The following is a 57671-nucleotide window of genomic DNA, read 5'->3' as shown; positions in this document are numbered from 1 at the left end:
CCGGTGGTGCGGTCGACGTCGCCGGAGAGGGCGAGCCCGAGTCGACGGACCCGGGTCCGGTCACCGGAGAAGGCGATGAGCAGGTCATCGGCGAGCCGGCCGACCTCGGTGAGGACGGCCTCGACGTCCGGGTCGGTCAGCGGCCGGCGGGCGGTGGTCCGTACCTGCGCGCGGAGGTCGCAGACCACGCCGATCAACTCGTCGGCGGTGATCTTCACACCGAGAAAGAACTCCCGGTCGGCACGGACGGCCAGCGGGCTCGCCGGGCGTCCGGCACCCGGTCCGGTGCGCTCGGTGGCGGCCAGCTCGTGCAGGTAACCCAGGTCGATGAGCGGCCGGGCGGCCTTGGTGACGGCGGCCGAGGAGAGCCCGAGCCGGCGCGCGAGGCTGACCCGACTCACCGGCCCCTCGGTCAACACCGCCGCGAACACCGCCGTCGCCGCCGGCGATCCGGCCGGCGAACCCGTGTCGCTCCCGAGAAACATGCACGAAATCTAAGGCGAATAATTAACTTCTTCAAGTATTGATTCTGCTCAGCGTCCCGCTCTACAGTCGACCGCACGGCCCCGCCGGCGGGGCTGTCCTCAGCTGCGCGAACGTGGCAGACAGTCCTTCTTGTACTTCAGACCCGAGCCGCACCAGCAGGCGTCGTTGCGCTCCGGCGGCCAGGCAATCCGCGCGTTGGGTCGGGTCGACAGCTCGCGCGCGTACCCGGCCCGGATCTCCGGATCGCCCGGAGCGCCGTTGCGCCGATCAGCGAAGCCGACCAGCCCGTCCACCGTCGCGGAGAGCACGCCCAACCCGCTCTGGCCGGCGCCCGTCAGTCGGACCAGCTCCTTCTCCAGGCGGGCACGGTGCGCGTCCCAGTCCGGCCCGTACGTCTCGGTCAGCGCGGCCTGCTCGGCGAGGAGACGGTCGAACTCGGGCCGGGGCCAGAACAGCAGCTCCGACTCGGCGCCCTGCGGCGCCTGTGCCCGGCGGACGAGCTGATTCTCCAGCCGATCCGCCAGATCGTCGTTTCGGTCGTGCGGCAGGTTGAGATTCCGACGGACACGGTGCCGCTGTTGCAGCGCGAAGAAGAGGACACCGGGCGCGTCCGGCGGCCCGACCTCGGGTTCGACGTCGGCGGCGGCGCGGTCGCCGACCAGCGTGTCGACCGCCTCGCTCAGCCACTGCTCGGCGGTCGACGAGCGACCGCCGACCTCCAGCGCCGCGCTCAGGTACGCCGGGGCGTCGGGACGGCTCAGCAGCAGCGGGCGCAGCGCGGTCAGCTCCGCCACCGCCTCGTCCTCCCGACCGCCGAGCCGGAACAGCACCCGGGCCCGCAGCGCACGGGCGAGCCCGGCCCGATCGTCGTCGGCGGACGGGTACGCCGCCACGGCCAGCTCCGCGTACCGGAGGGCGGCGTCCAGTTTCGTCCGGATCTCGGCGATCTCGGCGGCCAGGGTCAGCGCGTCACCGGCGTCCTCCGGGTTCGCCAGCCGGCCCTTCTCCACCGCGTCGGCCAGCTCGGCGGCGACACCGAGCGGATTGGCCATCCCGAGCGCGGAGCGGCGAAGTTCGGCGAGGTCAGCGCTGGTGAGTACATCTTTCGTCGGCACGATCTCACGGTACGTCGGGGTGCTCCCGGTGTGCCGGCAGATCACCGGTATCGCCGACCTCGCGGTTTCCGGCGCTCAGCGCCCGTCGTTGAGAGGTTGCACAACCATCGAATCGCGGCCACCTGCTGTCAACCCCCCGTCGATAGCGTCCGGTCGCCAGTATCTGCGACAAAAGGGTGAGCTATGGGCACGGTGGATCGCCGTACGTTCCTCAAGGCGATGGGAGTCCCCGCGATCGGAGCGGCGCTTCCGTTGGACCTCAGCAAAGCGCTCGCTATCCCGGCCAACAACCGGACGGGCTCGATCAACGATGTCGAGCACGTCATCATCCTGATGCAGGAGAACCGCTCCTTCGACCACTACTTCGGCACCATGCGTGGCGTACGCGGCTTCGCGGACCCGCATCCGGCGACACTGCCGTCCGGCAAGGACGTGTGGCACCAGCCCGACGGCGCCGACGAGCTGCTGCCGTTCCGGCCCCCGGTGAAGGATCTCGGCCAGACCTTCCTGCCGGACCCGCCGCACGGCTGGAACGACGGGCACGCCGCCTGGAACGACGGTCGGTTCGACCAGTGGGTGCCGAACAAGGGCGTCACGTCGATGACCTACCACACCCGTCAGGACCTGCCCTACCACTACGCGCTCGCCGACGCCTTCACGGTCTGCGACAGCTACCACTGCTCGCTGATGGGGCCGACGGACCCCAACCGCTACCACATGTGGACCGGCTGGGTCGGCAACGACGGCAAGGCCGGCGGCCCGGTCATCACCAACGCCGAGGCCGGTTACGACTGGTCGACGTACCCGGAGCGGCTGGAGCGCAACGGCATCTCCTGGAAGATCTACCAGGACGTCGGCACCGGCCTCAACGCCGCCGGTTCGTGGGGTTGGACGAACGACCCGTACATCGGCAACTACGGCGACAACTCGCTGCTCTACTTCCACCAGTACCAGAACGCGCAGCCCGGTACGCCCCTGGCGGACAAGGCCAAGACCGGCACCGAGGTCCGCACCAAGGGCCGCAGCCCGGAGGAGTTGCTGGCCGACTTCCGGGCCGACGTCGAGGGTGGACGACTGCCCGAGGTCTCCTGGATCTGCGCGCCCGAGGCGTACACCGAGCACCCGAACTGGGAGCCCGCCTACGGCTCCTGGTACATCTCGCAGGTCATCGACATCCTCGCCGCGAACCCCGAGGTGTGGAGCAAGATGGCGCTCTTCATCACGTACGACGAGGAGGGCGGCTTCTTCGACCACGTGGTCCCGCCAACGCCGCCGCAGACGCCCGCCCACGGGCAGTCGACCGTACCGACGACCAACGAGATCTTCCCGGGCGACGCCGACCACCCGGCCGGCCCGTACGGCCTCGGCATCCGGGTACCGATGATCATCGTCTCGCCCTGGACCCGGGGTGGTTACGTCAACTCGCAGGTGTTCGACCACACCTCGCTGATCAAGTTCCTGGAGGCCCGCTTCGGACACGGCCGCCAGGACCTGGTCGAATCCAACATCACCCCGTGGCGGCGTGCCGTCGTCGGTGACCTGACCACGGCCTTCGACTTCCGGCACCCGAACCGGACCCGGGACGTCAGGCTGCCGGAGACCGACGACTTCAAGCCCGAGGACCTGGTCCGGCACCCCGACGAGGTACCGGTGCCGCCGCAGGACCAGCGCCTGCCGAAGCAGGAGCGCGGCGTACGCCCGGCGCGGGCGATCCCGTACACCCTGCACGCCGACGGACGCGCCAGCGACGACTCGTTCCGGATCGACTTCCGTAACTCCGGTGGCGTCGCCGCGGTCTTCCAGGTGCGCCAGGCCGGCAGTGCCGACGCGCCCCGCAGCTACACCGTCGAGCCGGGCAAGCACCTCACGGACACCTGGGCCGTCGAGTCCGGCTACGACCTGTCGGTCCACGGTCCGAACGGGTTCTACCGCCAGTTCACGGACGGCACGTCGAACCGGCACTCGACGAACCTCGCCGTCACCCCCTCGTACGACGAGCGGGACTACAAGGTCGTCCTCGAACTGCGCAACCGTGGGTCCAAGCGGATCGAGGTGACCGTCCGGGACGGGTACAACTCCCGCCCGGTGAAGGTGTCGCTGCGCCCCGGTGAATCCGAGCGCGCCCACTGGTCGCTCACCCGCAGCCGCGGCTGGTACGACCTGACCCTCACCGTCGCCGGCGACGCCGACTTCGCGTACCGGTACGCCGGCCACGTCGAGAACGGCAAGGACAGCATCAGCGACCCGTCGCTCGGCGGGCTCGTCTAGTCGATCACGCGTCACCCGGGCCAGTGCCGGCCCGGGTGACGCGACGACCCGGGGGTTCCGGACCGGCGCGGTGACCGGTCAGAACTCCTCGTACACCGCCGGGTCCTGGTCCGCGAGGCGCCCGTCGGGGCGGCCCAGCGCCGTGATGGCCTCGACCTCGCCGTCGGTGAGCTCGATGCCGAAGACGTTCGCGTTCTCCAGCTGCCGCTGCGGAGAGGCGGCCTTGGGCAGCGGAATCACCTGGCGGGCCACGTGCCAGGCGAGGATGGCCTGCGCCGCGCTGATGCCGTGGGCGTTCGCGATCTCCACGATGACGGGGTGCTGCTGCAGGTCGTTGCCACGGCCGAGCGGGCTCCAGCCCTGCACGAGGATCCCGTGCGCCCGGTGGTAGTCGATCGCCTCCTGCTGCGGGAAGTACGGATGCACCTCGATCTGGTTGACCACCGGAGCGACCCCGGTCTCGGCCACCAGCCGGTCGATGTGCTCGGGCAGGAAGTTGGAGAGGCCGATGTGCTTGACCAGACCGCGCTCGCGGGCCTCGATCAGCGCCCGCCACGCCTGCACGTACAGGTCGACCTTGGGGTTCGGCCAGTGGATCAGGTACAGGTCGATCCGGTCGAGGCCGGTACGGAACACACTCTCCTCGATCGTGGTCAGCGCCTCGTCGAAGCGGTGGTGTCGTCCCGGCAGCTTCGAGGTGACGACCAACTCGTCCCGTACGCCGCCCGCCGAACGGGCGGCCCGGCCCACCGCGCCCTCGTTCTCGTAGTTGACCGCCGAGTCGAGCAGCCGGTAGCCCGCCCGGATCGCCTGACCGATCGCGTCGACACCCGCCGAGCCGCTCAGTCGGTACGTGCCGAGCCCGATCGCCGGCAACGTGGTGCCGTCGGCTGCCTTCAGGTGAGGGATCGCCATGGTTGGACCCTACCCGCACGAGCTGCGCGCCGACGGAGGCTCGATGCTGAACCCTCGCGGTTACCGGGTGATCGCCCGCTCTGTCGTGGGCTCGCCGGTCAACAGCGGGTCGGTACGCCGCTCGCTTTCGGGCAGATCCATCGCCAGCACAGACGCCGCTTCCGGAATCATCGCCGGGGCAGCTTCAGCCTCGATGCGGGAGGCCAAGGAAGTGGGGTCTAACGCAGCCGGTGACGCCGCCGACGCGGCACGCAAGGCGATCCCCGGTCCGGCCGGCAAGATTCCACTCAAGCCGCCACACCCGAGACACAACCTCGACAGCATCCGGCCAAAGAACCTCAGTGACATGGAGAAGGCCAAGGCCGCAATGGCCCGTAATCCGTTCCTGACCGAGGCGGCGCAAGCTCGGGCCCTGGACGTGTTTCGTCACCACAAAAGCTATCGGGGGTGAGCGTGTTGTACCAGATCCACTTTGAGAAGGAGTTGCCCGCCGACGCGCTGCGTCGGTTTCTGCAGCAGGATTACGGCATTGCTCCCGGTGCCCTGTACGTCGGTCGGATCGAGGACCGGGCAGTGGACGATCCACGTCCAATCGCCATGTTCACCCCGCCCGACGAAGACGAGGGTTTCGGGTGGGTGCTTACCGGTGACACCGAGCTCGCCGACGCCACCGGGCACAACGAGCGGGATCTCGCCATCGTCCTGGCCCGCACCTTCGGGGTGCGGGCGCTGGTTGACGATGGCAGCATCCACCCCGATCGGTGGTTGCTGGTCAGCACGGATGGCAGCAGCGGGCGCGTCACCACCGACGAGGACGCCGCCGCCGATGGAGATCTCCGCATCGTGAACGCGCTGGAGCCGATCACCGGGGAACCGCAACTTGCCGTGGTACCGCCGCCGGAGTGGGCTCGCGACTGGTGATCACCCCTCCCATGTCATCTCGGTGGCCGCCCGAGTCTGAACAAGCGCGGGCGATGAGCAGTATCCATGGGGACGCTGGCCAGCTAGGGCTGGCCTGCGTCACGGCATGATCGCGCACGATCCTGGATGTAGTGGTCACGCCGCAGGTGCGAGGGGACTACATCCAGGATCGAGCGCGATCATGACAGGATCGAGCGCGATCATGGACGGATCGAGCGTGATCAGCTGGCGCCGTTCGAGCGCTGGATCAGGTGCTGCACCCACTTGTCGAACTTGCTGCTGGCGCCGCCGAGGAGGGCGGACAGGTCCTGCTCGGTCACCAGCCCGCGGTCGGTCAACGCCACGACCAGGCTGCGCAGCCGCCGGTGGTCGTCCGCCTCCGAGGGCCCGACGGGACCGCCGGTGCCCAGGTGCCGTTGCAGGTCCTGGAGCATGTCCATCATCTGCGGCAGCGTCTCGATGATCTGCGACAGGCCGGTCTCGTGCGGGTTCGACGAGCCGCGCAGGTCCTGCAGGGTCAGCGCGACCGACATCGGGGTGACGATGTCGGCGTCCTCGGTCATCGAGTCGATGGCCCGGCCGAGCTGCTCCTTGGCCGAGTTGACGCTGTCCAGGTCGGTGTGGTCGACCAGGATCGTGCGCATCCCCTGCACGTCGAAGGGGAGCTGTTGTTCCTTCGCCATCAGCTGCACGAACGGCTTACGCAGCGCGTGGCGCACGGCCAGCTCGTAGAAGACGTTGGCGTTCTGGTCGGTGAGGTCGGCGACGACCAGGTCGTTCTGGATGATCCGGTCGAGCACCTGCGAGGTGATGAGACCGGCGCGTTCGATCTCGTCACCCCGGATCGCCTGGTAGCCCCGGGCCTCGACGACCGGGCGGATGACGTAGTTGAGGATCTGGTCGCTGCGCCGGCGGATCGGGGAACCCTCCTGACCGATCGGAGCGATCACGAAGCATTCACGGCGAGTGGCCTGTTCGCTACCGTCCACCATGCGGCACAGCGTAAAGGAGATCGGGGAGCATCGGTGTCACGCCTGTCGGGCCTCCGACCGCTTTCGGTCCCATCGGGCCCGGTGCGCGGCGAGCAGCCGCCCGGCTTCGGCCGCCGCCTCCGGGACCACCGGTTCCCGGGCCCAGCGGTCCAGGACCGGCGCCATGCCGTCGACCAGACGCCGGCCGACCGTGGTCAGTCGTGGCTGCGCGGTCAGCACCCGGACGGTCTCCCCGGCGGCTCGGGTCCACCGACAGAACTCCACCTCGGCGTGCTGGCGGGCCACCGGGCTCCGCTCCACCAGCCGCTGCCGGCGCCAGAATCCGGCCACCCCGAGGTGGGCGTAAGCGCCGTGCAGGAGGCCGTCCAGCGGTCGGGGGTCGGGCCGCCACGGCGCGTAGAACAACTCCTGCGGACCGGGCTCGACCAGCGGGAAGAGGTCGGTCAGTGCGGCCAGTTTCAGGTGCTGGATCTCGTGGGCCAGCGTGACCGCCGCCGAGCGGGAACTCGGCGGCAGCGACATCGCCACCGAGCCGAAGGCGTGGTGGAACGTGCCGCTGCGGACTCCGGCCCGGGGCGCGGCGAGCGGTACCAGCGCGCTGAGCGCCGCCGACACCTCCTCGGCGACTGCCCGGTGCTCCTCGGCGAGCAGGCGCCACGCCCCGCGTAGTCGGTGCTGCCACCGGCCGGGGTCGGTGACGGGCCCGGCGATCGGGTGGGCACCGTCCTCGACCGTCATCGGCACGTGCTGCCAGGTCCCGGAGTCCAGCAGCAGCCGCAGCGCGAGACCGCCGTGGGTGGCCCGCAGTTCGGGGAACGGACGCCACCGGTAGTCGGGCGGGCGGTCGTACCCGATCTCGATCCGGTCGCCCGCGCAGCGCACCTCCGCGCGCCCGCCGGCGCACCGCACCCGGGCCCGGGTCGCCCTGGGGTCGACCCGCAGGGTGCCGAGGCCGGGTAGGTCCAGCCGACCCGGCGTGCTCGGGTCGAGCGGCACGTCCAGGTCGGCGTCCGCGCGGGCCCGGACCGCCGCGGCCGCCGCCACCGCCGCGAGCAGACCGGGGTACGCCGCGTGGCCGCCGCGGCGCAGCAGCGACGCGGTGCCGAAGGCCCAGGCGGCCACCGGTGGATGGCCCAGCGCCGCCTGGCGCTGCTCGCGGCCCAGCCGGCCCATCATCTGGTACGCGGCCTCGACCGCCGCCCGGTCCGGATGGTCCATCCGGTGGGTGAGGACGACCAGGGCGCGCACCAGCAGCAGGTTCTTGCTGTGCTGGGCGGACCGGAGCAGCTCGACGGCGGCCGGCCCGCCCCGACCCGTGGCGAGGTCGTCGAGGACTCGTCGCGGCAGCCGGTGCCCGGCCGGCGTCACCGTGCCGCTCCCCGCAGCGCCTCCACGTCCCGGCGGACGGTCCGGCGGATGTGACCGATCAGCCGGTACAGGTCGGCGCAGTACACCGACGGGTTGTCGAAGCCGCTGTCGGCACGCCAGCGGTGCGTGTAGAGGCCGCCACCGCAGACTCGGTGCAGGTCGCAGGCGCGGCACTCGGCGCAGAGCCCGGCCACCCCGGCCTGCTGGGCCCGGACGCCGGGCTGGTCGAGGGCGGAGTCGAAGGCGTCCCGGCTGACGTGCAGGCCGGTGTGGCCGGCTCCGGCGTGGGCGGCGCCGAGCGTGTCGTCCATCTCGATCGCCCCGTCGGTCTCCACCACGGCGACGGCGACCGGGCTGACTCCCACTCCGGCCAGGCGGGAGGAACCGCCGAGCAACAGTTGAATGATCTCGTCGAAGAAGCGGACCCGGGTCCGCTGTGCGCCGTCGGCGTACCACTCGTCGAAGACGGCGATCAGCCAGTCCGCGTACGGAGTCTGCCCCGGGTCGGGTGTGCGGCCGGCGGGCGGGGCCGACCAGGTGCCGTGCGGCAGCAGGAAGTCCACCACCGGTGGCCGGTGGGTCAGCAGGCTGCGGTAGGTGGTGACCGGGTCGTTGCGCAGGTCGATGGTGCAGAGCAGCCCGTTGAACAGCCTCGGGTACGACCCGGTCAGCCGGTGCAGCCCGGCCTGGACCCGATCGTGGCTGCCCCGCCCGTCCGGGCCCCGCCGGTGCCGGTCGTGTGCCGCGCGGTCCCCGTCGAGGCTGACGCTGACGCCGACGTCGAGCTTGTCGAACAGCCGCAGGAACGAGTCGTCCAGCCGGACCCCGTTGGTCTGTACGGTCACCCGCGCCGGCACCGGGGCGGCTCCGCGCCGCAACAGCTCGACCGCCCTTTCGACGCCGGCTACTCCGGCCAGCAGCGGCTCCCCGCCGTGAAGGATGATGCTCACCCGCTGCAGCCCGTGCCGGCGGGCGTGCTCGCCGATCCGTTCTCCGGTGCGCGCCAGCGTCGTCGTCGACATCGAGCGGGGCCGGGACCGCCAGCGCTGGTCGGCCATCGTGTAGACGTAGCAGTAGTCACAGGCCAGGTCACAACGACTGTGCAGCTTGACCACGAACTGTCGGAAGGGGACCGGTCGCCCCGGCGACCGTGAGCGGGCCGATGCGCCGCGCAACGGCCGGTGGCCGCCAACGGGTCCGGACATCAGACGCTCCGCCGTCCTGTCGGTCGCCGAACAGGCCACCTGCCAGAGTGGAGCATACATCGACGAATGGCGTTCCGCGTGCCGCCGCCGACCGGCCGGTGCGGGAGTGGCCCCGTCGTACCTGGTCCGACCGCCGTCCGGGTGTCGGCTCAGGGTGCGGCGCACGGTTATCATGAGCACACTCAGCGGATCTGGCCACCGGTCAATGTCTGGCCCGGCGGTAGGGCGGACCGGGCGCGGCGCGACACGGAGACAGGCGGTGGTCGGTGATGGACACCGGAGAGGACGACTTCCGTTCGGAGCTGATCGACCTCGCCGAACTGGACCTCGCCGAGCTGGACGTGCTGCCGAGCACCGTCCTCATAGCCGCGCTGCAACGACTCGATCGTCGCAGCGCCGCCCCCGGCGACCAGTACGCCGGCTTTGAAAGCGCCCTCGATGGCGACGACTGACCCCACGGGCACGGCGGCGCGAGCCGGCGGCCCGAACGCCCGCGCCGGGGGAGAGCTATGAACATCAGCAGGGATGAGACACCGGGTGGCGCCACGATCGTCTCGTTCGTGTCACCGGCCGACGACACCGGGCGGAGCAGCGCGGTGGCCAACGTCGCCTGGATCCTCGCCGGCAACGGTCGACGGGTGCTCGCCGTCGACTGGTGCCCGAAGACCCCTCGGGTCTACGACTTTCTGCGCTCGTTCCAGGTGGACGCCATTTCGGCGGTCAAGGAGCTCGGCGACGACCTCGCCACCGTGCTCACCCCCGCGGCGGACGGGCCGCCGGCCCCACCCACGACGGTGATCGCGCCGGCCGCGCCCGAGCAGGGCACGCTCTACTGGTACACGGTGGCCGGCTCGACCGCCCGGTTCGCCATGGTCGGTCTCGGCGCCACCGCCGACGGTCTGCCCACCGACGATGCCGGGCGGGTCCGACAACTGCTCAAGCAGACCGACTACGACTACGTCCTGATCGACACCCCGGTGGATCTGAACGCGCCGGGGATCACCCACTGTGCGGTGCTCAGCGACGTCGCGGTGGTCTGCATGCCACCCCGCCGCCCGGCGGTGCAGCAGGCGGCCGGGCTCGCCGAGGAGTTGCAGCAGCGGGCCACCGGTGGGATCCGCGTGCTCGCCGCGCCCACCCTGCACGAGGGTCCGGAGCCGTGGCGCGGCGAGTCCCGCGACTACGTACGCCAGGCTTTCGCCCGGCTGCTGGACAGGCCGGCCGGCGACTCCGCCGGACCCGCGACGACGGGCATCGTCGAGATCCCGGACCGCAACTACGACACCTTCGACGACGTACTGGCCGTGCTCGCCGACGAGCCCGACGACGAGACCAGCCCGTTGGCGGCGTACGAGCGGATCGTGGAGTGGATCACGGCAGGCGAGATCAACCGGGCGGCCTCCGTACCCAAGCGGATCCGCAATCGCTACCGGCGCGGGGTGCTCCTGGAGCCGGCCGAGAGCCCCGGCGAGCTCGCCGTGGCGTACGACCCGGTCGACCGGCCGTGGGCGGACTGGATCGGCGGGCAACTGCGCCGCACCACCGGTGTCCGGCCCCACCTGTGGGCGGTACGCCCCGGCGCGGCACCCGACTTCGGGTCGGACGCCACCGTGCTGGCGGTCCTCTCCCCGGCCCTGGCGGACACGGCCGGGACGGACCTGGCCGGGCTGCATCCGGGTGCGGCCGACCCGGGTGGGGAGATGCTCGGTGTCCTGGTGGCCGGTGATCCGTGGCCGGAGCGGTTCGACGCCGAGAAGATGATCGACCTGCGGAACGCCGACGCGGTCCGGGCACAGTCGCTGCTGCTCAGCCAGCTGGGTCTGATCGCCCCGGCCCAACCGGCCAGCGACCTGCGCAAGGTTCCGCGCTTCCCGGGTGACCTCGACCGGCGGCAGCGGTTCAACGTGCCGCCGCGCAACCCGTCCTTCGTCGGCCGGGACGACTACCTGGAGAAGATTCGCGACCACGTCACCAGCCAGGACGGTCCGGTGACCCTCACCGGCGGCGCGGGGGTCGGCAAGAGCGAGCTGGCCCGGGAGTTCGCCCACCGCTTCGCGTACGACTACGACGTGGTCTGGTGGATCCCCGCCCAGGATCGGGAGACCGTCCAGGCCGGGCTCGGCGCGCTCGCCGCCGAGATCAAGGCGGTGGACAGCACCGGGGCGGCGGAGGCCGCGCTCGAGGCGCTCACCGCGCCCGGCGGCCCGTTCCAACGCTGGTTGCTGATCTACGACAACGCCGACGACGCCGACGTGCTGACCGGCCTGCGACCCCGCGACGGCGTCGGTCACGTGCTGATCACCTCCCGGGATGACGGCTCCTCCGGGCTGCCCTCTCCGCTGGAGCTCGCCGCCTTCACCGGCGACGAGAGCGTCGCGATGCTGCGCCGTGTGCTCGGCATCGGCACCGACGACGCCCGGTCGATCGCGGTGGCCCTGGAGCACCTGCCGCTGGCCCTGCGGCTGGCCACCGCCTGGATGCGCCAGCGCGCCGTCCGTCTGGAGCGCGGCGGCGTGCCCAGCCTGGAGGCGGTGGGCCAGAGCGTCCGGGAGTTGCTGGCCGCGCTGGCGGGGCAGTCCGACCAGGACGCCGGCGAGTGGATCCCCGGATCGCACACCACCAGCGTGGCCCGGGTCCTGCGGATCACGCTGGAGACGCTGCGCGCCACCCCCTACGGCGAGCTGGCCATCCGGCTGGCCGAGCTCAGCGCCTTCCTCTCCCCGGAGGGCATCGGGCTGCCGCTGCTGCGTTCCACCCCGATGCTGACCCAGCTCGCCGCCGCGTCCGGCACGGACGTCGACGAGCTGCTGCTCGACGCCAGCGACATCGACCTGGTGCTCACCGTCGGCGCCCGCTTCGCGCTCTACGACATCGACTGGGGAAACGGCGCGGCACTGCGGATGCACCGCGCCATCCAGGTCCTGCTCCGGGAGGGCAGCCCCGAGCCGGAGCGCCAGGACCGGCACCGGCAGGTCCTGCACGGGCTGGCCGGCTACGCCCCGACCGACCCGGAGGCCGACGCCAACCGCTACGCCGACGTCTTCGACGAGCTGCAACGACACCTCGTGCCCTCCGGGGCGCTGGAGTTCGACGACCTGCGCGTACGCCACTGGGTCGTGAAGCAGGTCCGCCACATGTACCTCTCCAACGACAGTGATGTCTGGCGTTCCGCGCTGCAGTTGGCCTCGGCGGCGTGCGAGCGGTGGGACAACCGCGACGAGCTCGACCAGTTGACCATGCGGCTCTTCGTGCAGACCGCGAATCTGTACCGGGCGCTGGGCAACCACCAGGAGGCGTTGCGGCTGGACGAGCGCGTGCTCGCCGAGCAGCGCGGCCGCTACGGCCTGCACCACTCCCGTACCCTGATCGCCGGTCGCGGTCGCGGCGGTGACCTGCGCGGCCTGGGCCGGTTCGAGGATGCCCTGGTCGAGGACCAGGCCACGTTCGAGGGCTTCCGGGAGGTGGTCGGCAACGACCACCCCAACACCCGGATGGCGGTGAACAACCTCGGAATCTCCTTCCTGCTCACCGGCGACGCCGCGGAGGCCCTCCGGCTGGCCCGCTCGGAGCGGGACCGCCGGATGCTGCTGTTCGGCCCGGAGGACCCGCGTACCTGGCGAGCGTCGTGCCAGGTCGGCACCTGTGAGCGGGAGGTCGGCGAGTACAAGCGGTCGCTGGCCACGCTGCGGGAGGCGCTCGCCCGCATCCACGAGCTGCCCACCGCGAGCCTCCTCGACGAATTGCGGGTGCACCGCAGCCTCGCCGTCACCGAGCGCCGCCTCGGCCTGACCATCCCGGCCAAGAAGCGCAGCACCGAGACGTTCCGCGGTTACGTCGAGCACCTCGGTGAGGACCACCCGCTCACCCGGGGCAGCCTGCTCAGCCTGGCAGCCGACTACTACCGGGCCGGCGACGCCGGGATCGCCGTCAAGCACGCCATGCGCTGCCTGCGCGGCTACGAGCGCAAGCTGGCGCAGGGGCACCCCTTCACCGCGATCTGCTCGGTCAACCTGGGCCTGTTCCAGCGCGGCATGGGGGAGTTCGACCAGGCCGCCTGGTACGGCGATCGCGGCCTGCGTTCGCTGCGGGCGCAGCTTGGCGACGTGCACCCGTGGACGCTGGCGGCGATGACCTGCCAGGCCGGCCACCTGGCCATTCGCGGAGAACTCGACGGCGCGCTGCAGATCCAGGAGGAGGCGTACGCGAACGCCCGGCGGTACCTCGGCCGCAGTCACCCGGTCACCGAGGACGCCGCCGCGAACCTCGACGCGATCCGGAAGCTGCGGGCCGGGACCCCGGGTGCCGGCACCGCGGCGCTGACCGATACCGACATCGACGTTCCGCATGGCTGAGGGAGTGAACAGGTGACGGATCCGGAGCTGCAGGACGCCCTGGTCGAGGAGACGGCCGAACAGGACGTCCCGGGTTTCCTCAAGAAGCGGGACCTCTGCCGGGACCTGCTGCTCAGCGGCAACGGCGTCTACCACATCGCCCACTACACCACCGGGGTCCTCGACTTCGCGTTGGACCTGTTCGGCCACCCGTCGGCCTCGCCGGACGGCGACGAGTCCGATTCCCCGGAACGCCGCGAGGTGCACCGCCGAGTCGGTGCCCAACTGGTATATCGGGTCAGCGAGCTGCACCGCCGGCTGGGGGAGTTGCACACCGGGGCGTTGATCCGGACGGTCGTGCAGACCGGCTCGGGTCTCGTCTTCTGCAACACGGGGGTCGCCAACGAGCATGTGGTCGGCTTCGCCGCCGTACCCGGGGCGACCGCCGAGCCGGTGGCCGACCCGGGCCAGGTCAGCGCGGTCGACCGGGCCGCCGCGCAGCTCGCCACCGACCTGCGCCGGCTGGTGCGGCAACGGTCGCAGAACCCCGGCGGCTGGGAGACCGACGTGAGCGGCGACCTGACACCGGCCCTGCCGTCGGGGGAGGCACTCCCGCACCAACTGACCGGCCCGCCCACGCCCGACGAGGTCCTCACGGCGGCGCTGCGCCCCGCCGGCCTGCACTACCTCAGTTACCACCGGCTGGGCGAAGAGGTGGCGGCCGTCGACATCCTCGAGCATTCCGAGTTGGATTCGTTCTTCAACCGGGGGGTCACGGTGGCCGACCGGCGGGACCGCTATCAGCGGCTCGCCGGCGACCTGTCGCTGCTGGCCCTGCAGGTGGGTCGGGACCTGCGCCGGGCCGTCGCCGGGGACGTGGCCAGGCTGGTCCTGGACGTGGAGATGGGCGCGGTCTACTACTACCGGCTCTCCCTGGACGACTACCTGGTCGGCGTCACCCTCAACCAGGACCTGGTCGCCCGCGCCGACGAGGAGATGGCGACGCTGGCCCGGCGGCTCACGGCGCCCGCCTGAATTGTCCCGAGGGCTCGCGCGCTTCGCGATTGAGGCGGTTGTCCGGCGCCGGTATCCTCACTTCGGATCAACCAGGATCAACGCGTCGGTTGGATGGCCGTGACCGTACTGGCGAGAACCGCGGCCGTGGTCGCCGCCGCCCTGGTCGGGCTGTCGGTGGCCTGGGCAGGCGACATCGATGGGCTCGAACGTGCCCCCGCGTACCTCCTGCTCGCCTCGGTCCTGCTGGCGGTGGGCCTGGTCGGAAGCACGCGGGACATCAGCCTCGCCGAGGTCCGCGCCCACCTGGGCACCGTGCTGCTGGCCGTCACCGTCGGCGTGGTCGTCAAGGCCGCGCTCATCGCCGGGGTGATGGTGCTGGCCTTCCGCGACCCGGCATACCTGGTCCTCGGCGTGGCCGTCGCCCAGATCGACCCGCTCGCGGTGGCCGCGATGAGCCGCCCGGACCGCACCTCCGCCCGGGCCCGCTCCATCCTGTCGATCTGGGCGTCCTTCGACGACCCGATCACCGTGCTGCTCACCGTCTACGTCTCCGCGTTCGCCCTGGACCTCAGCGGTGGCGACGGCGGCGCGCTCGCCGGGGCGATCAGCGACCGGCCACTCGACCTCCTGCTCGACCTGCTCGCGAACGTGGCCTTCGCCGCGGGCGCCTGGCTGCTGTGGCGGCTGCTGCGCGCCGCCGGGCTGCTGGAGGACGGGCCCCGCGCGGTCCGCCCCCGCGTCCGGTCGGCCCTCAACTGGCTGGCCGTGGCGTTGTTGATCGCGCTGGTTCTCTTGGCCGCCTGGCAGTTCCTCATGCTCGGCCTGGCGCTCGCCGGGCTCTTCTTCCGCCCCCGACTCGGCCCGGTCGTCGGTCGGTCCACCCAGGCGGCGTACCTGGTCGCCACCTTCCTGCTCGGGCTGCTGCTCGTGCACGGGGTCGACCTCGTCCCCGGGTTGGTGCTCGGCCTGGCGGCCGTGGCGGCCCAACTGGTGGTGTCGGTGCCGATCACCCGTGGGCTGCCCGCAGCCGACCGGCGTTACCTCGCCTGGGGGCAGCAGAACGGCATCACGGCGGTCATCCTCGCCCTCGTCCTCGAACGGGACTTCCCCGGCACGGTGGGGATCGTGGCGACCGCCATCGTGGTCATCAACGTCATCCACGCCCTGGCCACCGCGCTGCTCGACCGGCGTGGCCCCGGCGGTCCCGGAACGGCCGCGGCCCGGCCGGACGCCGACCCGCCCGGGCCGCCCCGGATGCGCGAGGTCCCGCCGGCCCGCACCCTGGAACCGGAGCGCTGAGCCCGACCGGCGACGCTCAGCCGGCCAGCAGTAGTTGGCGGACCCGCCCACCCAGCCCGTCGAAGACCGAGCGCGCCTCGGACCACGTACGCGACCGTTCGGCCGAATCGACCCCGTCCTCGCCGCCCGCGCCGGGAGCGGCCAGCCCGCTCAGAGTGTCCAACTGGAACAGCGGCAGGTATTCCGCGATCCCGTCGTAGGTCTCGCAGAGCAGATCCAACCGCTCCAGATCCGTCGACTGGGGGTTGGCGCGGTGGCCGTCGTACCACTGCTCGACCCCGTTTCGAAACGACTCGATCAACCGGCGGAGGACCACCGACGTGCCGACCGCCCGCTGCACGTCGCGGGAGCGCAGCAGCAACCGCAGCGCCTGCCCGCCGTCGGTGGGCCCGACGGTCGTCGCGCGGCGTGGAGCGAACGCGTCCCGCAGCCGGCGCTCGAAACCGGTGAGCTGGTCGAGTGCGGCGATGGCCTCGACGAACACCCGGGCCACCCGCCCCGGCAGCGGGGACAGCGCCTCCGGTGGCGCGTGCTGCCGCCCCGGCGTGACGGTGAGCCGCCCCGCGGAACCGGCCAAATCCTGGCGTAGGTCGCCGCGGATCTCGTCGAGCTGATAGGACAGTTGCTCGATGGTGCGCTGGGTGTTGCTCTGCTGCCGGTGGATCCGCTCGACCCGCTGCCGTACCGAGGTGAGCGCGTCCGCGCCGATCGCCTGCTCCAGCCGGCGCATCGAGGCCTTCACGCTGCCGGAGAGGTCCTCGGCGAACGACTGCGGCTCGTGGACGATCGGTTCGACGCTGAACGTGCCGGCGAGTTCCGCGGCGAACTCCGCGGGCAGGTGACCGACCACGACGAGGATCACCTCGCTGTCCGGGACCGCCGCCCGGATCGCGACGACGCGCCGATTCAGCTCGTCGACCTCCTCGGACTTGAGGACCGACTCGGTGAGCAGCACGCAGCAGCCGGCGTTGCGTTCCTCCAGCGGTATCCAGAAATCCACCGGCAGGTCACGCATCGACCCGACCAGATGATCTCGCTGGTACGACCAGCCGTCCTGGGTGAGGACCCGCCGCACGTCGGCGGCGACGTCCTGACGACTGGCCAGGTCGAACTGGACCCGGACCACCTCGCGGACCATGACGTGGGTGACCGGCGTACCCGCCTGGGCGGCGCGCTGGAAGAGGTGGTAGCAGAGTCGGACCACCCGCCTCGGCACCCCGTCGGCCAGGTTGGCCAGGTATTCGGTGGTCTCCACGGTGAACGGCGCGAGCCGCGCCGCGCCGAACGCTCGCAGCTGGGTCTGTCTGATGAAGGTGCGGACGTCCTCACCGCTCAGCGCGGACATCCGCACGATCGGCCCGATCCGCTGCCGTACCTCGGTGCTCAGCAGGTGGAGCATGTCGGGCAGCCCGGCGATCACCAGGAAGGCCCCGGCCGAGGTGAACACCCCGAGCAGCCGTTGCAGGCGGGCCATCGTCTCCTGCCCGGGCCGCCCGCCCGCGGTGAGGATCTTGTCCAGCTCGTCGAGGACCAGGACGAAACGCTCGTGCCGCCGGCCGTACAGCAGCGCCAGCACCCCCATCGCCTCGACGGCGGTGGCCTCCACGTCCGCGCTGGGGGCGACGCCAGCGGCGATCAGCGTCGGCCCCGGCGGGTTGCCCGACAACCAGTCCCAGGCGGCCGCCTCGGTCGCCGGATCGAGTAGCAGCGCCAACGCGGTGCCGAAGGCCGGATCGGTGGTGACCTCCGAGAGCTCCTCGCGCAGCCGCAGGACGAGCCGGTCCGTGGAGTCCGCCGAGGCGGGGGCCTCCGGGGCCGTTCGGTATCGGACCAGCAGGTCGCGTACCGCCTCGCGGGACAGTTGGGTGAGGAACCGCCGGTGCAGGGACAGGAAGGTGTCGCCCGGTGCGTCCAGGTAGGTCGCCCGGCCGGCGGCTCCGGTGACCCGCCGGGCATGGGCCAACAGCTCGACGGCGAGGTGGGTCTTGCCGGTGCCGTAGTCACCGACGACGGCGACGACGGCACCATCGCCGGTACGCAGGTAGTCGTCGAGATGGTCGGTCGCGTCCCGGATGGCGGCGGTGACGACGGTGCTCCCGCCCGTGCCCTGCTCGGTCACCCGGGCCACGGCGGTCGGCGAGAAGGGATTGACCGGGTCTGCCGCCGGTGGACCTCCGATTGCGTCCATCTCCCTGATCCTCCGGTAGCTCCGGCCTGGGCGCCAGGTGTGCGGTGGCCGACCCGAGGCCGACTCACTCGTGCGCCCCCTCCGGCCCGTCTTTGAATCGTAACCCTCGGTGGCCAGCGGAGGGGACCGGTCCCGCCCAGCGGGCGGTGGCGTTTCACCTGCGAAAAGGGCCGATCAGACGGGTGCCACTGGTCCGGTCGGATCGACTGCGTCGAATACGATGCAGGATGGCCCGGTCTGGCCCGTTCCCGGGGACCGTGTCGGCCTGTCGCGGCGCGGACGGTGGGCGTCGGGCCACCGGGCGGCCACACTGGTGCGACGGCGGTCCCGCGGACGAGGGAGTTGATCGATGACGGGTCCGGTCCCTGGTGCGTACCGCCCGGCCGGGCGGTCCCTGCGGGTGGTCTTCGCGGCGATCGGACTGCTCGCGCTGGTGCTCGGCTTCCTCGGATTCGAGCGGCTGCTGCTGGCCCGGCCTGGGACCGGCCACGACCTGTACGACGTGCTCTACTACGACCTCCAGCTCTTCGTACTCGGCGCCGAGCCGCTGCAGGAACCCGGGCCGTACCCGTGGCAGTTGCAGGTCGCCCGGTTCGCCGCCCCGCTGTTCACCCTGCTCGCGGTGGTGGAGGCCGGCCGGCTTCTGCTCGCCGCCGAGATCCGGCGGCTGCGCGCCCGCCGGGCCCGGGGGCACGCCGTGGTCTGCGGCGACTCCCAGTTCGCCCACATGCTCGCCGACCGGCTCTTCACCGAGGGTGAGCGGGTGGTCGTGGTACGCGCCGAGCCGTTCGGACCACTGGAGTACCGCCGACGCCGCTACCTCGGGGTCATCGGCGATCCGACCAGCTCGGAGGTGTTGCGTGGGGCCGGACTGCCGCAGGCGCACACGGTCTATGCCTGCTCTGACGACGACGACCGTAACCACGCGATCGCCAACGCGGCGAGCCGGCTGATCCAGGACCGGCGCCAACCGGCCCGGGTCTACGTGCAGGTCCACGACCCCGAGCTGTGCCTGGCCCTGCAGGCCCGACGGCTGGGTGCCGCCGGGTCCAGTCGGCTGCGCCTGGACTACTTCCACGTCGACGACGTCGCGGCCCGGGCCCTGCACCGGTACCACCCCCTGCCCTGGACCACGGGCAGACCGGTCCGCGTTCTCATCGCTGGTCGGGGCACCTTCCGTCGCGCCGCGCTCGTGGCCACCGCGCGGCACTGGCAGCTACGTCAGGCGCAAGCGGCGCCCGGGCAGCCGGTGCCACCCCTGCACGTCGCTCTGGTCGCGCCGGACGCCAGCGCTGAGCTGGCGCTCGCGGCCGCCCGCCATCCCTTCCTGCGTACGGCCTGCCAGGTGCGGCCGTACGACCTGGACCTTGAGGGCCTGGCCGACTCGGGGGTGCTGCGTGACGGGTACGACCGGCTCTACGTCTGCGCGCCGGACGAGCGCAACGGGCTCCAGCTGGCGCTGGACACCCCGGCGCTCTGGCAGCAGGCCGAGAGCAGCGTGTTCGTACCCGTGTATCGGCAGGCGGCCCTCGCCGCCGCTTTCCATGGCGACCGGCGGCACGACCTGCTCGACGAGGTGCACGGCCGCCTCCAGTTGTATCCGGTGCTGACCCGGGCCTGCGACGCCGAGTTGATCGCCGAGGACCTCACCGAGCGGCTGGCCCGGCAGATCCACGAGAAGTACCTCCAGTCGCAGGTCCGTGCCGGGGTGCGCCCGGGCGCCGCACCCGCCATGGTGGACTGGGCCTGGCTTCCCGAGTCGCTGCGCCGGGCCAACCGCGCGCACGTCCAGGACATCGCGGCCAAGCTGCTGAGCCTCGGCTGCGTGGTGGCACCCCGGCACGGCCCCACCGAGGGTGCCCCGGACACCGGTGCCGGCCGTGCCATCGACGACCGGATCGACGAACTCGCTCGGTTGGAGCACGAACGGTGGTGCCAGGAACGGCGGGGGGACGGCTGGGTGTACGGCGAGGTGCGGGACGACGTCCGCCGCCGGCACCCCGCGCTGCGGCCGTGGGACGAGCTGTCGCCGGACGTCCAGGAGACGAACCGGGACGAGATCCGGGCTCTGCCGCAGGTGCTGTCCGACGTGGGGTTCGAGATGATCCGGCTGGCCACCGACCCCGACGAGCCCGCCGACCGCACCGGCCCACCGGTGCCGCCGAGACAGACCGGCGGCCCGGACGGGTCCCCGCGTGCGCCGGGCGACGCGCCGGGGGAGAGGATCGGCTGATGATGTTGCACCCGCCGCCGGTCCGGGTGGGGATCACCGGGCACACCAACCTGACCCCCGCCACCGAGCGGCTCGTCTATGACGCGCTCCGTGCCGAGCTGCGACGGATCAGCGAGCGGCCGGTCCGCGGTGTCACCTGCCTGGCCGCCGGAGCCGACCAGATCTTCGCGCGGGCGGTGCTGGCCACCGGCGGCGCGTACGAGGTGATCCTGCCCGCTCCCGACTACCGTGACCAGGCGATTCCCCCGGCCGGTCGGGCCGCCTTCGACGAGTTGCTCGGCCAGGCGGCCGAGGTTGTCCACACCGGATGTCAGCACTCCGGCACGCCCGCCTACGTGGCCGCGAACCGGGAACTGCTGCACCGGGTGCACCGACTGGTGGCCGTCTGGGACGGAGAGCCCGGTTGCCATGAGGCGGCCACCGACCGCACTGTCGACCGGGCACGGCAGCGCCACATCTCGACCACCATCCTGTGGCCGCCGGGCGCACGACGGACGGCGACCGTCGGCTGACCTTCGGCTGATCGGATCGAGCCCGGCCCGATGTTTGTGGAATCACGCGTGACATGAGGTCTTGACTCTCGCGAAACATACGGCCACGATCTGACAACGTTGTCACGGAGGACTATCTGACAACGTTGTCGTGTCTGGAGGCAAGATGCCCGAGCTATCGCCCATGTCCCGGCGTACGTTCCTCTCCGCCGGAGCCACGCTGCTCGCGTCGGTCGGGGTGACCGCGGTCCTACCGGACGCCGCCGTCGCCGCCGCGCCCGCAACCCCGCCGCCCCCCACCGACCTCGCCCGGTACCGCCCGGTGGCGGTCTCCTCGACGGACTACGCGCCGACCCCCGGCACGTTCGCCGTGGACGGTCTGCCGCAGGTCGGCGTGCGGGGCAGTGGGTGGCGGGCCGCCACCGGCGATCCGCAGTGGATCTCGGTCGACCTGCAGGCGCCGTGCCACATCGAGGCGGTCACCCTGGTCTTCGAGGCCACGCTCGCCGACGGGCCGTTCGACGGCAACTACACCGACACCGACGGCGACGAGATCCTCTCCAGCGCCGCGACGGCGTACCGGATCGAGGCCTCCACCGACGGCCGGGAGTGGCGGTCGGTGTACGAGACCACCGAGGGGCAGGGCGGCGTCCAGGCCATCAAGCTGCCCGAGCCGGTCACCGCGCGGTGGATCCGCATGACGGCCACCAAGCGCTCGAACGGCAACCCGGTCGGCCTCAACGGCTTCCAGGTCTACGGCACCCCGCTGGGCAAGCGGCCGGCCGCCGAGGGCTGGACCAGCTGGGACGGCGGCAACACCGGGCCGGCGCCGGAGCTGACCGTTGCCGCCGACGGCACGGTGCCGCTGGAGTCCGGCTGGTCGTTGACGATGGACGACTTCGCGGGCACCGCCGACGGCGCGGAGCTCTCCACCAGCGGAGTCGACGTGCGGTCCTGGCTGCCGGCGACCGTACCCGGCACGGTGCTGGGGACCCTGGTCGACCAGGGGCACCTGCCCGACCCCGTCTCCGGCTTCAACAACATGCGCATCCCGGAGGCGCTGTCCCGGCACACGTGGTGGTACCGGCGGGCGCTGCGGCTGCCGCGCGACCTGGACACCTCGGCCGGTCGCCGGATCTGGCTCGAGTTCGACGGCATCAACCACGAGGCGACGGCCTGGGTCAACGGAGTGCAGGTCGGCAGCGTCGCGCACCCGTTCGCCCGTGCGGCCTTCGACATCACCGACGCCCTGGCCGGGCATCGCGGCGAGCACGTCCTCGCCGTCCGGGTCACCCCGATGCCGCATCCGGGCACCCCCGGTGACAAGGGCACCGACGGCCGTACGTTCCTCCAGTCGGCCCACCACTACCTCGACGCGCCGACCTACCTGGCGGTGTCCGGATGGGACTGGATGCCCGCCGTCCGGGACCGGGTCTCCGGCCTCTGGGACCACGTGCGGCTGCGCAGCACCGGCGCCGTGGTCATCGGCGACCCGCACGTCGTGACCACGCTGCCGGACCTGCCGGGCACCGGCACCGCCGAGGTCACCATCAAGGTGCCGGTGCGCAACGCGGCGGACACCGCCACCACGGTCACCGTGCGGGCCGAGTTCGACAAGGTACGCGTCGAGTCGACGGTGACCGTGCCGGCGGGCGGCAACACCACGGTCACCTTCGCCCCGGAGCGGTTCCGCACGCTGCGGCTGGCCAACCCCCGCCTCTGGTGGCCGAACGGCTACGGCGAACCCCACCTGTACGACCTGAAGCTCACCGCCACCGTCCGCCGCTCGGTCAGTGACCGACGGCAGCTCCGCTTCGGCATCCGCGAGTTCGGCTACGACTGGCACCAGCCGATCGTGATCTCGCCGGCCCCGGCGTCGCCGCTGGAGTTCGTCGACGGCGCCGCGACCCAGACCGTCACGTTCGACCGGCAGCATGCCCGGCACGTGCGCATCCAGGCTGGCCGCCGGGCCACCGGGTGGGGCATCTCGATGTTCTCGCTGGCGGTGGCCGACGGCACCGGCCCGGACCTCGCTCTGCATCGGGACGCGACGGCGTCGTCGGCGGAGAACGACACCAACGTGGCCGACAAGGTCGTTGACGGCGACGCGAAGACCCGTTGGGCCTCGGCCGCCGAGGACGACCAGTGGATCCAGGTCGACCTCGGCGCGGCGGTCGACTTCGACCGGGTGACGATCCTCTGGGAGCAGGCGTACGCGCTCGACTACCGCGTCCAGGTCTCGGCCGACGGCGACACGTGGACCGACGTGAAGTCGGTCAGCAACGAGACCCCGCTCGGCAGCCGCGCGACGCAGGTCGAGACCTTCCCGACCCAGACCGCCCGGCACCTGCGCATCCAGAACGGCGCTCGGGTGACCTCGTGGGGCGTGTCGATGTGGACGCTCTCGGTGGGACGGCAGGCCGAGCCGGGCGTCGACCTGGCTCTGCACGCCACCGCCACCGCGTCGTCCGCCGACGGCGACTCGAACGGCCCGGACCGGGCCGTCGACGGCAACCCGCGTACCCGGTGGTCCTCGAAGTACGAGGACAACCAGTGGATCCAGGTCGACCTCGGTGGGCCGGTCAGCTTCGATGAGGTCACCATCGTCTGGGAGCAGGCGTACGCCCGGGACTTCGTCATCCAGATCTCGGACGACGGGCAGCGGTGGACCGACGTGAAGTCGGTCAGCAACGCCGTCGTCCAGCTCAAGATCAGCGTGAACGGTGTGCCGGTGTTCGCCCGGGGCGGCAACTGGGGCTGGGACGAGCTGCTGCGCCGGGTGCTGCCCGACCGGCTGGCCGACACGGTCGAGATGCACCGCGACATGAACTTCACGATGATCCGCAACTGGCTCGGCAGCAGCAATCGTGAGGAGCTCTACCAGGCCTGCGACGAGCAGGGCATCCTGGTGTGGAACGACTTCTGGCAGGCCGGCCAGTTCCTGCCCAACCCGCCCGGGTACGTGGACATCGCGGCGGACACCATCCGCCGGTTCCGCCACCACCCGAGCATCGTGGTCTGGTGCGGCGCCAACGAGGGCGACCCGCCGCCGATCGTCGACGCCGGGCTCAAGCACGCGGCCGCCACCGAGGACCCGGAGATCCTCTACATCCCCAACTCCGCCGGCGGCATCGTGAGCGGCCACGGCCCGTACCACTGGGTGGACCCGGCGACGTACAACAACCGGAACACGTACGACACCGGCGCGTTCGGCTTCCACACCGAGATCGGCATGCCGGTGATCCCGGTCGTCGAGAGCATGCGCAACCTGGTCGGCGACGCGCCGGAGTGGCCGATCGGCGAGGTGTGGAACTACCACGACTGGTCGACCATCGGTAACCAGCGTGTCGGCACCTACCAGGCCGCGATCGACGCACGGCTCGGCGAGTCCGGCTCGCTCGACGAGTTCGCGGCGCGGGCGCAGTTCGTCAACTACGAGAGCCACCGCGCCATGTTCGAGGCGTGGAACGCCAACCTGTGGCAGGACGCCACCGGCCTGCTGCTGTGGATGTCGCACCCCGCGTGGCACAGCACGGTCTGGCAGACCTACGACTACGACCTCGACGTGAACGGTGCCTACTACGGCGCCCGCAAGGGCTGCCAGCCGGTGCACGTGCAGGCCGACCCCGGCACCTGGCAGGTCCGGGTGGTCAACCACACCGCCACGGCGCTGCGCGGCGTCACCGTCACGGCCCGACGCTACGACCTGAACGGCCGGACGCTGGGCACGCCCCAGCGTCAGCGCGTGGACGTCGGCCGCTCGGCGACGTCGGCGGTCTTCGCGCTCGCCGCGCCGGAGGGTGGCGGGCTGCACCTGGTCCGGCTGGAGCTGCGCGACAGCCGCGACCGGCTGCTCGCGGAGAACACCTACTGGCGGTACGACAAGGCCGAGCAGATGCGGGCACTCAACGACCTGCCGGCGGCTCGACTGTCGACGTCGACCAGCGTCGTACGCGTCATCGACGACCGGTCCACTGTCACCACGACGGTACGTAACCAGGGTCGCGCAGTCGCCGCGCTGGTCCGGCTGGCGGTGAAGGACGAGCACGGGGAGCGGGTCCTGCCGGCCCGGTACGACGACAACTACTTCTGGCTGCTGCCGGGAGAGACGCGTCAGGTGACGATCTCCTGGCCGGCACGGCCACACCTGAGCCGGCACGTCCGGGTGACGGCCCAGGCGTACAACTAGGAGTTCGCGGTGGGAGACGGCCCCGACGGTCGTCTCCCACCGCGACGGGCACCGCCACCGTCACGAGTGGGCCTGTTCATGGCGCGTTCCGGCAGGTGTCATGTCGGACAGTTGTGATCAAGGAAGCAAGGGCAACACTGCCTGGTTTCCGGAAGGCATCACTTCATGTCGAAGTCCCCCCTGACGCTGCCGCGTCGTCACTTCCTCGCACTTGGCGGGGTCGCCGCGGGTGCGGCGATCCTCGCGGCCGAGCCCGCCTCGGCGAGCTCCGGCGGCACGAACGACCACGTCACCCTGCCGGGCTACGCGTTCCAACTCGGTGTCGCGTCCGGCGATCCGACGCCGGACGGCGTCGTGCTCTGGACCCGCCTGGCACCGGACCCGCTCGCCGTCGACGGGTTCGCGGGTATGCCCGACCGTGCCGTCCACGTGCAGTGGGAGGTGGCCGAGGACGAGAAGTTCCACCGGGTCGTGCGTCGCGGCGTGGAGCGTGCCACGACCGAGTGGGCGCACTCGGTGCACGCCGAGGTGCACGGTCTTCGGCCGGACCGCGTCTACTGGTACCGGTTCCGCGTCGCCGGCCAGGTCAGCCCGGTGGGCCGCACCCGTACGGCACCGCGGCTCGGTGCGGCGCTGTCGTCGATGACCTTCGCGTTCGCAAGCTGCCAGGCCTACACCGACGGCTTCTTCACCGCGTACGAGCACATGGCCCGCGAGGACCTGGACCTGGTGGTCCACCTCGGCGACTACATCTACGAGGGCGGCGGCGCCGGCACGATCGGCCGTCCACACCTGCCGGCCACGGAGGCGTTCTCGCTCACGGACTACCGGATCCGGTACTCCCAGTACAAGCTCGACCCGGCGTTGCAGGCGGCGCACCGGGCCGCGCCCTGGGTGGTCGCGCCGGACGACCACGACGTGGAGAACAACTGGGCCGGTGACCACTCGCAGCCGGACACCGAGCCGGACCAGGACCCGGCCGTGTTCCGGCTCCGCCGGGCCGCCGCCTACCAGGCGTACTACGAGAACCTGCCGCTGCGCAGGTCGTCGATGCCCAAGGGTCCGGAGATGCAGGTCTACCGTCGCCTGACGTTCGGCGACCTGCTCCAGCTCGACGTGCTCGACACCCGGCGGTTCCGGGACCAGCAGCTCACCGACCCGTCGCTGCGGTGGGACCCGAACCGGCAGATGCTCGGCGCCAAGCAGGAGGCCTGGCTGTTGGCCGGCCTCGGCGCGTCGCGTGCCCGGTGGAACGTGCTCGGCAACCAGGTCTTCGCCATGGAGGCCGACCACACCGACGGCCCGACCGAGACGTTCGGCATGGACACCTGGGACGGGTACGCCGCCGCGCGTCAGCGGCTCTTCGACGGCCTGGCGCGGCGCAACGTCGACAACTTCCTCGTCATCACCGGTGACGCGCACCGCAGCGTCGCCGCCGACCTGAAGCTCGACTTCGCCAACCCGGCCTCGCGCACGATCGGCACCGAGTTCCTCGGAACCGCGATCAGCTCGGGCGGCAACGGGCAGGACATGGACGCGCTCGGCGTGACCTGGCTCGCCGAGAACCCGCACATGAAGTTCCACAACTCGCAGCGCGGATACCAGGTCGTGCACCTCGGCCGGCACGAGATGCACACCGACTACCGCGTGGTGCCGTACGTCAACGTGCCCGGCGCCCCGATCGCGACGCGGGCCAGCGTCTACGTGCAGAGCGGCCGGCCCGGTGTGGCGCACGTGTCGTCCTAGGTCGGCGTGAGTCCGGCGGTTGGTCGCCGAGCCGGGATGCCGGTGTCGGCGACCAACCGCCAGGCCCGCCACACGGCCGACCTCGACGGGCGTGCACTCCGCACCACCCGACGAGGGCGTTTCGGGCCATTACCGCACCTCGGGGCCGAGGTGCGGCTCATGCTGCACGGGGACAGGAGCCGCGACGGGAGGGTATCGGTGGTGTCGACCCGCAGCAGGGTCCGAGCCCGGAGGGACTGATCATGTCCAACGACAGCCGCGCCGCTGGGGACAGGTCGCCGTCGGCCGCGGCGCGGGTCGCCTTCGCGTTCTGGATCACGCTGGTGGGAACCACCGTTCCGACCCCGCTCTACCCGCTCTACGAGCGCGAGTTCGGCTTCTCGTCGCTGACCGTGACCCTGGTCTACGCGGTGTACGCCCTCGGCGTCGTCGTCGGGTTGCTGGTCTTCGGTCGGCTCTCGGACCAGATCGGCCGCCGGCCGGTCATCATCGTCGCGCTGGTCCTCTCCGTCGCCGCCGACGCCGTGTTCCTGGCCGCCGTGGACCTGGCGATGATCGTCGTCGGCCGGGTGATCGCCGGTCTCTCCGCCGCACTGATCATCGGAGCGGCGACCGCGGCGCTGGCGGAACTGATCAACCCACGGCATCCCAAGCGCGCCGCCACCGTGGCGATCTTCGCCAACCTGGGTGGTCTCGCCACCGGCACCCTGCTGGCCGGGGTCGTCGCGGACGTGGCACCCGACCCGCTCCGGCTGCCGTGGATCGTGGTGCTGGTCCTCGCGGTGGTCGCGATCATCATGATGTGGAGGGTTCCGGAGACGCTGGCGCAGCGCTCCCCGCTGACCCTGCGCCTTCAGCGCTTCCACGTACCGCCGAACATCCGCGGCGCCTTCATCCGCGCCGCGATCACCGCCGGCGCGGGTTTCGCCGCCCTCGGTGTGCTCACGGCGGTCAGCGGGCTGTTCCTGGGCATGGTCCTGCACGAGACCTCACACATCCTGGCCGGGCTGGTGGTCTTCCTGGCCTTCGCCGGCGCCGCCTTCGGCCAGCTGCTGACCCGCGTCCTGTCCTCCCGTACCGCACTGGCCTGTGCCTGCGCCGGGCTCATCGTGTCGGCCGGCCTGCTCGCGTACAGCATGTGGATGGCGATGCTCGCGACGTTGATGGTCGGCGCGGCCATCACCGGCCTCGCGGCCGGGGTGGCGGTGGGCGACGGCATCGCGACGATCACGACGAAGGCCGCTCCGGAGCGCCGCGCCGAGGCGGTGTCGACCTTCTTCGCCATCCTCTTCGCCATGCTCGGCCTACCGGTGGTCGGGGTCGGCCTGCTCATCCAGGTGATCGGCCTGCGCCCCGCCGGCGAGGTCTTCAGCGCCGTGGTGGCGGTGCTCGCGCTGGTGGTGCTGCTCAGCCTGGTCCGGGGCGGCTCGACACGGTCAAAGCCGCGGACCGCCGGCTGACCCTGCGTCGGGTTCACCCACGCTGCCCGCACTTGACCCCGCGTCGCACGGCTGCTTGCGTGACGGTCGGCCGGGCGTACGGCAGCCGGCGCGGACACGAGTGAGGTGTTGTCATGACGTTCACCACCAGACCGACACTGCAGGGGACCTTCGGCATGGTGTCCTCGACGCACTGGCTCGCCAGCCAGTCGGCGATGGGGATCCTCGAACGCGGTGGGAACGCCTTCGACGCGGCGGTCACGGCCGGGTTCGTGCTGCACGTCGTCGAACCGCACCTCAACGGGCCGGGCGGCGAGGTCCCGGCCATCGTGGCGACGGCCCAGGACCCGACCCCGAAGGTGCTGTGCGGGCAGGGGCCGGCACCGGCCGGTGCCACGATCGCGCACTTCCGGTCCCTCGGGATGGACCTCATCCCGGGCGCCGGCCCGCTCGCGGCGGCCGTGCCCGGCGCCGTGGACGCCTGGCTCCTGCTGCTGCGCGACCACGGCACGCTCTCCCTCGCCGAGGTGCTGGAGCCGGCGATCGGCTACGCCGGCGCCGGCCACCCGCTGATCGGCAGGGCCGGCGACACGGTGGCGGCCGTACGGTCGCTCTTCGAGGAGCACTGGCCCACCTCCGCCCAGCTCTGGCTGCGCAACGGCCGCCCACCGGCCGCCGGGGAGATGGTCACCAACCCGGCCTACGCGCGGACTCTGCGACGGCTGGTCGAGGCCGGGCAGGCGGCCGGCGCCGACCGCGAGGCACAGATCGAGGCCGCGCGGCGGGCCTGGGGTACGGGCTTCGTCGCCGAGGCCGTCGACCGGTTCAGCCGGCAGCCCTACCAGGACTCCAGCGGCCGTCCCCACGCCGGGCTCGTCACCGGTGCCGACCTGGCCGCCTACTCGGCGACCTGGGAGGAACCGGTCACCCTCGACTGGCAGGGCTACTCGGTGGCGAAGACCGGCTTCTGGGGCCAGGGCCCGCTGCTGCTGCAGACGTTGGCCGTCCTCGACGCGCTCGACGACACCGGCGCGTACGACACGGCGAGCGCGACCGGCATCCACGCCCAGGTCGAGGCGCTCAAGCTGGCCTTCGCCGACCGGGAGGCGTGGTACGGCGACGACGCCGACGTGCCCGCCAAGGCGCTGCTCTCCCGGGAGTACGCGCGCGAGCGCGCGGCCCTGATCGGTGCCCGAGCGTCGACGGAGCTGCGACCCGGGCGCCCGGACGGGATCGAGCCCCGCCTCGCGGCGCACGTCCACCCCGGCGCCGGTCGTCGAGCCGACCCGGGCGACCCCACCACGGGGGAGCCGACGGTACAGTCGGACGGGGTGACGCGCGGTGACACCTGCCATGTGGACGTGGTCGACCGCTGGGGAAACATGATCTCCGCTACCCCGAGTGGCGGCTGGTTGCAGAGTTCGCCCACGATCGGGGAGCTGGGCTTCCCGCTGGGCAGTCGGCTACAGATGTTCTGGCTGCAGGAGGGTCTCGCCTCGTCGCTGGCCCCGGGTCGCCGACCGCGTACGACGTTGAGCCCGACGATGGTGCACCGCGACGGGGAACCGGTGCTGGCGTGCGGCACCCCCGGCGGCGACCAGCAGGACCAGTGGCAGGTGCCGTTCCTGCTCCGGCATCTCGTCGGCGGCCAACCGCTGCAGGAGGCCATCGACGCGCCCGCCTGGCACACCCTCAGCCTGCCGGGCTCGTTCTACCCGCGCGAGATGGAGCCCGGTGTCCTGGTGGTGGAGGACCGGTTCGACGAGGACACGCGGGCGGCCCTGCGGGCGTACGGGCACGAGGTGCGGCTATCCGACGCGTGGAGCCTCGGCCGGCTGTGTGCGGTGACCCGTGACCCGGGCACGGGAGTGCTCGCCGCCGGGGCGAACCCGCGCGGCATGCAGGGCTACGCGTGCGGCCGTTGAGGCGGCGGCCCGCCCGCTAGCCGAAGTGCCGGATCTGGCCGCCCCGGCCGTCGTACGGCGCCCAGCCCTGCGCGGTCAACGCCTGCGCGCCGTTGGTGGCGAACGACAGCCAGGCCGAGCGCACCGCCGCGCCGCGCTCGGCCACCTCGGCCCAGGTCTGCCCGTGCAGCATCGGTGCCTGCGCCCAGTCGGCCTCGTCGCCGAAGAGCAGGGGAAGATCGCTGCAGTGGCAGGCCCGGTACGGCGAGGTCGACGTCGGCCCGTCGATCCGGTACGCGAAGACCCGGGCGCCGGCACGGGCCAACTGCCGGCCGAACCGCAGGGTGGGCCGGCTGAAGACGGTCCGGGTGGCCATGTCGATGACGCCGTTCTCGACGGCCCGCCCGACCAGCGGCACCCGTCGGGAGATCGGCCCGTCGGCCAGGAAGTACGCGATCTCCCGGTGGGTGGTGCCGAGCACCACCTCCAGGTCCTGTGCGCCCGATCGCCAGGCGGCCCGCCACCCGGGTACGTCGGGCAGGGGGTGCACACCGGGCACCGGCCCGTACGCCGGGGCGAAGCCGAACCCGCGCCCGGCGACGTCCCGCGCGGCCAGTTGCTGAGCCTCGACCACCTCCGCCAGCGACGCCCGCAGCGGGTCGCCGCCGAGCCGGGCGAGGAAGCGCTGCGCCACCCGCGCGGCCGCGACCTCGCTGCCCAGCCCGAGACCGAGCGGCGGGCTCTGCAACACCACCCGGCGGAACAACGGGCGGGCCTGCTCCACGCCCAGCAGGCAGGTGACCGAGTGGGCGCCCGACGACTGCCCGACCACGGTGACGTTCTCCGGGTCACCGCCCAGGTCCGCGGCGTTCTCGCGGACCCAGCGCAGTGCCTCGATCTGGTCCAGCAGGCCCAGGTTGCCCGGGGAGATCCCGGGCGCGCGCAGGTAGCCCAGGGCTCCGAGCCGGTAGGTGACGCTGACCACGACCACGTTGCCCTCGCGGGCCAGCCGGTCCGTCCGGTACCGGTCCCAGGAGCCGGCGCCGGACCGGTACGACCCACCGTGCAGCCAGACCACCACCGGCCGTCGGGCCCGGTCGGCCGCCGGAGTCACGATGGTCAGGTTCAGGCAGTCCTCCGACTGCACGCCCACCTCGGACCAGCCGGCTGCCGCCACCGATCGGGTCGGCGGCTGCGGGCTGACATCGCCGTGTTCACGGGCATCGCGGATCCCGGGCCAGGGCTGCTCGGGCTGGGGAGTGCCGAAACGCTCGGCGGTCGCGTACCGGACGCCGCGCAGGACCGTGAGCCCGGCCGCCCGCCGGCCTCGCAGCGTCCCCCCGCGCACGGCGACCAGCACATCCTCCTCGGCCGACGCCCCCGGCCCGCCACGTCCACCGGTGCCGACGACCTCAGCCTCGGTGACAGACTCGGATGGCACTGACAACCCCGCCTTCGGTTGGCGACGCCACCGCTGGCGGGCGTCCGGTGACGACCGGCCAGGGCGGCGAGACCGCGCGACCATAGCCCGACGAGAAGTCACCCGGCGCACGGCGTCACCGCCGGGAGACGCAGGTCATTTCCAAGATCAGGCGCCGCGGGCGAACAGGGCCAGGCGTACCCGGTTGGGGCTGTCGGTCTTGGTCATCAGGCTGGTGATGTGGGTCTTGACGGTGGTGACGCCGATGTGCAGCCGGTCGGCGATCTCGCTGTTGGACAGGCCCTCGGCGACCAGGTTCAACACGTCCTGTTCGCGGCCGGTCAGACCCTGCACCGGTCGCGGCGTCTCGGCGCGGGCGTGCACCGCGCGCTGCACCAGGCGTTGCAGCACCTCGGGGCTGAACGGGCTGTCACCCCCGGCGGCCCGGCGGATGCCGTCCAGCAGGTCGGCCGGAGGCGCGTCCTTGAGCAGGAAGCCGCAGGCGCCGGCGGTCAGGGCGGGATAGAGGTGGTCGTCGTCGCCGAACGTGGTCAGCACCAGCACGCGGGTCGCGGGTCGCTCGGTGAGGATCCGGCTGGTCGCGGTGATCCCGTCGACACCGGGCATGCGCAGGTCCATGACGACGACGTCGGGGACGAGCCGCGCGGCGAGGGAGATCGCCTCGCGGCCGTTGTCGGCCTCGCCGACGACCTCGATGTCGGGCTGGGCGTCACAGAGCATGCGCAGGCCCGCGCGGATGAGGTGCTGGTCGTCGACCAGCAGGACACGGATCATGCCAGCTCCGGCTCGTGCGGCGTGCCCGACGCCGCGCGACCGCGTGGCACCGACATGGCCGGCGGCCCGGCGGCGGGTGCGGACGCCAGGTGCGGCAGGACGGTACGGACCCGCCAGCCCGGGCCGGTCGGGCCCGCCTCCAGTCGGCCGCCGAGGACCTCGACGCGTTCGCGCATGCCGGTGATGCCGTGCCCGCCGCCCGGTGGCACCGGTGCCGGCGAACCGTCCCGCCCGTTGTCCGAGACCTCCCAGTGCACCGACCCGTCCCGGACGGTCACCACCAGGTGCGCCCGCGCGGACGTGCCGGCGTGCTTGGCCACGTTGGTCAGCGCCTCCTGGGTCAGTCGCAGTACCGCAAGCCCGCGTACCGCGTCGAGCGAACCGATCGCCGGGTCGATGTCGGCCTCCACGGTGACACCGGCCTGACGTGCCCGGTCGACCGTCGCGTCGAGCGCCGCCGGCAGCGCCGAGGGCTCGATCGCGGTCAGTGCCGCGTCCCCGCGTACCCCGTCGGGGTTGCGCAGGACGGCGACCAGCCGGCGCAGCTCCGCGAGCGCCGCGGTGCCGGTGCCGTGCACGTCGTCGAACACCTCGCCCACCCGGGGATCCAGGTCGGTGAGCACGTGCCGGGCCACGCCGACCCGCAGCACCATCGAGGCCACGTGGTGCGCGACCACGTCGTGCAACTCGCGGGCGATGGCACTGCGTTCGTCGGCGCGCGCCGCGCGGGTCTCCGACTCGTGCCGCCGCTGCTCGGACTTCGCCCGTTCGATGGCCTGCCGGCCGAGCTCCCGGTTGGTGCGGATGACCAGACCGAGCAGCAGCGGTACGCCGACCTCCAGGGTCAGCCCGACGACGCCGGAGGCGATCCGGTCGAGCGGATCGCCGATCGAGTCGGTCAGGTTGACCACGGTCAGCAGCGCGGCGGCCAGCGCGATGGTGCGGGCCCGACCCGCCCGCATGGTCACTTCGAGCAGGGCCCAACTGGCGCCCACCTGGTTGACCGTGATGTCGTCGAGCAGGGCGATCGCCGTCGCCAGCAGCGCGGTCTGCGTCAGCAGGTTGACCACCGGCCGACGGTGGAAGACCAGCGCCAGGCCGAACGCGAGGACCGCGAGGACCCACTGCCGGGCCGTCGGCGAGTGGCCGGGGTGCGGGCCGAAGAACAGGTAGCACAGCCCACTGAGGTCGAGCAGCACGATCCGCACGAGCGTGTCGCGCATGTCGAACAGCCGTCCCACCCACCCCACGGCGATCAGCCTAGGTGCCGGGGCGCGGCATCGGTGACCGCCGGCCGTTCCCACCTGGTCCGTACCCCGAGGTAGGCGGCCAGACCGAGCGGTCCAAGCAGGATGGTCAACACCAGCACCGGAGCCATGACCAGCGCCGGCACCCCCCGTTCGCGGCTGTCCAGCCAGGCCCACCGGCCGACGAAGAGATCGAACGCGATCAGGTGTGCCCAGCCCGCCGCCGCGCCGTCGGAGGTGCCGAGCAGGTCGCGTACACCGTCCAGGGTCGGCGACGTCACGGCCGGCAGTACCTCGCCGAACGCCGGAATCACCAGCAGCGCGTAGATCACCACGACCGGCAGCACGATCAACGGCGAGCCGATGATCCGGGTGGTCCAGGACCAGCGCGGCAGCAGGATCATCAGCGCCCAGAACGGCGCGGCCACCGCGAAGGTCAGCGTGAACAGCGTCCCGGTCATGCCGCGAGCGCCAGATCCGGGTTGCGGCGACGCGCCAGCACCAGGCCGGTGGCGGGCGCGGCCGCGACCACCAGGGCCGCCACGGCGACCAGCGTGTGGGCGTCCGGACGCAGCAGCGGCTGCCCGCGCAGGGCCTGCCAGGTCAACAGCACCGTGAGTACGCCGTACGCGCCGCCGGCGACGACCACCAGCCGTGCCCGGGTGAGCTCGTCCAGCCGTGTCCCGACGAACCGGCTCAGCAGGATCGCCAGGATCGGCAGCGCCTGCAACGCGTGCAGCCCCACGAAGTGCCCGATCCGCAGATCACCGCCGGTGGTGCTCCAGCCGAAGACCGGCAGCCCGGGCCCGCCGTCCGGTACGCCCACGCTGTGCGCGCCGGCGATCACCTCACTCCCGGTGTCCTGGCCGGGCAGCACCATCGGCATCGCCGCCAACATGCCCAGCAGGGACAGACCGAGGCCCCAACCGACCGCGGTCCGGGCGACCCGGTCGGGGATCCGCCGTTGCAGCACCACGATCCCGATGATGAGGTGCGCGACGAACAGAACCGTGATCGACAGGCCCATCACCGCGAAGATGGCGACGTTCAGGGGGGTGCTCGCGTTGAAGTGGCTGGTCGTCCCGCGGACCACCTGTACGACGATCAGCACCATCTCGATCACCGCCATCGCGACGAGGAGCGTGGCCGTCCGCTCCGCGAACCGGCTCCGACGCGGCAGGAGGGAGAGCATCCAGGCGAGAGTCGTTCCGTACAGCACGAAGGACACCGCGAACTTGAACGGCTTGAGCCAGATCGGTGCCCCGGTGAGGACGCGCGAGTCGGCGAAGACGCCGATCCCGGCGATGACGGTGAGGACCGCCATCGCGGCGACGAGGAGCATGAGTGGACGGTGCCAGTGTGCCGCCCGGCGCAGGTCGATAGTCATGTCTGTAGATGCTCATCGACTACTCATCGCAGCGCGTCCAACCGCGAGCCCCGGTTGCGGCCGGCGGTCGGAGCGCGACCTCCTCCCTGGGTAGGAGACGAAACGTGTCGTGACCCCGCTTCGCCGCTGGCACAATGGCCGGCCTGTCGACCGGACCGGGAGCGCCCATGACGACGAACGAGGACCGCGTCCAGCCGAACGAGACCATGGTGCCGCTGCTGCACTGCGTGTCTCCCGAGGAGACCCTGACCTTCTGGCGGGCGCTGGGCTTCGCGGTGACCTACGAGCAGACCAGGCCGTACGTCTATCTGGCGTTTCAATGGAGTGGGTTGCACCTGCACTACGGGCGTGCGCCGCGTGGCCTGGACCCGTCGGCCGAGACCACCGGGGGTTGCCTGGTGATGGTCGACGCGGTCGCGCCGTACCACGCGACGTTCACCGAGGCGATGCGTCGCGCGTACGGCAAGGTGCTCGTCAAGGGGTTGCCCCGGATGACCCGCTACCGGTCCGGTGCGTCGCGGTTCAGCATCGTCGACCCGTCGGGCAACACCATCATCTTCATCCAGCGCGACGAGCCGGCCGAGGTGGAGTACGGCGGGTCGAAGGCGTTGCAGGGGTTGGCCCGGGTGCTCGACAACGCGCGGATCCTGCGCGAGTTCAAGACCGACGACCGGGCGGCCTTCCGGGCGCTCAGCTCGGGGCTGCGCCGCCACCGCGATGACGCGTCGGCGGTCGAGCAGGGGTTGGCGCTCGCGGGGCTGATCGAGCTGGCGGTCGCCCTGGACAAGCCGGGCGTGTCGGAGTGGGGGAATCGCCTGGCGGCGCTCCCGCTGACCGCCGATGAGCGTGCGCGGGTGCAGCAGGCGGTCGCCGACCCGACCCTGCTCGAGCCGTGGTTGCCCGAGCGGGGATGACCTGACGGAGCGGGCCCGCACCGGTCGGGTGCGGGCCCGTTCGGTCAGGTCGATCAGCGGGCGCGGCTGCGACGGAAGAGCACGGCCACGCCGGCGAGCATCACCAGCAGCAGCCCGGTGAACCAGGTCATCGCGGTGACGGCGGTGACGGCACGGGTGGCCACTCCGATGCCGACGGCCGGCACGCTCAGTCCCAGATACGCGATGAGGAACAACCCGGCCAGGGCCTCGCCACGCTTGGCCGGCGCGGCCATCGCCGCGACGGTGCCGACGGCGGCCTTGAACAGCACGCCCGAGCCGATGCCGGCGACCACGCCGCCGATCAGGAACGCGGCCAGGTTGGCGGTGTGCATCCCGACCAACAGAGTCGGTACGCCCACCGCCTGGGCGAGCAGCCCGAGCCGCGCCTTCAGCGGGGCGGAGAGCCGGTTGGTGAGGGTCTGCGCCACGGCGGCACCGCCGAAGACCGCGAAGACGATGGCACCGGCCAGCGCGCGTGACGAGTGGTGCAGGGTGCCGGCCACGAAGCCCGGGGCGACGGAGGTGAACAGGCCGAACACGGCGAAGGACGTGAACCCGGCGGCCGACGCGGCGATGTACCCGGCCCGGTCCCCGTGGTCGGCGCTGATCCGCTGCGGCCGGTAGGTGGGCTTGACCAGCCGCTGCTCGACCGTCTCCGGCGTCAGCGCGACCGCGACGATGCTCACCAGCAGCAGGACGGCGAACACGAGGTACGGGGTGCGCAACGGCGTGTGGACGTACTGGGCGAGGATGCCCGCGACCAGCGCACCGGTGCCGATGCCGCCGATGTTGGCGGCGGTGGAGACCACCTCGAAGCGCTGGCGGGAGCCACCCGGCCGGTGCACGGCGTGCAACTCCTGTAGGTGCGCGGTGGCGGTGGCGGTAATCATGCCGACGCCCAGGCCGCTCACCAGCCGGGCGACCAGCAGCACGGGCAGCGAGGAATCGCTCAGGAACAGGGCTGCGGAGAGCAACTCCAGTGCCAGCGCCGGAATGAGGATCTTCTTACGACCCACCCAGTCCGACACGTGCCCGGCGAGCAGCAGGCTGATCACCACGCCCACCGCGTACGCCGCGAACACGACGGTGACCATGAACGTGGAGAAGCCGTCCCGGGCCATGTACAGCGGGTAGAGCGGCGTCGGAACGGTGGAGAACGCCATCGCGGTCAGGAACGCCAGGGCGACCATCCAGAAGCCGCGGCCGTGCCGGCGGGAGGCGGACGGGCCCTTCGCGGTGGCCGGCGCGGCGAGTGACAGGGTTGGCAACGACATGTGACGTGCTCCGAGATGCTCGGGGAGTGGTTCCTTGATCCCACTGTCGCCCGAGCAAGCATCACCTACAACGAAAGTTGATGTTGATCACGATCGTGATCAGTGATACTTGAGGGCGTGGAACTACGCCAGCTCGAGTACTTCGTCGCCGTCGCCGAAGAACAGAACTTCACCCGTGCGGCGTCCCGTCTGCACGTCGTCCAGTCCGCGGTCTCGGCCACGGTCAAGACCCTCGAACGCGAGCTGGGCGCACCGCTTCTGGACCGCAACTCCAAACGGGTGCTGCTCACCGACGCTGGCGCCGCGCTACTGCCGCGCGCCCGGATCGCCCTCGACGCCGCCCGCGACGCCCGGGACGCCGTCGCCGAGGTGCACGGCGGGCTACGCGGCACCCTGCGCATCGGCACCATGACCTCGATCCGGCTCCTGCGCCTACCCGCCCTGCTCGGCGAGTTCCACCGCCGGCACCCCGGGGTGCTGCTGCACACCAGCGCCGCGCCGTCCGGCTCCCAGGGGCTCATCGACGCCCTCGTCGAACGTCGGCTGGACCTCGCCTTCGTCTCGCTGCCCGGCGCCGCACCGGCCGACATCCAGCTCACCGAACTGGCCCGCTCGGTGATCGACCTCGTCGTACCGAACGACCATCCGTTCGCCGACCGGGAGGCGGTGCCGCTTGACGAACTCGCCGGGATGGACTTCATCGACTCCCCGGTCGGGTACGGCAACCGCGCCGTGACCGACCGGGCGTTCGCCGCCACCGGCCTGTCCCGGCGCGTCACGATCGAGATCTCCGACATCGCCACCGGTGCCGACCACGTACGGCACGGCCTCGGTATCGCCCTGTTGCCCCGCTTCGTTCTCGGCGACGCCGAAGGCGTGACCACGCTCACCGTGACCGGCGCGGAACTGGACTGGGCGCTGTCCCTGGCGACGCCGACCGACCGCCCGGCCAGCACCGCCGCCAGCGCCCTGATCAACCTGACCAGGGAATTCCTGCCCTGATGGGGCGGCTACCCGTCCCAGCGATCGTCGAACGGCAGGGCGAGTCGGCGTAGGTCGTCGTGCAGCCGGGCCGACGCGTCGTGCTCCCGCAGCGCCACCGGGACGTGCCGCAGCACCCACTGCGACAGGGCCGGACACCAGGTGTCCTCGTCGTGCCAGCTCTGCCAGGGGTGCGTGTCGCACACCAGGTCCCAGATCCACTCGTCCGCCGCCGTGACCAGCCGCCGTTGGGCGACCGGGTCGGTCAGCAGGTCCGCCCAGGTGGCCAGCCATGGGGTGAGTGTCGCGGTGGCCTCGGCGAGGAACTCCAGGGCCTCGTGGGCTGGCACCTTCGCGTCGGGCTCGACCAGGACGTGCCGCCACCAGGCGTCCAGGAACTCCCGGACGGCGTCGCGTTGCGCGGCCGGCCACTGCTGCCAGTCGCCTCGGATGAACGGGACACCCGGGCCCGTCGTCGCCATCATCGGGTCCACGTCCCCGGCCACGATGCCCCGGGTCAGTTGGGGCAGGATCCGCCGCAGCAACTCCTGCGGGTAGTCCCAGTCGGTGGTCCAGTAGGTGCGCCGGAGCAGTTCACCGTCGAGTGGGACGTCCGGCGTCTTGAGCAGCGCCAACTCCTCGGCGCTTCCCCAGTGGCACTCGCAGTTGTACTCCTCCGGGTGCGCGGTCATGCCCTGGAAGCTGACAGCCACGCCGGTCAGGGCCGTATCCAGGCGCCGACGCACATTCGTTCGATCCGGGGTCACGGTGGGACCGCCTTCGAGGACTCCGGAGGCGTACACCTGCCGAAGAGAAGGACCCTAGAACATTCGAACCGGCCGAAGATAGGGAATTTTCCCGATGCCACGCGGGCTCGGCCCGGCAAGGATCGGTGACGCCCGCCTGTCGGCCGTCATTGGCGCAGGAGTCCACTGTGTCTTGACCACTGATCATTCCCGGCATTTCGGTCCAACGGCCACCGATTCACAACTGAGGTCCCAGTGATTCAAGCAGTCAACGAGCCCATGGCGGACGTTCGCGACATGTACATGGCACACACCATGTTCCGTCGCGAGTTCCGCCTCCTCCCGCAGCTCGTGCGGGACGTCGCACCGGGTGACATCCAGCGCGCCGAGATCGTGGCGACCCACGCCGACAAGGTGTGTCTGATCCTGCACCTGCACCACGAGGGCGAGGACAAGGCCGTGTGGCCGCGGCTGCTGGAGCGGGGCGGGGAGGCGACCGCCGCCATCGTGCCGACGATGGAGGGCCAGCACCACGGCATCGAGAGCGCCCTTGAGACCGTGACGGCGCTGCTGCCGACCTGGCGGTCCACGGCCCAGGGCGGCGAGGAGGTCGCCGCGGCCCTCGATCTGCTGCTGGACCGGCTCCTTGAGCACATGGCCCTGGAGGAGAAGGAGATCCTTCCCCTGGCCGAGAAGTACATCACCGCCGCGGAGTGGGCCGAGCTCGGCGAACACGGATTGGCCAACAGCCCGAAGAAGGAGCTGCCGTTGGCCTTCGGCATGGTGATGTACGAGGGCGACCCCGAGGTGATCAAGGCGGTCCTGGCGCACGCTCCGCTGGTGGCCCGCCTGGTCATGCCGATCCTGGCCCCTCGCCTGTACGCCTCGCACGCCAAGCGCGTCTACGGCACCCCCACCCCGCCCCGCGTCGGGGCCTGAGCGGTGCGGCTCCCCGGGGGCGTGGCGCGAGCCCGTCGCCGGGGAACCGCTGGTACCTGTGCACACACTTCCGAGGTCGTGCTGGCCGCTCCGAGATCGTTGGCTGGCGAGTCAGGCGGCGACACCGGACGGGCAGCTGTGGGCCGACTTCCGGGCCTTCGGGGGCACCGCCGAGCCCTAAACTCCAACACCTATCTCGCAAAGTCCGCCTTCCGAGGCGCATCATGAATTAGTGACTGCCTCGTATCCTGTCGTCATCCCCAGGTTTAGGAGATGACCTTGGATTGGCCGCAGGTAGGTGCCATTGCCGGAGCCATCGTGGTCGCCGTCGGCGGCGTTGCGAGTGTCGTGCAGATCCTGCGGTACATTGACGATAAGCGGTCGAAACGGTCACCCTCGAAAGACCGGGCCGAGTTGGTCGCCGAGTCGAGTGGTCGAGGGTCTCTGCCGAATTCGTCGCTGGTGGAGAATCTTCCGCCGAGGCCCTTCTTCGTTGGCCGCATCGACAAACAGGCCGAGCTGATGGCCGCCCTGAGGTCCACCTGCCCGTTGGTCGTGGTGGAGGGGCCGGCCGGCATCGGAAAGACGACTCTGGCGCTGCACGTGGCCCTTCGCTGTCTCGCCGAGGACGAGGCGGGGGCGACGACCAGCCAATCGCCGAACAAGGGCGCCTTCGAGGCGTACGTCTGGGCTACCGCCAAGGCCAGCGTGTTCACGCTCGACTCTCTGCTGGACACGATCTGCCACACCCTGGACTACCCCTACATCCAACAGTTCGAATCCACCAAGAAGTACGACGAGGTCCTCAAGCTCCTGCGCAAGGTCCGGGCACTGATCGTGCTGGACAACTTCGAGACGGTGAACGACGAGCGGGTCGCCCGTTTCATCGAGGCGGTCCCGGATCGAAGCAAGGTCCTGGTGACGACGAGGCACCAGCGCGAGTGGAGCAAGCCGTACATCGCCGTCGGCCTCAGCAAGTTGGTGCGCGACGAGGGCACGGCCCTGATCCAGGACGAAGCTCGTCGGCTCGGAATCGCCGCGGTGACCCAACTGAGTGATGACTCGCTCTTCGCGCTCTACGAGGCGACGGGTGGGTCGCCGCTCGCCATCAAGTGGGCGCTGGGGCAGATAAAGCAGGGCGGGCAGACGTATTCTTCGGCGCTCAGTGCGCTGAGGAACGCGCAGGGCGACATCTTCGAGACCATGTTCGCCAGTTCGTGGCAGATTCTGGGCGAGAGTAGCCGGCAGGTCCTCCTTGCTGCCCCGATATTCGCAGCGACGGTCTCTCGCTTGGCGCTGGAAGCCACCGCCCGGGTGGGTGATTCCTTCGACGGCGCGCTCGGGGAGTTGATCAGGCTCTGGCTCGTCGAATCCAACGGCGGCTCCAGTTTGAGCGACCACCGTCTCAGCCTTCATCCGCTGACCTTCTCGTTCGTCTCGCGGGAGTCGTTCAAGTTCCCGCAGTTGGAGTCCGAGATGCGCCTGAGGGCGGCGGAATACTACCTCCAGTTCTGCAACGATCGCCGATACTTCCAGCGTGGACCCCAGGGTTACGACGAGCTTGAGGGCGAAGTAGACAACATCAGCAAGCTCGTCGACTGGATCGACGCGAAGTGGCGCGTCGACGAGGCATTCTCGACACACTGCCGCCTCATCATCAATTTCAGCAACGCCATAAACGTCTTCTTCTGGAGTCGCGGTTACTGGGCCGAGCGGGTCAACCTGTGCATGCGCGCGCTCGACGCGAGTGTGAAATTGGAGTCCTGGGCGAGCGCGGGCCGCCAGGCATACTTCATCGGCATCGTCCGTTTCTGGCAGGGTGCGATCGAGGAATCCGAGCACTGGGCAAGCAAGAGCAAGGAGTACATGGCGCGCACGAACAAGCCCATCCACCTGGCCCTGACCGACCACCTGCTCGGTCTGATCAGGATCCAGCAGGGCGACTACACGAGCGCGGCGGCGATTCTCGAGCAGGTGCTCACCACCGTGTCGAAGCCGGGTGTGGGATCTCCCGAGGAGATTCGCATCTTTGCCGACTGGAGATGCCCCGGGCCCGACGGTTACCAGGTCGGCATCGCCTCGATCGTCCAGGACCTGGGGATCAACGCGTACAAGAATGGCGAGTTCGCCACGGCGGTCAATTGGCTGGACAAGTCCACCGCCCTCGCGGAGGGAATCGACGACGTCGAGGGGCTCGCGCGTTCGCTCAGCCATCGGGGCCATGCGCTGTTCGGCCTGGGGCGCATTGAGGACGCCCGGGCCAGTTACGAACGCGGTCTCGAACTCGCCACTCAGGTCCAGCGAAAGAGCACCATGGGCAGGTGCAACCAGGGGTTGGCCGACGTCGCGGCGCACGAGGGCCGGATGTCGGACGCCGGGAGATACGGCCGAGCAGCGCTCAATCTTTTCGAGCGGCTCGGCATGAGACAGGAGATAGCGCACGTTCAGGACCTGCTCAGTGCGATCTGAGCGTGGCCCCGGGTCCGACCTCGGCACGGTTTGCGCCCGTGCAATGAAAATGGTTCAAGTGCTTTCGATGCCGTCACCAGCTATTTGTGCCGGGCGGCGATTCTGTTGACGGCGTCGGGCCGGAATGAGAGACTGCGATGGCGTGCGTTCAAAGCAACAGGTCGTTGGCCAACGTCAGATCCCTTACAAGATGGAAGTGCCGCGATGCCGTCCACCGCCAAGCCGGCTGCTCTCAGATGCCCGGGGAAGGACCTTCAGGTGGTCCCTTCCGCTTCATCGAGCGGTCCGGAGGAGGTGGCAATGTCGCACTCGTTCGACTTGGCGGACTTCGGGTTCTTCCTCTTTGATCTCGATGGCGTGGTTTACAGCGGCAACGAACTGGTGCGGGGCGCCTCGGAGGTGCTGGACAAGCTCGATCAGCTTGACAAGCGCTATCTCTTCATCACCAACCACACCAAGTACACCAAGCGGTCCCTCGCGGCAAAGCTCGAGGCGCTCGGCATCAAAATTGCGGAGAATCTGCTCCTGACCGCCAATGACGCGGTGATTGACTTCATCGCCGGCAGGCATGCGCGGCCCGGTGACGTCAGGATCCATCTGATCGGCTCCGGCGGCATCGGCGAAGAGTTGAGCCAATATGGCTTCGAGTTGACTTCCGAGCAGCCAGACTATGTCGTGATCGGCTGGGACCCCGACATAAGCTACGAGAAACTGTATCTGGCGGCTAAGAACGTCCGCGAAGGCGCGGTCTTCGTCGTGACCAGCCCGGATCGATACATCCCCTCTGAGCGCGGGTGGGAGCTCGGCTTCGGCGCGCTGGGCGCCAGCATCTCCTACGCCACCGGGCGGGAGCCCATCTACGTCGGCAAGCCCTATCCGTCCATGATCTCCGCGGCGCTGGCCCGTCTCGGTGCTGCTCCGGAACTGACCGTGATAGTTGGCGACACGCCGGAGACCGACATCCGGGCCGGGCATCTGGCCGGGCTCGGAGGCACACTCCTCGTGCTCACGGGGAACGCACAACGGGGCGATCTTGGCGCGCTGCCGGCGGACGCACGGCCAACTCTGGTGCTCGACTCGATCCTGGACATCGGCAGGCTGCTGCCCTGATGCGACGAATTCCGTCGCCTTGGCGGGGCCGAGTGCCCTAGCGGCAGGGCCTGGCGAGAAGCATGGTGAAGAAGGCGTCGAACTCGATGTCGCCGTCGCCCAACTCCTTGAACTTGCGTCCGGCTTTCACGCTGCCAGGTGCCTTCTCGTGCAGGGACCGGGCCAGTCGCACCGACCGCGGGTCGAGGCCCTGGTAGCTCAGCCAGTCGTGCAGCTTCAGGCGTACCGTCTCGGTGGTTTCGATGTCCGTCTGGAAGCCACCTTTGCGCAACACGCTCCGAAGACCGTCTGCCGTCCAGCGGTGCTGTCGTACCGGTTGCGCCACCTGCATCACCGACTTCCACCACGACGCGTCGTCGCCCGGCAGGGGCGTCCCCTGGATGATCAACACGCTGCCATCTGGTCGGAGAACCCTCCGAAATTCCAGGATCGCGTCGACCGGGCGCTCGAGGTAGTGCATAACTTGCCGAGCGAGAACGCAGTCGAAGGAATGGGAGAGCAGAGGTAGGGCGTGCGCATCCGCCTGGGCGTATGCCGATGTCCCCTGGTCGGCGTTCTGGAGCATTCTCAGCGACAGGTCGACGCCCACGTAACGGGCTCCAGGAAATCTGTTCAACAGCGGTCGTCGCATCGTGCCGATGCCGGCGCCCACGTCAACGAATGACGGTGTGTCCCGTTCAATCGTCAGCAGCTCGATAATTCGAGCCAGGCGTTCTTGGTGGGTCCAGGTGGACGTTGCCCCATACGTTTCAGCTCGAAGGTCGAAGTGCCGATGGATCTGCCCGGTATGTCGTCGTTCTCTGATCGGGACCACTCCTCGAGTGTCGGCGGGCCGGCGAGCCGGTCAGGCGTCGAGTGGGTGTCGGCCTGGCATCACGTCGTCCTGCTGTCACCAGAGTACATTGATCAGCTCGGTTTTACCCTTGCGGGATTCCGGCAACAATTAGTCTGCGCGCGTCGGGGTTCTGCGCATTGCTCACTCGTGATCTGATGATCGCTCGAACTGGCGCAACGTACCTACTTTCGCACGCGGAAGCGGAGCATTGTGACGGCCCCCGACTGGGTGTTGCTGAACGGTTCCAGGTCGATCCTGCCGAGGCTTGGGGGCGAGAAGCGGACACCGTCGCCGAGCAGCACCGGTAGGACGTACACCAGGATCTCGTCGACGAGCCCGCGCTGCAGGCACTGGGCGGCCACCTCAGCACCGAGGATCTCCAGGTTCTTGCCGCCCGCGGCGCTGCGTGCCGTGGCAACGGCTTCCTCGATGTCACAGGTGAGGAACGTGACGGTAGGGTCCGGCTCGTCGGGAGGCTCGTGGGTGAGGACGAACTGTCCTCCCCCGTCGTAGGGAGTGTCCTGGTTGGCCATACGCTTGGCGACCTCGTACGTGCCCCGGCCCACGAGCATGGCGCCCGTGGCCGCCATGACCTCAGGGAACGTGTCCGCAGTCAGGTACTCGAAGATCCAGTCCATCGCGTGGTCAGGACCGGCGATGAAGCCGTCCAGCGACATTGCCCTGTTCACGACCACGTTGCCGGTGCCGATGCTCGCATCGCTCATACGTCTTCTCCAAGAAGAATTTTGGGGAGCGGGGCCGAATCATAGTTCGGCCGGTGGGGAGGGCGATGGAGTTGCACGCGTATCTGCGGGGGTATGGAGCGAACGACACCAACCCGGCGATTTCCTGGCCGGGCGGGTCGCTCGCACTCGCTACCGTGCGGGTATGACTGGCGTGGTGTTGGCACTCGGTGTGCTGCTGGCTGTGGGCGTCGGGGTGGCCGTGTTGGTTCGGCGCCGTAGCAAGGCTGCAACATTGACTCGGGAGGACCAGCTGCGGCTGGCCAGACGCGCTACGAAGCAGATCGCCCGGGCAAATCGGAAGACCAGGCGCGGCAGCCTTCGCGGTAAGGGCGGCGGCGGCAGTGACAGCCTGGCAGTGGACGCGGCCTTCGGAAGTGGCGAAGGCGGCACGCCGTAGTCCCGGCACTGAAGGCGGTACGGGAGGCCGAGCGAACCCGCCTTGCTCGCGCGGTGGACATCTTGGACGACCGGTACGAGCTGACCTGCGACCAGGACACGGCGGGCGGACCGGGCTGCACCCGGCGACGTTGCGGTCAGCGCCGCTCGTCAAGCCGTCGCCGTAGGGACCTGCCGGCGCCGAAGGCCCGGCGCGACAGCCAGATCCCACCGATGACCATCACCACGATCGCAACAAGCAACAGCCAGCGCATCTCGACCTCCGAATCGAATCGCCGTAGCGGCTCTCGGCGTCCCTCCTATCTGCCCGGTCGCCGTCTGCCGCAACCATCCCCAGCCTGGTCCGTCGGGAATGTCGGACCGGCTGTCGGTCAGGTGATCCGAGTCTGGCGGGCGGCCGGCTCAGCGGGGCATGATCGGGGTTCGTCGTGAACGAGCGGGGATCACTCGATCGCGGCAGGGGAGTGGGGGTGACGGCGATGACCCCGACGCAGCTGCGCGCGTACGTCGCCGTCGTTCGGTTGGGGTCCGTCAAGGAGGCCGCGGGGGAGCTTCGGGTCTCCGAGTCGGCGGTGTCACTCCACGTCGCGCAGTTGCGCAAGGAGTTCGGCGACAAACTGTTCCGAAAGACGGCGGCCGGGCTCGCGTTCACCCCGGGTGGGTTGCGGTTGGCCAGCCGCGCGGCGGAGATGCTGGGCCTGCAGGACCGTACGATGCTTGAGGTGAGCGCCGCGAGCCGCGGCCGCCGGCTGCTGCGGGTCGCCGCGTCCAGCATGTTCGCCGAGTTCGCCGCGCCGGGGCTGATCGAGCTGTTCGCGAAGCGGGCGGCCGATCTCGATGTCGAGCTGAGCGTACGCAACCCGAGTTCGTTCGACTCGTTGCTGGTGACCCGGGCGGCGGACATCTCGATCGGGCCGCAGCCGCCGGTTCTCGACAAGGCGATCTGTTGCCGTCCGATGATGAACTACCGTCTCGTGCTCGTCGTCGGCCCGGACCACCCGCTCGCTGGTGTGTCGGCCTCACCGGGGCAGTTGCGGGACCAGACCTGGCTGCTCGGCCCGTCGGCGGCCGCCGACCTGGGTGCGGTCCCGGCGCTGCTGCGCCGCCTGGCCGTGCCCGAGGAGCGGCAGCAGATCTTCCAGAGCCACGCGGCGGCGCTGGGGGAGGTCAAGCGGGGCAGAGGCATCTCGCCGGTGCTCTCGTTCACCGTCGCACCGGACGTCCGTGAGGGTCAGCTCCAGCAGGTGGCCGGGCCACACGCCACGGTCGAGGCGGTGTGGCATTCGCAGGTGCTCGCCGGTCCGGGTGCGAGTTCGGCCGCCGCCGAACTGGCCCGGTTCTCGTCGACGCCCCGGGCGATTCAGGCGATGATGCGCGGCGCGGGGGTCAGCATCGGCCACTTCCGGCCGTCGGTGCACGTGACGCTCTGGAGCTGACGGGCGGCGACCAGCAGGTCCTGGAACGTCCCGGCCGGTAGCAGTTGGTCGCAGTGAGGCAACGCGGCGGCCATGCCACCGGCCCGGGGTGCGAAGCCGGGGGCGCCGGCCCGGGGATTCAACCAGACGATCCGGTACGCACGGCGGCGCAGCCGGGCCATCACCGTGGCCAGTTCGTCGGGTGGGTCGCTGTCCCAGCCGTCCGAGCCGATCACGACCACCGCCCCGCGGACGGCGTCGGCGTGGTGCGAGGCGAGCAGGGCGCGCAGGTTCGTGGCGATCCGGGTGCCCCCGTACCGGTCGGTCACGGCCGCGCTGGCCTGCTCCACCGCCTCGGCCGCCGAGGTGTGCCGCAGCACCACCGTGAGCCGGGTCAGCGTCGTCGCGAACGCGTACACCTCGGCCTCCGCGACGACCGCGAACGCCCGCATCAGGTGCAGGTAGGCGGCGGCCTGTGCCCGCATCGACTCGCTGACGTCGCAGAGCAGGACGACGCGGCGCGGTCGCCGTACCGGCCGCTCGCGGACGACCTCGACGACCTCCCATCCGGTACGGCGGGCGCGCGCGATGGTGGGACGCAGCGCGATCCGCCGCCCGGCGGCGCTGACGGCGTGTCGCCTGGTGCGCCGGGTCGGCCAGCCGGCGACGGCCGCGCGCAGGGCGTCGCCGAGCGCCGCGACCTGGGCGGCGTCGAGTTCGTCGAACGGCCTCTCGGCGAGCCCGGCCAGAGCGCTGGGCCGCCGCTCGGGCAGCCGCAGCGCGGCGTCGGACTCCGGCGCCTCGGCGACCACCGGTGGCAGCGTCGCCCACGGCAGACCGCCGCCGGGGCCGTCGTCTGCCGTACCGGATGGCACCGGTACGTGGACGTCGTCGCGCCCGCCCGCCGGTGTCGCGGACCGGTTCGTCGGCGGCAGCGGCGGTGCGTCCGCGAAGACCGCGGCGAAGACGCGGTCGAACGCGGCGAGGTCGGCGTGCCGCCGGACCAGGCTGATCCGGGCGGTCCAGTAGAGCGTGGCCATCGAGTCGGGTGGGCTGGCGGCGAGCGCCCGGACGAAATCGTCGATGTCGGTGAGCCCCGCCGGAACGCCGGCGCGCCGCAGCCGCCCGGCGAACGCCACCGCGAAGGCGGCCCGGTCCACCCCGCGCAGCAACGCCGGGCTCACCGCCGGCCGACCAGCCAGGCGATCACCGCGCCGACCACCACGAGACCCACGAGCACCGGTACGAGTCGTTTGGTGATCGAACCACCGGCGAGGCTGACCAGATCGAGTGCCTCCGGCTCGGCGGCCGGCGTGGCCCGGTTGGCAGCGGCCGAGGGCCCGGCAGTGGCGGACCCGACGGCGGGCGGCGCGGTGGTCGGCGGCGCGGCGGACGCGGCCGGGTCGAGCTCGGGCCCGCCGCTGGCGGACGCGCTCGGGGCAGGCTCGGATTCGGAGCGGGCGGCGGGCACGGGCGCTGCGTCCTCGGCGGCCGGCGTCGTCTGCTCGGCCGCCAGCTTGGCCTCCAGGTTCGCGACGAACTGGGCCAGCAGTTTGCCGGACACCTCCTTGATCATGCCGCTGCCGAACTGGGCCAGCTTTCCCGAGATCTTCAGGTCGGTGTCCACGCTGACCAGCGTCCGGTCGCCGTCCGGGCGAAGCTGGGCGGTGACCAGCGCGGACGCGTTCCCCGTCGACCGGGAGTCGCGGCCCTTCGCGTCGATCACCCCGTGGTACGCGGTGTCGTCCCTCTCGACGAACTGCGCGGTGCCGGTGAACTCGGAGATGACCGGCCCGACCTTCACCTTCACCTTGCCCCGGTAGACGTCGCCGTCGACGCCGGTGAGCTGGGCGCCCGGCAGGCACGGCGCGATCCCCTCCAGATCGGTGAGCACCGCCCAGGCCCGATCGATCGGGACGGCGACCGCGAACTCATTGGTGATCTTCATGCCTGACTCTCCTGGTAGGTGCCGAGCGCGGCGGCGACGACGGCACGGTCGTCGGCGGTCTTGGCGATGGTGCCGATGCTCTGGGAGACCTCGGCGGCGGCCAGGTCGGCCGCGCCGAGCACGGACAGCGCGGCGACCCAGTCGATGGACTCCGCCATGCCCGGGGCCTTCTCCAACTCCCGACCGCGTACGACGCCGATGAACTCGACCGCCGCACGGATCAACGGCTCGGCCGCGCCCGGAACCGCCCGGCGGACGATCTCCACGGCCCGCTCCGGTTCGGGGAAGTCGATCCAGTGGTACAGGCAGCGGCGGCGCAGCGCGTCGTGCAGTTCCCGGCTGCGGTTGGAGGTGAGCACCACGACGGGTGGCGTACGGGCGGTGAACGTGCCGAGTTCGGGAATCGTCACGCCGGCCTCGCCGAGGAACTCGAACAGCAGCGCCTCGAACTCGTCGTCGGCGCGGTCGATCTCGTCGATCAGCAGGACCGGCGGGACCGGCCCCTGGTGGCGTACGGCGCGCAGGATCGGCCGTTCCTGAAGGAATTCGGCGCTGAACAGGTCGGCGTCGGTGAGGGTGGCGTGCTGTGCCTCGGCGAGCCGGATCGCCAGCAGTTGCCGTTGGTAGTTCCACTCGTAGAGCGCTTCGCCGGCGGTCAGGCCCTCGTAGCACTGCAACCGGATCAACGGCGTCTCCAGGGCGCGGGCCAGCGCCTTGGCCGCCGCGGTCTTGCCGACGCCGGGTTCGCCCTCCAGCAGCAGCGGTCGGCCCAGCCGCAGTGCCAGGAACAGTGCCATCGCCATGCCGTCGTCGACCAGGTAGTCGACGGCGTCGAGGCGGCGCCGGACGGTCATCGGATTCTTCATGCCCCGCCCGCCAACAGCCGTTCGTAGTCCGCGCGGGTGTCCACGTCGATCGGTACCGGCCCGTCGGCGGGTACCTCGGTCACCGGGTGGCGGCCGGAGCGCAGCAGCTTCCACACGGCCTTGTCGCCGTGTAGGTCGGCCAGGTCGGGAAGGACCTCGCGGCCGAAGCGGAACGGATGACCGAGGCCGTCGGCGTACCGGCACACGGCCAGCGGGGCGGCCGCCGCGGCGACCCGGCGGACGTCGGCGGCGCGTACGCCGGGCTGGTCGCCCAGGAGCAGCACGAGCGCGTCGGCGCGGGGGTCCACCGCCCGTACCGCGGTGCTGATCGACGAGCCGCAGCCGCTGCTGAAGGCGGCGTTCTCGACGACCTGGCAGCCGGTCAGGTCCACCCGCTCGCGGATCGGGCGGGCCGCGCCGCCCAGCGTCACGAGCAGTTGGTCGAAGCCGCACGAGCGGGCCAGCTCCAGGGTCGCGTCGAGCAGCGTCCGCCCCCGGTACGGCAGGAGTTGCTTGGCCTCGCCGAGGCGGACCGACGCACCGGCGGCGAGCACCAGCCCGGTCGTGAACACGGGCTACGCCGCCGTGTAGCTCGCGAGGCACCCGGCGCAGCAGAACCAGAAGTCCTGCCCGTCGACCCGCGCGTGCGGGGTTTCCGGCCCGACCAGCACGGTCATCCCGCACACCGGGTCGACGGCCTGCTGCGGCCGGACGGCGGGTGCGCCCGAGGCGGGGGCCAGCCCGTCGACCTGGATCGCGCGGACCACCTCGCTCATGATCGACAGAGCGACCTCCTGCGGCGTACGCGCCCCGATGGCCAACCCGGCCGGTGTGTGGACGCGGGCCCGTTCGGCGTCGGTCAACCCCAGTTCGTCGAGGACGACCGCGCCGCGCTGGCGGCTGGCGACCAGCGCGACGAACCGCACACCGGCGTCCAGCGCCGAGCGGATCGCGTCCTGCTCGCCCCTGCCGAGCCCGGCCACCACGACCGCCGTGCAGCCGGCGTAGTCATCCGACGTGGCGACGTCGAAGTCCAGGAACGCCGCCAACGTCGTCACCGCCGTGCCGATCGGGGTGTCGCCGACCACCCGCAGCGCCGGCGCCGGCAACATCGGCCGCAGGAAGACCTCGATCGCGCCGCCGGAGTGGCAGGGGTTCACGACCACGCGAGCGCCCGGCCCCTCCGGAAACGGGGCCGCGCCGTCCGGCAGCACCCGCAGCAGCAGGGCGTCGCCGTCGCGCAGGGCGTCGAGCGCGGCGGCGCGTACCGAACTCTCGGCGCACACCCCGCCCACGAAGCCCTCGATCGAGCCGTCCGCCCGGATCACCGCGGCGTCGCCCGGCCGCGCCGAGGTCGGTCCCTGGGCCCGGACCACGGTGGCGTGCACGAACGGCTCACGGGAGACGGTCAGCTCCCGGGCGCGCTCGGCGATGGTGGTCATCCTCGGCCCCTCAGATCGGTGGCCGGGCCTGGCCGCGCATCGCGTCCCAGACCCGGGACGGCGTCAGCGGCATGTCGGCGTGCCGTACGCCGAAGGGCTTGAGGGCGTCCACGACCGCGTTGACGATCGCCGGCGGCGACCCGACCGTGGCCGACTCGCCCACGCCCTTCGCGCCGATCGGGTGGTGCGGCGACGGGGTGACGGTGAAGCCGGTCTCCCAGTCGGGCACCTCCAGCGACGTCGGGATCAGGTAGTCCATCAGCGACGCACCGAGGCAGTTGCCGTCCTCGTCGAACGCGATCATCTCCATCAACGCCATGCCGACGCCGTCGGTCAGCCCACCGTGCACCTGGCCCTCGATGATCATCGGGTTGATCCGGGTGCCGCAGTCGTCGACCGCGATGAACCGCCGTACCGACACCTGCGCGGTGCCCGGGTCGATGTCCACCACGCAGATGTACGCGCCGTGCGGGTACGTCAGGTTCGACGGGTTGTAGCAGATCTGGGCCTCCAGCCCGCCCTCGATGCCCTCGGGAAGGTCACCGGCGCCGTGCGCGCGCAGGGCGATGTCCTGGATCGTGACGGACGTGCCCGGGTCGCCCTTGACGTGGAACGCGCCCTTCTCCCACTCCAGGTCGGCCACCGACACCTCGAGCATCCCCGAGGCGATGATCCGGGCCTTGTCCCGGACCTTGCGGGCCACCAGCGCCGCCGCCGCGCCCGACACGGGCGTCGAGCGGCTGCCGTACGTGCCGAGGCCGAACGGGGTGTTGTCGGTGTCGCCGTGCAGCACCTCGATGTCGGCCGGTGGGATCCCGATCTCCTCGGCGACGATCTGCGCGAACGTCGTCTCGTGCCCCTGGCCCTGGGACTGCACGCTGAGCCGGACCACGGCCTTACCGGTCGGGTGCACGCGCAGCTCACAGCCGTCGGCCATGCCCAGCCCGAGAATGTCCATGTTCTTGCGGGGGCCGGCACCGACCGCCTCGGTGAAGAACGCGATCCCGATGCCCATCAGCTCGCCCCGGGCCCGCTTCTCCTCCTGTTCGCGGCGCAGCTCGTCGTAGCCGGCCATCTCCATGGCCAGCCGCATCGTCGGCTCGTAGTTGCCGGAGTCGTACACCCAGCCGGTCTTCGTGGTGTACGGGAACTGCTCCGGCCGGATGAAGTTCTTCAGCCGCAGCTCGGCTGGGTCCATGCCCAGCTCGTCGGCGAGGCAGTCGACGATCCGCTCGACCAGGTAGACCGCCTCGGTGATCCGGAACGAGCAGGCGTACGCGACGCCGCCGGGCGCCTTGTTGGTGTAGACCGCCGTCATCTTGCAGTAGGCGGCCTCGATGTCGTAGCTGCCGGTGAAGACACCGAAGAAGCCGGCCGGGTACCTCACCGGCGCGGCGGTGCCGTTGAACGCGCCGTGGTCGGCCAGCACGTTGGTGCGGATGCCGAGGATCCGGCCGTCGCGGGTCGCCGCGATCTCACCGCGCATGATGTAGTCGCGGGCGAAGCCGGTGCTGATCAGGTTCTCCGACCGGTCCTCCATCCACTTCACCGGCTTGCCGGTGACGATCGAGGCGACGATCGCGCAGACGTACCCGGGATAGATCGGCACCTTGTTGCCGAACCCGCCGCCGATGTCCGGTGAGATCACCTGGATCTTGTGCTCCGGCAGCCCCGCCACGATGGCGTAGAGCGTGCGGTGCGCGTGCGGCGCCTGGGTGGTGGACCAGAGTCGCAGCTTGCCGTCGACGGCGTCGTAGTCGGCGACCGCCCCGCACGTCTCCATCGGCGCCGGGTGCACCCGGGGATAGACGAGATCCTGACTGACCACGACGTCGGCCCGCGCGAACACCTCCTCGGTGGCCGCCTCGTCGCCGGTCTCCCAGTCGAAGCAGTGGTTGTTCGTCTTGCCGTCGAGGTCGTCGCGGATCAGCGGCGCGCCGGGTTCCAGCGCGCGGCGGGCGTCGATCACCGGGTCGAGGACGTCGTACTCGACGTCGATCAGCTCCAGGGCGTCGCGCGCCAGGTAGCGGTCGTCGGCGACGACGAACGCGACCTCCTGGCCCTGGAAGCGCACCTTGTCGGTGGCGAGCACGGCCTGCACGTCGTTGGAGAGGGTCGGCATCCAGGCCAGACCCTGCTGGGCCAGCGCCGCCCCGGTCACCACCGCCCGGACCCCGGGGGAGGCCTCGGCGACGCTCGTGTCGATGCTGACGATCCGGGCGTGCGCCACCGGCGAGCGGAGGATGGCGAGGTGCAGCATGCCGGGCAGTTGCACGTCGTCGACGTACCGGCCGCGACCGCGCAGGAACCGCGGGTCCTCCTTGCGCAGCATCCGGCCGTACCCGACGGGTTTCTGGTCGTTGTCGTGGAAGGTGTCGGCGCGCTCGTGCGTGGTGGTCATGCGACGGCCTCCGCGGGCTGGCCGGCGTCGGCGATCTCGCCGGCCTCGGGCGATTCGGTGGTCTCGGTGACCCGGGCCGCGGCGTCCGCCTCGGCCACGGCGGCCCAGCGCACCGAGCGCACGATGGTGGCGTAACCCGTGCACCGGCAGATCTGACCCGAGATCGCCTCTCGGATCTCCGTCTCGCTCGGATCGGGGTTGCGGTCGAGCAGCGCGCGGGCGGTCATCATCATCCCCGGCGTGCAGAAGCCGCACTGCAGGCCGTGGCACTGCATGAAGCCCTCTTGGATCGGGTCGAGCTGGGCGCCCTTGGCGAGGCCCTCGACGGTACGCACCTGACGGCCGCCGGCCATGGCGGCGAGCACCGTGCACGACTTCACCGGCTCGCCGTCCATCCAGACCACGCAGGTGCCGCAGTTGCTGGTGTCGCAGCCCCAGTGCGTGCCGGTCAGGCCCAGCACGTCGCGCAGGAAGTGCACGAGCAGCAGCCGGGCCTCGATCTCACGGGTGACCTCGACGTCGTTGACGGTCATCGTGACCTGCATGCTCAGCTCCTCGCCCGCTCGACGGCCCGGCGCAGGGTCCGTCTGGTCAGCTCGGCGGCCAGATGCCGCTTGTAGTCGGCGCTGCCGCGCTGGTCGGTCACCGGATCGCAGCTGCGCGCCGCGATCGCTCCGGCCTGCTCGAACAGGTCCTCGGAGGGCTCCCGGCCGCGCAGCGCCGCCGAGATCTCCGGGATGCCGGTGGTGTTCGGGCCGACCGCCGCGAGCCCCACCCGGGCGTCCGCGATCGCGCCGCCGTCCAGCCAGACGGCCGCGCCGGCCGACACCACGGCCCAGTCGCCGGCCCGACGCTCGACCTTCTCGTACGCGCTGCCACAGCCCGGTCGCACCGGCAGCCGGATCTCGACCAGGATCTCGTCGTCCGCGACGGCCGTCTCGTACGGCCCGACGTGGAACTCCTCCATGGACACCACCCGCTCGGCGCCGCCCGGGCCACGGATCACGCACCTGGCGTCCAAGGTCGTGCAGACCGCGGAGAGGTCCTCGGACGGGTCGGCCTGGCAGAGCGAGCCGCCCAGCGTGCCCCGGTTACGCACCACCGGGTCGGCGATCACCCGTTCGGCGTCGGCGAAGAGGGGGAAAGCCGCGGCCAACGGGGCGGAGTCGAGCAGCTCCCGGTGCCGGGTGAGCGCGCCGATCCGTACCTCGTCCGGGCCCGTCTCGATGTAGCCCAGCTCGGCGTGCAGATCGTTGATGTCGATCAGGTAGTCGAAGTTGGCCAACCGCAGTTTCATCATCGGCAGCAGGCTGTGCCCGCCGGCGATCAACCGCGCCGTGCCACCCAGCCGCTCCAGCAGGCCGATCGCATGGTCCACGCTGGTGGCTCGCTCGTACTCGAACGGTGCCGGCACCTGCATGTCGCACCTCCGTGGTCCGGGAAAATCTCATCCCGGCGGCGGGCAAAGTCAACGGCGACCTAAGTAACTGCTTAGGTCGCCGTTGACGGTGCCTTCTGGCTCGCGGATCGTGCGGCCATGCGGGACATCGTCGACGGGTTGACGAGCTGGCGCACCGCCGGCGTCGCGTACGCCGTCGCGACCGTCGTACGGACCTGGCAGTCGGCACCCCGGCAACCGGGTGCCGCGATGGCCGTCTCCGCTGACGGTGCGGCCCTGGGCAGCATCTCGGGTGGCTGCGTCGAGGGTGCCGTCTACGAGCTGTGCCGCAGGGCGGTCGAGACCGGCCAGGCCAGCACCCAGACCTACGGCGTCAGTGACGACGACGCGTTCGACGTCGGCCTGACCTGCGGCGGGACGATCGAGATCCTGATTCAGCCGGATTGTGCGCTGACCGAACCCGACGAGGTGCTCGCGGCGATCCGGGACGGCCGACCGGTCGCCACCGCGTCGGTCGAGAACGCGCAGCTGGTGATCTGGCCGGACCGCGTCGCGGGCAGCCTCGGCCACCCGGACCTGGACGACTCCACGGCACGGCAGGCGGCCGGCATGCTCGCCGTCGGTGCCACCGGCACCATCCACCTGGGTCGGCAGGGGGAGCAGCGCCGCGACGACGTGTCCGTGTTCGTCCAGTCGTACCTGGCCCCACCCCGGATGATCGTCTTCGGCGCGACCGACTTCGCCGCCGCGACCGCCCGGATCGGCCGGTTCCTCGGCTACCACGTCACGGTCTGCGACGCCCGCTCGGTGTTCGCCACCCGCACCCGCTTCCCGGACGCCGACGAGCTTGTCGTCCAGTGGCCGCACAAGTATCTGGAGTCCACCGCCATCGACGACCGGACGGTGCTCTGCGTCCTGACCCACGACCCGAAGTTCGACGTGCCGCTGCTCCAGGTCGCCCTGCACACCCCCGCCCGGTACGTCGGCGCGATGGGCAGCCGTCGTACGCACGTCGACCGGCTACGCCGGCTGCGCGAGGCGGGCGTGAGCGAGGCAGCCCTGGCCCGACTCTCCTCGCCGATCGGGCTGGACCTCGGCGCACGGACACCGGAGGAGACGGCCGTGGCGATCGCCGCCGAGATCGTCGCGCAGGCCTGGGGCGGCTCGGGTCGCCGCCTCACCGACCTTGAGAGCCCGATCCACCAGGCCTGACCTAACCCGGCGTCGCGACTCCGGTGGTCGTCGGGCGCGGCGCCAGTCCATACGCCGCCACTCGGTGTCAAGGCTGGCCTTCGAAACCGGGATCCGCGAGACTCGCCGGTATGCATGATCGTACGCGCCGGTGGGCGTGGGTCGGGGTGCTCGTCATCGGGCTGCTCCTGTACCTGGCGGTGTTGCGGACCCTGGTCCGTATGCAGAATCCGAACTTCGTGCCGGCGCTGATCCTGCTCGGCGCGACGCTGGTTCCCTTGACGTTCCTGACGTTCGCGCAGGCCCGTACCGGGCGCTGGCAGGTGCCCGCGTCGGTGCTGGTCACCTCGGCGTTCTTCGGTGGTGTCATCGGCACGGTCGTCGCCGGCACCCTGGAGTACGACACCCTGCGAGGTCTCGGCACCCTGCCGATGCTGTTCGTGGCACTGATCGAGGAGTCAGCGAAGCTGATCGTCCCGGTGGTGCTGTTGTTCACGGCCGTGGCCCAGCACCGCCGTCGGGTTCCCTCCGACGGGCTGATCATCGGCGTCGCCGCCGGCATGGGTTTCGCCGCGCTCGAGACGATGGGGTACGCCTTCACCGCGCTGCTGAGCTCGCAGGGCAACATCGGCGCGGTGGAGCAGACGCTGTTCGTCCGCGGCCTGACCGCGCCCGCCGGCCACACCGCCTGGACCGGGCTCACCGCCGGCGCGCTGTGGGCGCTGCTGGCCAGCCCGAGTATCGGCCGGCTGTTCGGTTTCCTCGGCACCTTCCTGGGTGTCGTCGTCCTGCACACCCTCTGGGACACGTTCTCCGGCTCGTTGGTCTTCATCGTGCTGGCGGTCATCAGCCTCGGCTGGCTGTTCTGGGAGCTGCACCGCTACAAGACCTTCGGCGATCGCACCGCTGGGCAGCTCCTGCCGAGCTGACCGTCGCGGAGGCGTCGCCACCTCGTCCACCCAAGCCTTCCCCGCCTGCCCGAGCAGGCGGGGGAGGCTTGTCTCCTTGGATCTCCCAGCGGCCGGCCATGCTGCTCATCTATCGTCAGGCTGTTCACGTTTAATCGCTTTCGCCGGAAAGGTGCCGCCGTGGGGGTGCGCAGCTGGATCGAGGACTGGCCGCTGTATCGCCAGCTGACCGGCACCGACCCGCTCGGGCGGGGCGCCGCGTCGAAATCCGCCCGCTCCCGGTCGTTGACCGCCCGCACCGAAACGGCCGACTCGGTGGCCAAGTCCGTCTGCCCGTACTGCGCGGTCGGCTGCGGCCAACGGGTGTTCGTCAAGGACGGGCAGGTCAGCCAGATCGAGGGTGACCCGGACAGCCCGATCTCGCGGGGTCGGTTGTGTCCGAAGGGTTCGGCGAGCAAGAGCCTCGTGACCAGCCCGCTACGGCAGACGAAGGTCCGCTACCGCAGGCCGTACGGCACCGAGTGGGAGGACCTGGACCTCGACGTCGCACTCGAGATGATCGCCGACCGGGTGTTGGCGGCCCGGGAGCAGACCTGGGAGGACGCCGACGACGAGGGACGCCCACTGAACCGGACGCTGGGTATCTCCAGCCTGGGTGGGGCGACGCTGGACAACGAGGAGAACTACCTCATCAAGAAGTTGTTCACCGCGATG

Annotated in this window: 46 protein-coding genes and 1 pseudogene (1 of these 47 running past the window's edge); 23 read left to right on the top strand and 24 right to left on the bottom strand. The window is 71.0% G+C overall.

Annotated elements, in window-relative coordinates:
* Positions 1 to 485: the beginning of an ROK family transcriptional regulator gene (locus tag ACFQGL_RS11515; RefSeq protein WP_377509736.1), read on the bottom strand. Its footprint begins 682 nt before the window's first position; only the first 485 of its 1167 coding nucleotides appear in the window; it begins with the start codon at positions 483 to 485; its stop codon lies off the left edge, out of view.
* 99 nt (positions 486 to 584) lie between these two features.
* Positions 585 to 1601 (bottom strand): SEC-C domain-containing protein, encoded by a 1017-nt coding sequence (locus ACFQGL_RS11510; protein WP_377509733.1) that lies wholly within the window; start codon positions 1599 to 1601, stop codon positions 585 to 587.
* 183 nt (positions 1602 to 1784) lie between these two features.
* Here ACFQGL_RS11510 and ACFQGL_RS11505 point away from each other — a divergent pair, with 183 nt between their 5' ends.
* Positions 1785 to 3869 (top strand): phosphocholine-specific phospholipase C, encoded by a 2085-nt coding sequence (locus ACFQGL_RS11505; RefSeq protein WP_377509730.1) that lies wholly within the window; start codon positions 1785 to 1787, stop codon positions 3867 to 3869.
* A gap of 78 nt (positions 3870 to 3947) precedes the next feature.
* Here ACFQGL_RS11505 and ACFQGL_RS11500 read toward each other — a convergent pair whose 3' ends face one another.
* The gene (locus ACFQGL_RS11500) at positions 3948 to 4784 is read right to left on the bottom strand and encodes an aldo/keto reductase (RefSeq protein ID WP_377509727.1); all 837 of its coding nucleotides are present in this window, start codon (positions 4782 to 4784) and stop codon (positions 3948 to 3950) included.
* Here ACFQGL_RS11500 and ACFQGL_RS11495 point away from each other — a divergent pair.
* Both ACFQGL_RS11495 and ACFQGL_RS11490 read left to right on the top strand, forming a co-directional pair.
* Complete coding sequence (locus ACFQGL_RS11495) at positions 4783 to 5235, top strand: hypothetical protein (RefSeq protein ID WP_377509723.1); 453 nt, start codon at positions 4783 to 4785, stop codon at positions 5233 to 5235. The genes ACFQGL_RS11500 and ACFQGL_RS11495 overlap by 2 nt on opposite strands.
* 32 nt (positions 5236 to 5267) lie before the next feature.
* Positions 5268 to 5705, top strand: coding sequence for a hypothetical protein (locus tag ACFQGL_RS11490; RefSeq protein ID WP_377509721.1), 438 nt, complete (start codon positions 5268 to 5270; stop codon positions 5703 to 5705).
* 221 nt (positions 5706 to 5926) lie between these two features.
* Here ACFQGL_RS11490 and ACFQGL_RS11485 read toward each other — a convergent pair whose 3' ends face one another.
* The 3 genes from ACFQGL_RS11485 to ACFQGL_RS11475 are packed head-to-tail and all read right to left on the bottom strand — an operon-like array spanning position 5927 to position 9270.
* Positions 5927 to 6697 carry a hypothetical protein gene (locus tag ACFQGL_RS11485; protein ID WP_377509718.1) on the bottom strand — a complete coding sequence of 257 codons (771 nt, stop codon included), beginning with the start codon at positions 6695 to 6697 and terminating at the stop codon, positions 5927 to 5929.
* A 36-nt stretch (positions 6698 to 6733) separates the two neighbouring features.
* On the bottom strand, positions 6734 to 8065 hold the full coding sequence (locus ACFQGL_RS11480; protein WP_377509715.1) for an HEXXH motif domain-containing protein: 1332 nt from the start codon (positions 8063 to 8065) through the stop codon (positions 6734 to 6736).
* Complete coding sequence (locus ACFQGL_RS11475) at positions 8062 to 9270, bottom strand: FxsB family cyclophane-forming radical SAM/SPASM peptide maturase (RefSeq protein ID WP_377509712.1); 1209 nt, start codon at positions 9268 to 9270, stop codon at positions 8062 to 8064. The genes ACFQGL_RS11480 and ACFQGL_RS11475 overlap by 4 nt, the downstream gene beginning before the upstream one ends.
* 269 nt (positions 9271 to 9539) lie before the next feature.
* Between ACFQGL_RS11475 and fxsA the strand changes: the two genes are divergently transcribed.
* The 4 genes from fxsA to ACFQGL_RS11455 all read left to right on the top strand — a co-directional run bounded on the left by fxsA (position 9540) and on the right by ACFQGL_RS11455 (position 15917).
* Positions 9540 to 9722: an FxSxx-COOH cyclophane-containing RiPP peptide gene (fxsA, locus tag ACFQGL_RS11470; RefSeq protein WP_377509708.1), complete on the top strand. Its 183-nt coding sequence runs from the start codon at positions 9540 to 9542 to the stop codon at positions 9720 to 9722.
* 57 nt (positions 9723 to 9779) lie between these two features.
* A complete protein-coding gene (fxsT, locus tag ACFQGL_RS11465; protein WP_377509705.1) occupies positions 9780 to 13622 on the top strand; it encodes an FxSxx-COOH system tetratricopeptide repeat protein in 3843 nt (1280 codons plus the stop codon).
* Positions 13623 to 13634: 12 nt separating this feature from the next.
* Positions 13635 to 14636 (top strand): hypothetical protein, encoded by a 1002-nt coding sequence (locus ACFQGL_RS11460; RefSeq protein WP_377509702.1) that lies wholly within the window; start codon positions 13635 to 13637, stop codon positions 14634 to 14636.
* 99 nt (positions 14637 to 14735) lie between these two features.
* Complete coding sequence (locus ACFQGL_RS11455; RefSeq protein WP_377509699.1) at positions 14736 to 15917, top strand: hypothetical protein; 1182 nt, start codon at positions 14736 to 14738, stop codon at positions 15915 to 15917.
* A 16-nt stretch (positions 15918 to 15933) separates the two neighbouring features.
* On the opposite strand, the gene ACFQGL_RS11450 is transcribed toward ACFQGL_RS11455, so the two are convergent.
* Positions 15934 to 18105: an AAA family ATPase gene (locus ACFQGL_RS11450; RefSeq protein WP_377509696.1), complete on the bottom strand. Its 2172-nt coding sequence runs from the start codon at positions 18103 to 18105 to the stop codon at positions 15934 to 15936.
* A gap of 349 nt (positions 18106 to 18454) precedes the next feature.
* Between ACFQGL_RS11450 and ACFQGL_RS11445 the strand changes: the two genes are divergently transcribed.
* The 6 genes from ACFQGL_RS11445 (at position 18455) to ACFQGL_RS11420 (ending at position 30128) form a co-directional block, all read left to right on the top strand.
* The gene (locus ACFQGL_RS11445; RefSeq protein ID WP_377509693.1) at positions 18455 to 20338 is read left to right on the top strand and encodes a RyR domain-containing protein; all 1884 of its coding nucleotides are present in this window, start codon (positions 18455 to 18457) and stop codon (positions 20336 to 20338) included.
* Entirely contained in the window at positions 20338 to 20850 is a 513-nt protein-coding gene (locus ACFQGL_RS11440; protein ID WP_377509690.1) for a hypothetical protein, read from the top strand. Before ACFQGL_RS11445 ends, ACFQGL_RS11440 begins: the two co-directional genes overlap by 1 nt.
* Positions 20851 to 20995: 145 nt before the next feature.
* Entirely contained in the window at positions 20996 to 25018 is a 4023-nt protein-coding gene (locus ACFQGL_RS11435; RefSeq protein ID WP_377509687.1) for a discoidin domain-containing protein, read from the top strand.
* 165 nt (positions 25019 to 25183) lie between these two features.
* Positions 25184 to 26764, top strand: coding sequence for an alkaline phosphatase D family protein (locus ACFQGL_RS11430; RefSeq protein WP_377509684.1), 1581 nt, complete (start codon positions 25184 to 25186; stop codon positions 26762 to 26764).
* Positions 26765 to 27006: 242 nt separating this feature from the next.
* Positions 27007 to 28224 carry an MFS transporter gene (locus tag ACFQGL_RS11425; RefSeq protein WP_377509681.1) on the top strand — a complete coding sequence of 406 codons (1218 nt, stop codon included), beginning with the start codon at positions 27007 to 27009 and terminating at the stop codon, positions 28222 to 28224.
* Between the two features lie 113 nt (positions 28225 to 28337).
* Positions 28338 to 30128 (top strand): gamma-glutamyltransferase family protein, encoded by a 1791-nt coding sequence (locus ACFQGL_RS11420; protein WP_377509678.1) that lies wholly within the window; start codon positions 28338 to 28340, stop codon positions 30126 to 30128.
* A 16-nt stretch (positions 30129 to 30144) separates the two neighbouring features.
* Here the strand turns inward: ACFQGL_RS11420 and ACFQGL_RS11415 are convergent, their stop codons facing one another.
* From ACFQGL_RS11415 to ACFQGL_RS11395, 5 genes are all read right to left on the bottom strand, one after another.
* Positions 30145 to 31548: a carboxylesterase family protein gene (locus tag ACFQGL_RS11415; protein ID WP_377509675.1), complete on the bottom strand. Its 1404-nt coding sequence runs from the start codon at positions 31546 to 31548 to the stop codon at positions 30145 to 30147.
* Between the two features lie 147 nt (positions 31549 to 31695).
* Positions 31696 to 32322, bottom strand: a complete 627-nt coding sequence (locus ACFQGL_RS11410; RefSeq protein WP_377509672.1) for a response regulator — start codon at positions 32320 to 32322, stop codon at positions 31696 to 31698.
* Positions 32319 to 33572, bottom strand: coding sequence for a sensor histidine kinase (locus ACFQGL_RS11405; protein WP_377509669.1), 1254 nt, complete (start codon positions 33570 to 33572; stop codon positions 32319 to 32321). The genes ACFQGL_RS11410 and ACFQGL_RS11405 overlap by 4 nt, the downstream gene beginning before the upstream one ends.
* Before the next feature lie 5 nt (positions 33573 to 33577).
* Positions 33578 to 34030 (bottom strand): ABA4-like family protein, encoded by a 453-nt coding sequence (locus ACFQGL_RS11400; protein WP_377509666.1) that lies wholly within the window; start codon positions 34028 to 34030, stop codon positions 33578 to 33580.
* Entirely contained in the window at positions 34027 to 34956 is a 930-nt protein-coding gene (locus tag ACFQGL_RS11395; RefSeq protein ID WP_377509663.1) for a hypothetical protein, read from the bottom strand. The genes ACFQGL_RS11400 and ACFQGL_RS11395 overlap by 4 nt, the downstream gene beginning before the upstream one ends.
* Positions 34957 to 35123: 167 nt before the next feature.
* On the opposite strand from ACFQGL_RS11395, the gene ACFQGL_RS11390 reads away from it, so the two are divergent.
* Positions 35124 to 35870 carry a VOC family protein gene (locus tag ACFQGL_RS11390; RefSeq protein WP_377509660.1) on the top strand — a complete coding sequence of 249 codons (747 nt, stop codon included), beginning with the start codon at positions 35124 to 35126 and terminating at the stop codon, positions 35868 to 35870.
* Positions 35871 to 35923: 53 nt separating this feature from the next.
* On the opposite strand, the gene ACFQGL_RS11385 is transcribed toward ACFQGL_RS11390, so the two are convergent.
* Entirely contained in the window at positions 35924 to 37165 is a 1242-nt protein-coding gene (locus ACFQGL_RS11385) for an MFS transporter (RefSeq protein ID WP_377509657.1), read from the bottom strand.
* Positions 37166 to 37282: 117 nt separating this feature from the next.
* On the opposite strand from ACFQGL_RS11385, the gene ACFQGL_RS11380 reads away from it, so the two are divergent.
* Positions 37283 to 38167, top strand: coding sequence for a LysR family transcriptional regulator (locus tag ACFQGL_RS11380; protein WP_377509654.1), 885 nt, complete (start codon positions 37283 to 37285; stop codon positions 38165 to 38167).
* A gap of 8 nt (positions 38168 to 38175) precedes the next feature.
* Here the strand turns inward: ACFQGL_RS11380 and ACFQGL_RS11375 are convergent, their stop codons facing one another.
* The gene (locus ACFQGL_RS11375; protein ID WP_377509651.1) at positions 38176 to 38838 is read right to left on the bottom strand and encodes a hypothetical protein; all 663 of its coding nucleotides are present in this window, start codon (positions 38836 to 38838) and stop codon (positions 38176 to 38178) included.
* A gap of 333 nt (positions 38839 to 39171) precedes the next feature.
* Here ACFQGL_RS11375 and ACFQGL_RS11370 point away from each other — a divergent pair, with 333 nt between their 5' ends.
* From ACFQGL_RS11370 to ACFQGL_RS11360, 3 genes are all read left to right on the top strand, one after another.
* Positions 39172 to 39831 carry a hemerythrin domain-containing protein gene (locus ACFQGL_RS11370; protein WP_377509648.1) on the top strand — a complete coding sequence of 220 codons (660 nt, stop codon included), beginning with the start codon at positions 39172 to 39174 and terminating at the stop codon, positions 39829 to 39831.
* A 273-nt stretch (positions 39832 to 40104) separates the two neighbouring features.
* A complete protein-coding gene (locus ACFQGL_RS11365) occupies positions 40105 to 42300 on the top strand; it encodes a tetratricopeptide repeat protein (RefSeq protein WP_377509645.1) in 2196 nt (731 codons plus the stop codon).
* A 300-nt stretch (positions 42301 to 42600) separates the two neighbouring features.
* A complete protein-coding gene (locus tag ACFQGL_RS11360; RefSeq protein WP_377509642.1) occupies positions 42601 to 43410 on the top strand; it encodes an HAD-IIA family hydrolase in 810 nt (269 codons plus the stop codon).
* A gap of 37 nt (positions 43411 to 43447) precedes the next feature.
* On the opposite strand, the gene ACFQGL_RS11355 is transcribed toward ACFQGL_RS11360, so the two are convergent.
* On the bottom strand, positions 43448 to 44224 hold the full coding sequence (locus tag ACFQGL_RS11355; RefSeq protein ID WP_377509639.1) for a class I SAM-dependent methyltransferase: 777 nt from the start codon (positions 44222 to 44224) through the stop codon (positions 43448 to 43450).
* A gap of 203 nt (positions 44225 to 44427) precedes the next feature.
* Positions 44428 to 44970 (bottom strand): dihydrofolate reductase family protein, encoded by a 543-nt coding sequence (locus ACFQGL_RS11350; RefSeq protein ID WP_377509637.1) that lies wholly within the window; start codon positions 44968 to 44970, stop codon positions 44428 to 44430.
* A 163-nt stretch (positions 44971 to 45133) separates the two neighbouring features.
* On the opposite strand from ACFQGL_RS11350, the gene ACFQGL_RS11345 reads away from it, so the two are divergent.
* Both ACFQGL_RS11345 and ACFQGL_RS11340 read left to right on the top strand, forming a co-directional pair.
* Positions 45134 to 45388, top strand: coding sequence for a hypothetical protein (locus ACFQGL_RS11345; protein ID WP_377509634.1), 255 nt, complete (start codon positions 45134 to 45136; stop codon positions 45386 to 45388).
* Between the two features lie 478 nt (positions 45389 to 45866).
* Positions 45867 to 46823: a LysR family transcriptional regulator gene (locus ACFQGL_RS11340; RefSeq protein WP_377509631.1), complete on the top strand. Its 957-nt coding sequence runs from the start codon at positions 45867 to 45869 to the stop codon at positions 46821 to 46823.
* Here the strand turns inward: ACFQGL_RS11340 and ACFQGL_RS11335 are convergent.
* The 8 genes from ACFQGL_RS11335 to ACFQGL_RS11300 are packed head-to-tail and all read right to left on the bottom strand — an operon-like array spanning position 46748 to position 54879.
* Positions 46748 to 47986, bottom strand: a complete 1239-nt coding sequence (locus ACFQGL_RS11335; protein WP_377509628.1) for a vWA domain-containing protein — start codon at positions 47984 to 47986, stop codon at positions 46748 to 46750. The genes ACFQGL_RS11340 and ACFQGL_RS11335 overlap by 76 nt on opposite strands.
* Positions 47983 to 48750, bottom strand: a complete 768-nt coding sequence (locus tag ACFQGL_RS11330; protein ID WP_377509625.1) for an SRPBCC family protein — start codon at positions 48748 to 48750, stop codon at positions 47983 to 47985. Before ACFQGL_RS11330 ends, ACFQGL_RS11335 begins: the two co-directional genes overlap by 4 nt.
* A complete protein-coding gene (locus tag ACFQGL_RS11325) occupies positions 48747 to 49604 on the bottom strand; it encodes an AAA family ATPase (RefSeq protein ID WP_377509622.1) in 858 nt (285 codons plus the stop codon). Before ACFQGL_RS11325 ends, ACFQGL_RS11330 begins: the two co-directional genes overlap by 4 nt.
* A gap of 8 nt (positions 49605 to 49612) precedes the next feature.
* The gene (locus tag ACFQGL_RS11320; protein WP_377509619.1) at positions 49613 to 50188 is read right to left on the bottom strand and encodes a nucleotidyltransferase family protein; all 576 of its coding nucleotides are present in this window, start codon (positions 50186 to 50188) and stop codon (positions 49613 to 49615) included.
* A gap of 3 nt (positions 50189 to 50191) precedes the next feature.
* On the bottom strand, positions 50192 to 51058 hold the full coding sequence (locus tag ACFQGL_RS11315) for an XdhC family protein (protein WP_377509616.1): 867 nt from the start codon (positions 51056 to 51058) through the stop codon (positions 50192 to 50194).
* A gap of 10 nt (positions 51059 to 51068) precedes the next feature.
* Positions 51069 to 53459, bottom strand: a complete 2391-nt coding sequence (locus tag ACFQGL_RS11310; RefSeq protein ID WP_377509613.1) for an aerobic carbon-monoxide dehydrogenase large subunit — start codon at positions 53457 to 53459, stop codon at positions 51069 to 51071.
* A complete protein-coding gene (locus tag ACFQGL_RS11305; protein WP_377509610.1) occupies positions 53456 to 54004 on the bottom strand; it encodes a (2Fe-2S)-binding protein in 549 nt (182 codons plus the stop codon). Before ACFQGL_RS11305 ends, ACFQGL_RS11310 begins: the two co-directional genes overlap by 4 nt.
* A gap of 2 nt (positions 54005 to 54006) precedes the next feature.
* Positions 54007 to 54879: an FAD binding domain-containing protein gene (locus ACFQGL_RS11300; protein ID WP_377509607.1), complete on the bottom strand. Its 873-nt coding sequence runs from the start codon at positions 54877 to 54879 to the stop codon at positions 54007 to 54009.
* A 117-nt stretch (positions 54880 to 54996) separates the two neighbouring features.
* On the opposite strand from ACFQGL_RS11300, the gene ACFQGL_RS11295 reads away from it, so the two are divergent.
* From ACFQGL_RS11295 to ACFQGL_RS11285, 3 genes and pseudogenes are all read left to right on the top strand, one after another.
* Positions 54997 to 56070: an XdhC family protein gene (locus tag ACFQGL_RS11295; RefSeq protein ID WP_377509604.1), complete on the top strand. Its 1074-nt coding sequence runs from the start codon at positions 54997 to 54999 to the stop codon at positions 56068 to 56070.
* Between the two features lie 110 nt (positions 56071 to 56180).
* On the top strand, positions 56181 to 56978 hold the full coding sequence (locus ACFQGL_RS11290; RefSeq protein ID WP_377509601.1) for a PrsW family intramembrane metalloprotease: 798 nt from the start codon (positions 56181 to 56183) through the stop codon (positions 56976 to 56978).
* Between the two features lie 159 nt (positions 56979 to 57137).
* Positions 57138 to 57671: pseudogene (locus ACFQGL_RS11285) on the top strand (formate dehydrogenase); the annotation flags it as partial.

Origin of the sequence: Micromonospora vulcania (genome assembly GCF_042658605.1) — a bacterium.
In the GTDB taxonomy this organism is placed as follows: domain Bacteria; phylum Actinomycetota; class Actinomycetes; order Mycobacteriales; family Micromonosporaceae; genus Micromonospora; species Micromonospora vulcania.
Note: the sequence above shows the minus strand (reverse complement) of the source record. Positions and strands in the feature narration are given on the sequence as shown.

What these genes read in the sequence shown, in the direction of transcription:
- ACFQGL_RS11505 (WP_377509730.1), top strand. Translation starts at nt 1,785, where the DNA reads ATGGGCACGGTGGATCGCCGTACGTTCCTCAAGGCGATGGGAGTCCCC.
- ACFQGL_RS11495 (WP_377509723.1), top strand. Translation starts at nt 4,783, where the DNA reads ATGGTTGGACCCTACCCGCACGAGCTGCGCGCCGACGGAGGCTCGATG.
- ACFQGL_RS11500 (WP_377509727.1), bottom strand. Translation starts at nt 4,784, where the DNA reads ATGGCGATCCCTCACCTGAAGGCAGCCGACGGCACCACGTTGCCGGCG.
- ACFQGL_RS11485 (WP_377509718.1), bottom strand. Translation starts at nt 6,697, where the DNA reads ATGGTGGACGGTAGCGAACAGGCCACTCGCCGTGAATGCTTCGTGATC.
- ACFQGL_RS11475 (WP_377509712.1), bottom strand. Translation starts at nt 9,270, where the DNA reads ATGTCCGGACCCGTTGGCGGCCACCGGCCGTTGCGCGGCGCATCGGCC.
- fxsA (WP_377509708.1), top strand. Translation starts at nt 9,540, where the DNA reads ATGGACACCGGAGAGGACGACTTCCGTTCGGAGCTGATCGACCTCGCC.
- fxsT (WP_377509705.1), top strand. Translation starts at nt 9,780, where the DNA reads ATGAACATCAGCAGGGATGAGACACCGGGTGGCGCCACGATCGTCTCG.
- ACFQGL_RS11450 (WP_377509696.1), bottom strand. Translation starts at nt 18,105, where the DNA reads ATGGACGCAATCGGAGGTCCACCGGCGGCAGACCCGGTCAATCCCTTC.
- ACFQGL_RS11445 (WP_377509693.1), top strand. Translation starts at nt 18,455, where the DNA reads ATGACGGGTCCGGTCCCTGGTGCGTACCGCCCGGCCGGGCGGTCCCTG.
- ACFQGL_RS11440 (WP_377509690.1), top strand. Translation starts at nt 20,338, where the DNA reads ATGATGTTGCACCCGCCGCCGGTCCGGGTGGGGATCACCGGGCACACC.
- ACFQGL_RS11435 (WP_377509687.1), top strand. Translation starts at nt 20,996, where the DNA reads ATGCCCGAGCTATCGCCCATGTCCCGGCGTACGTTCCTCTCCGCCGGA.
- ACFQGL_RS11430 (WP_377509684.1), top strand. Translation starts at nt 25,184, where the DNA reads ATGTCGAAGTCCCCCCTGACGCTGCCGCGTCGTCACTTCCTCGCACTT.
- ACFQGL_RS11425 (WP_377509681.1), top strand. Translation starts at nt 27,007, where the DNA reads ATGTCCAACGACAGCCGCGCCGCTGGGGACAGGTCGCCGTCGGCCGCG.
- ACFQGL_RS11420 (WP_377509678.1), top strand. Translation starts at nt 28,338, where the DNA reads ATGACGTTCACCACCAGACCGACACTGCAGGGGACCTTCGGCATGGTG.
- ACFQGL_RS11410 (WP_377509672.1), bottom strand. Translation starts at nt 32,322, where the DNA reads ATGATCCGTGTCCTGCTGGTCGACGACCAGCACCTCATCCGCGCGGGC.
- ACFQGL_RS11400 (WP_377509666.1), bottom strand. Translation starts at nt 34,030, where the DNA reads ATGACCGGGACGCTGTTCACGCTGACCTTCGCGGTGGCCGCGCCGTTC.
- ACFQGL_RS11395 (WP_377509663.1), bottom strand. Translation starts at nt 34,956, where the DNA reads ATGACTATCGACCTGCGCCGGGCGGCACACTGGCACCGTCCACTCATG.
- ACFQGL_RS11390 (WP_377509660.1), top strand. Translation starts at nt 35,124, where the DNA reads ATGACGACGAACGAGGACCGCGTCCAGCCGAACGAGACCATGGTGCCG.
- ACFQGL_RS11385 (WP_377509657.1), bottom strand. Translation starts at nt 37,165, where the DNA reads ATGTCGTTGCCAACCCTGTCACTCGCCGCGCCGGCCACCGCGAAGGGC.
- ACFQGL_RS11375 (WP_377509651.1), bottom strand. Translation starts at nt 38,838, where the DNA reads ATGACCGCGCACCCGGAGGAGTACAACTGCGAGTGCCACTGGGGAAGC.
- ACFQGL_RS11370 (WP_377509648.1), top strand. Translation starts at nt 39,172, where the DNA reads ATGGCGGACGTTCGCGACATGTACATGGCACACACCATGTTCCGTCGC.
- ACFQGL_RS11365 (WP_377509645.1), top strand. Translation starts at nt 40,105, where the DNA reads ATGACCTTGGATTGGCCGCAGGTAGGTGCCATTGCCGGAGCCATCGTG.
- ACFQGL_RS11360 (WP_377509642.1), top strand. Translation starts at nt 42,601, where the DNA reads ATGTCGCACTCGTTCGACTTGGCGGACTTCGGGTTCTTCCTCTTTGAT.
- ACFQGL_RS11350 (WP_377509637.1), bottom strand. Translation starts at nt 44,970, where the DNA reads ATGAGCGATGCGAGCATCGGCACCGGCAACGTGGTCGTGAACAGGGCA.
- ACFQGL_RS11345 (WP_377509634.1), top strand. Translation starts at nt 45,134, where the DNA reads ATGACTGGCGTGGTGTTGGCACTCGGTGTGCTGCTGGCTGTGGGCGTC.
- ACFQGL_RS11340 (WP_377509631.1), top strand. Translation starts at nt 45,867, where the DNA reads ATGACCCCGACGCAGCTGCGCGCGTACGTCGCCGTCGTTCGGTTGGGG.
- ACFQGL_RS11330 (WP_377509625.1), bottom strand. Translation starts at nt 48,750, where the DNA reads ATGAAGATCACCAATGAGTTCGCGGTCGCCGTCCCGATCGATCGGGCC.
- ACFQGL_RS11325 (WP_377509622.1), bottom strand. Translation starts at nt 49,604, where the DNA reads ATGACCGTCCGGCGCCGCCTCGACGCCGTCGACTACCTGGTCGACGAC.
- ACFQGL_RS11315 (WP_377509616.1), bottom strand. Translation starts at nt 51,058, where the DNA reads ATGACCACCATCGCCGAGCGCGCCCGGGAGCTGACCGTCTCCCGTGAG.
- ACFQGL_RS11310 (WP_377509613.1), bottom strand. Translation starts at nt 53,459, where the DNA reads ATGACCACCACGCACGAGCGCGCCGACACCTTCCACGACAACGACCAG.
- ACFQGL_RS11305 (WP_377509610.1), bottom strand. Translation starts at nt 54,004, where the DNA reads ATGCAGGTCACGATGACCGTCAACGACGTCGAGGTCACCCGTGAGATC.
- ACFQGL_RS11300 (WP_377509607.1), bottom strand. Translation starts at nt 54,879, where the DNA reads ATGCAGGTGCCGGCACCGTTCGAGTACGAGCGAGCCACCAGCGTGGAC.
- ACFQGL_RS11295 (WP_377509604.1), top strand. Translation starts at nt 54,997, where the DNA reads ATGCGGGACATCGTCGACGGGTTGACGAGCTGGCGCACCGCCGGCGTC.
- ACFQGL_RS11290 (WP_377509601.1), top strand. Translation starts at nt 56,181, where the DNA reads ATGCATGATCGTACGCGCCGGTGGGCGTGGGTCGGGGTGCTCGTCATC.